Raw genomic sequence first — 54,765 nt, 5'->3', positions numbered from 1 at the left:
AATACGTTCCCGGGTCTTGTACACACCGCCCGTCACACCACGAGAGTTTGTAACACCCGAAGTCGGTGGGGTAACCCTTACGGGAGCCAGCCGCCGAAGGTGGGACAGATGATTGGGGTGAAGTCGTAACAAGGTAGCCGTATCGGAAGGTGCGGCTGGATCACCTCCTTTCTAAGGAATTATTCGGAATGTAGACCCTTGGGGTCTGCAAGTTGACGTTTTGCGTTCAGTTTTGAAGGTTTATCTTTTATAATAAGAGATGCCTTTTTTAAACTTGTTCATTGAAAACTGGATAAAACGACATTGATAGTAACAAATCAAGAATCAACCACGTAAATAACTTGTTATTTACGATTGCAATACCTTTTTACGTGCATTTGTTTTACATCGCTGTAAACAAATACACACTAATGAGGGTTTCGAGAAATCGGAAGCCGAATGGTTAAGTTAGAAAGGGCGCATGGCGGATGCCTTGGCACTAGGAGCCTAAGAAGGACGGCACTAACACCGATATGCTCCGGGGAGCTGTAAGTAAGCTTTGATCCGGAGATTTCCGAATGGGGAAACCCACTGCCCATAATGGGGCAGTACGTTTACGTGAATACATAGCGTAAACGAGGCAGACCCGGAGAACTGAAACATCTAAGTATCCGGAGGAAGAGAAAGAAACATCGATTCCCTGAGTAGCGGCGAGCGAAACGGGAAAAGCCCAAACCAGGAAGCTTGCTTCCTGGGGTTGTAGGACACTCTATACGGAGTTACAAAGGAATGGATTAGGCGAAGCGACCTGGAAAGGTCCGCCGTAGCGGGTAAAAGCCCCGTAGTCGAAAGTCCATTCTCTCCAGAGTGTATCCTGAGTACGGCGGAACACGTGAAATTCCGTCGGAATCCGGGAGGACCATCTCCCAAGGCTAAATACTCCCTAGTGACCGATAGTGAACCAGTACCGTGAGGGAAAGGTGAAAAGCACCCCGGAAGGGGAGTGAAATAGATCCTGAAACCATGTGCCTACAAGTTGTCAGAGCCCGTTAATGGGTGATGGCGTGCCTTTTGTAGAATGAACCGGCGAGTTACGATTCCATGCAAGGTTAAGCAGTGAATGCGGAGCCGCAGCGAAAGCGAGTCTGAATAGGGCGAATGAGTATGGGGTCGTAGACCCGAAACCAGGTGATCTACCCATGTCCAGGGTGAAGGTAAGGTAACACTTACTGGAGGCCCGAACCCACGTATGTTGAAAAATGCGGGGATGAGGTGTGGGTAGCGGTGAAATTCCAATCGAACCTGGAGATAGCTGGTTCTCTCCGAAATAGCTTTAGGGCTAGCCTCAAACTTAAGAATCTCGGAGGTAGAGCACTGTTTGGACTAGGGGCCCATCCCGGGTTACCGAATTCAGACAAACTCCGAATGCCGATGATTTATGTTTGGGAGTCAGACTGCGGGTGATAAGATCCGTAGTCGAGAGGGAAACAGCCCAGACCACCAGTTAAGGTCCCCAAGTATTCGTTAAGTGGAAAAGGATGTGGCGTTGCCCAGACAACCAGGATGTTGGCTCAGAAGCAGCCATCATTTAAAGAGTGCGTAATAGCTCACTGGTCGAGTGGCGCTGCGCCGAAAATGTACCGGGGCTAAACGAATCACCGAAACTGTGGATTGATACCTTTGGTATCAGTGGTAGGAGAGCGTTCCAAGGGCGTTGAAGCTAGACCGTAAGGACTGGTGGAGCGCTTGGAAGTGAGAATGCCGGTATGAGTAGCGAAAGAAGGGTGAGAATCCCTTCCACCGAATGCCCAAGGTTTCCTGAGGAAGGCTCGTCCGCTCAGGGTTAGTCGGGACCTAAGTCGAGGCCGAAAGGCGTAGACGATGGATAACAGGTTGATATTCCTGTACCACCTCCCCGCCGTTTGAGTAATGGGGGGACGCAGTAGGATAGGGTGAGCGCACTGTTGGTTATGTGCGTCTAAGCAGTAAGGTGTGGAATGAGGCAAATCCCGTTCCTATAACATTGAGCTGTGATGGCGAGGAGATTAATCTCCGGAGTCCCTGATTTCACGCTGCCAAGAAAAGCCTCTAGCGAGGCGGGAGGTGCCCGTACCGCAAACCGACACAGGTAGGCGAGGAGAGAATCCTAAGGTGATCGAGAGAACTCTCGTTAAGGAACTCGGCAAAATGACCCCGTAACTTCGGGAGAAGGGGTGCTCTGTTAGGGTGTTAAAGCCCGAGAGAGCCGCAGTGAATAGGCCCAGGCGACTGTTTAGCAAAAACACAGGTCTCTGCAAAACCGTAAGGTGAAGTATAGGGGCTGACGCCTGCCCGGTGCTGGAAGGTTAAGAGGAGAGGTCAGCGCAAGCGAAGCTTTGAATTGAAGCCCCAGTAAACGGCGGCCGTAACTATAACGGTCCTAAGGTAGCGAAATTCCTTGTCGGGTAAGTTCCGACCCGCACGAAAGGCGTAACGATCTGGGCACTGTCTCAACGAGAGACTCGGTGAAATTATAATACCTGTGAAGATGCAGGTTACCCGCGACAGGACGGAAAGACCCCGTGGAGCTTTACTGTAGCCTGATATTGAATTCCGGTGCAGCCTGTACAGGATAGGTAGGAGCCTAAGATTCCGGAGCGCCAGCTTCGGAGGAGGCGTTGGTGGGATACTACCCTGGCTGTATTGGACTTCTAACCCATGCCCCTTATCGGGGCAGGAGACAGTGTCAGGTGGACAGTTTGACTGGGGCGGTCGCCTCCTAAAGAGTAACGGAGGCGCCCAAAGGTTCCCTCAGAATGGTTGGACATCATTCGTAGAGTGCAAAGGCATAAGGGAGCTTGACTGCGAGACCTACAAGTCGAGCAGGGTCGAAAGACGGGCTTAGTGATCCGGTGGTTCCGCATGGAAGGGCCATCGCTCAACGGATAAAAGCTACCCCGGGGATAACAGGCTTATCTCCCCCAAGAGTCCACATCGACGGGGAGGTTTGGCACCTCGATGTCGGCTCATCGCATCCTGGGGCTGTAGTCGGTCCCAAGGGTTGGGCTGTTCGCCCATTAAAGCGGTACGCGAGCTGGGTTCAGAACGTCGTGAGACAGTTCGGTCCCTATCCGTCGCGGGCGCAGGAAATTTGAGAGGAGCTGTCCTTAGTACGAGAGGACCGGGATGGACACACCGCTGGTGTACCAGTTGTCTTGCCAAAGGCATCGCTGGGTAGCTATGTGTGGACGGGATAAATGCTGAAAGCATCTAAGCATGAAGCCCCCCTCGAGATGAGATTTCCCATTACGCAAGTAAGTAAGTTCCCTCAAAGAAGATGAGGTTGATAGGTCTGGGGTGGAAGCGCGGCGACGTGTGGAGCTGACAGATACTAATCGAACGAGGACTTAACCTTCTAGTAAAAAGGGCAGGTTGGCCCTGATTTGTGAAACACACTGTCTGTTTTATTCAGTTTTGAACGAATAAGTACCGTTCATAAAAAAGTGCTTGCAAATCTTAACTGATTTGATATAATGAGTATTGTCTTTGGAAAAAGATGATGCAGGTCTGGTGCCGATGGCGAAGAGGTCACACCCGTTCCCATACCGAACACGGAAGTTAAGCTCTTCAGCGCCGATGGTAGTTGGGGGTTTCCCCCTGCAAGAGTAGGACGTCGCCGGGCCTGTAATTCATTACATATAACATTCAAAACGTCTAATTTTACTTATTGTAATCCCGGTAAAAGTGGGAGAAGCGAGTAGTACAAGGAAACGATTGAGAGAACGAAGGAGCGTACATAACTACGTGACTGAGTAAGCGAATGAAGTTGACGCAGTAATGCGAAGCTTATCGCACTTTTACCCAGGAGGATTAGCTCAGCTGGGAGAGCACCTGCCTTACAAGCAGGGGGTCGGCGGTTCGAGCCCGTCATCCTCCACCATTTTTTTATAAATACACTTTAGCCGGTGTAGCTCAACTGGTAGAGCAACTGACTTGTAATCAGTAGGTTGAGGGTTCAAGTCCTTTCGCCGGCACCACTTTTCGAGCCATTAGCTCAGTTGGTAGAGCATCTGACTTTTAATCAGAGGGTCGCAGGTTCGAATCCTGCATGGCTCACCATTTTTCATTTTCATGACTGCGAGTCATGTTATATATTGCGGGTATGGCGGAACTGGCAGACGCGCTAGACTTAGGATCTAGTGCCTTCGGGCGTGGGGGTTCGACTCCCTTTACCCGCACTTATAATGCGGAAGTAGTTCAGTGGTAGAATACGACCTTGCCAAGGTCGGGGTCGCGGGTTCGAATCCCGTCTTCCGCTCCAATTCTTTGCCGGGGTGGCGGAACTGGCAGACGCACAGGACTTAAAATCCTGCGGTAGGTGACTACCGTACCGGTTCGATTCCGGTTCTCGGCACCAAATCTTATAAATTAAGTACACTTATATGCGCTCGTAGCTCAATTGGATAGAGCACCTGACTACGGATCAGGAGGTTGTGGATTCGACTTCTGCCGGGCGCGCCATTATATTTTATATCTAACGGGAAGTAGCTCAGCTTGGTAGAGCACTTGGTTTGGGACCAAGGGGTCGCAGGTTCGAATCCTGTCTTCCCGACCACTTTATGGGGCCTTAGCTCAGCTGGGAGAGCGCCTGCCTTGCACGCAGGAGGTCAGCGGTTCGATCCCGCTAGGCTCCACCAAAAACAACTTATATAAAGATCCTGGCGGCGTAGCTCAGCTGGCTAGAGCGTACGGTTCATACCCGTAAGGTCGGGGGTTCGATCCCCTCTGCCGCCATCTTAAAGGACCTTTAGCTCAGTTGGTTAGAGCAGACGGCTCATAACCGTCCGGTCGCAGGTTCGAGTCCTGCAAGGTCCACCAGTACTATATTTTCACATGGAGGTATACCCAAGTTCGGCTGAAGGGAACGGTCTTGAAAACCGTCAGGCGGGTTAAACCGCGCGGGGGTTCGAATCCCTCTACCTCCTCCATTTTTCTTGATTAATGAATCACATTGAAAAAAATAGTAATAATATTGTCGCGGGGTGGAGCAAGTCACATAACGAAGAATGTGATTTGTGTAATTTCCTGAAAGGAAATTACAGCGAAATCCTAGATGGAAAATGAATTGCGTGTACTTTTTATTATTATGAATAATATTGTCGCGGGGTGGAGCAGTGGTAGCTCGTCGGGCTCATAACCCGAAGGTCGCAGGTTCAAATCCTGCCCCCGCAACCAAATGGTCCCGTGGTGTAGCGGTTAACATGCCTGCCTGTCACGCAGGAGATCGCCGGTTCGATCCCGGTCGGGACCGCCATTTTTTCAAAAATACATAATGTGGCTCAGTAGCTCAGTCGGTAGAGCAAAGGACTGAAAATCCTTGTGTCGGCGGTTCGATTCCGTCCTGAGCCACCATCTTATGCGGATGTAGTTTAGTGGTAAAACCTCAGCCTTCCAAGCTGATGATGAGGGTTCGATTCCCTTCATCCGCTCCAAAATTAGGGCCTATAGCTCAGCTGGTTAGAGCGCACGCCTGATAAGCGTGAGGTCGGTGGTTCGAGTCCACTTAGGCCCACCATTCCGCAGTAGCTCAGTGGTAGAGCAATCGGCTGTTAACCGATCGGTCGTAGGTTCGAGTCCTACCTGCGGAGCCATTTATATGGGGAAGTACTCAAGTGGCTCAAGAGGTGCCCCTGCTAAGGGTATAGATCGCGTAAGCGGTGCGAGGGTTCGAATCCCTCCTTCTCCGCCATATATTTGGCCCCTTGGTCAAGCGGTTAAGACACCGCCCTTTCACGGCGGTAACACGGGTTCGAATCCCGTAGGGGTCATACAATAAAAAGCTAGGTTATGAGTTCTTCAAGAACTCATAACCTAGCTTTTTTCCTACTTTGAGAATTATAGAATTTTGTATTGTGAGCATATCAGCGTATGAATCCACAATATTCGTAGCCCAGCTTTATCTCAAGGTAGCTTAGTTCTAAGAAAATGTTGTTCAGTTTTAATCCAAATAATGAAAGCGACATCCCGGGGCTCGATAGGTAATCTGGGATGTCGCTTTTTGTTATTGACTATCCAATTCCTCCTCGTATTGCACGGATGCGTCGGACCTAATGAAACCGCGTGTTTTACCACTGATGTCTGTACCTACAAACTCTTCAATCGCTTCTTCTGAAGCCCCGTCTTCGATAGTGCTGTCGTATAGTGTGTCATAGCTGTCATGGTCGCCTATGAAGTCTGAAGGGGTTTCTGAGGTGCCAGACTTAGCGATTTCTTGGAAGCTGTCTTCGCCGTCGCGGGCTGCTCCAGATCTTCTATCGGCATACGAATTTGGGTTAGCCATGATAAGGATATCATCTTCGACTGGACGATCATTTGGTACTTCTTGTTCGTTCGCATGATCAATACAAAGCGTTGTGTAAGGAATAGCTTCAAGTCTTTCGAATAGAATTTCATGTTGGCATACTTCGCAAATGCCATAGGTGCCCTCGAGCATCGCCTGTATGGCGTTCTCTACTTTAGTTAGTTCATTATTCGCATGTACGTTTAGGGCGATGTCTTTCTCACGTTCAAACAGTTCTGTACCCATATCAGCAGGATGATTGTCATACATCGAAAGTTCACTGGAGGCTTCTTGTGCACTTTCCTTGCTATCAGTTTGTTCTGCCGTTGTTGTTAAATGTTCTTTCATATTGAATAACTCTTTTTTTAACAGTGATTGTTGTTTGTCAGTTAGCACGTTTGGTCACGTCCTTTTTGAGAATACAAACAGTATGTGCAAAAGTTTTGGATTTAATAAAAAAAAGCATGTAGCACCAAATCAAATCGGTGCTACATGCTTGTCTATTTTAAAATACGTGATTGAAGAGTATACCAAGACCAAGTAACAAACCAAATAGTGTATTTGTCACAGCTGTATTTTTCATAGCAGGCATTACTTCAATTGGTTGCAAATTTTTTCGGAATACAGAGATTGCTGTTGCTGGTTTTTTGACACTGAGCAAAACAAGAAGTGCCCAAGGTGTCAGGTAACCTGAAATAACCAGCGCGATGATCCAGCCATAAGATATGACAAAAAAGAACATTAAAATTGTGATAGCGTTGGGTCGACCGACTAGGATGGCAAGTGTTTTCCTACCACCTTCAGTATCTCCTTCAATATCGCGAATATTGTTGGCCATCATGATTCCTCCTACAAGTAGCATACTTGGTATGGACAATAGGATGGCTTCTGTCGTGACAGTTCCTGTTTGAAGGTAAAAGGCAATGAGGATGAGCAGCATGCCCATTACTACGCCAGATACTAACTCACCAAAAGGTGTGTAGGCGATTGGATATGGTCCACCGGTGTAGAAATAGCCTACCATCATCGACAGGATACCAACAATTGCGAGTAGCCATGACGTTTCCATACAAATATAGATACCGATTAGGACGGAAATTCCATATAGTAAAAAGGCCAGATTCAATACCGTTTTGGGTTGGATACCATTGCGGACGATTGTGCCTCCAATACCGATGGAATGCTCTGTATCAAGACCCCGTTTGAAATCATAGTATTCGTTGAACATATTTGTCGCCATTTGGATGAAGATACTGGCGGTCAGCATTGCGAAGAATAAAGGAAAATGAATGTTTGTACTAGGTAACGCAATCATCGTGCCAAGAAATACAGGTGCGAAAGCTGCTGTTAGGGTATGTGGACGTGTCAGTTGCCACCAAATACGCCATCCTGTATCTGCTTTTATTGTCTGTTGCAAAATTTTTCTCTCCCTATCATTTTGTACTATAATCATTGTACTCTAAATTCGACAAAGTGGACATGCTACCTGCTTAATATTGTGCTTAAATGTCGGAAATTCGGTATGATAGTATTAAGGTATAAGTATATAATTAGTTGAATGAATGTACGGAGGGAAAATGATGAACCGGAAGTTGACCGCTACGCGTAAAAGCCAAGTGAAAATGGACAGTCATGCAGTACGATTTTTTACGGAAACCATTGATGCGGGGCGAATTTCACCACTTGCATTTTTTGAAGCGGGGGAATCCTGTTATCAAGATAAACGTTTTTATTGGCAAAATGCAGATAAAACCATGACGCTCGTCGGTATTGGACATGCGACAGTATTGACGAGTGATAGCGTTGAGGAACGCTTTCAACATATTTCAACAGCGTGGAATCGTTTGCGGGCTGCGCTTATTAAAGAAGAAAAGGATATGGAGCCTGTATTGTTTGGAGGTTTCTCCTATGATCCTAAAAGTATTAAGGAGGCGGAGTGGGATGCATTTCCATCTGCTTATTTTGTTGTCCCTTCTTTCCAGCTGACAATTAAAAACGGGAAGACGACGATTTCCATCAACCTAGTGACGGAAAGCGATGAAGCGGCGGAAGAGTTCAATCGGTTGCGAGATGAACGGGATCGCTTAATTCATATTGCGCAAGTGGAAGATTTTAATCTATTGGCAAAGCCAGTTGTTGTTTCCATTGAGGAAATTGCCAAAGACAATTATATGCAGGCTGTTGCCGATGTGACAGATAAAATCAATGAAGGTATTGCTGAAAAAGTTGTTATTGCACGTTCTGTACAGCTCAATTTTGCAGAGGAAGTACCGGCTGTCACTGCATTGCATCATATTTCAAATGAACAGCAGGAGAGTTATCATTTCGGTCTGCAAAAAGATGGTCAACTGTTTTTCGGTGCTACGCCGGAGCGTTTGATTGAAATATCGAATGGACGAGCGTACTCCGCCTGTGTTGCAGGATCTATTAAACGCGGGAAGTCCGCAGTGGAGGATCGGCAATTTGGTGAAGAACTGCTCGAGGATCATAAAAATCGGGAAGAGCATCAATATGTTGTCAATATGATTTCACAAGTATTTCAGGCTTTTTGTACAAATATTGCGATGCCTAAAGCACCAAAACTTATGAAAATTCGTGATATTCAGCATTTATTCACCCCGATTGAGGGAACAGTGGAGCAAGGAACTGACATTTTTAACTTGGTTCAGGCTCTTCATCCGACACCTGCACTTGGTGGAGTACCAACAAATGTATCGATGGAGATGATTCGATCTGTGGAAAATATGGATCGAGGATATTATGCTGCGCCGATCGGCTGGACGGATACGGCGGGCAATGGTGAATTTGCGGTGGCAATTCGTTCTGCCTTACTGGACGGTAATCATGCGTATTTGTATGCCGGTGGTGGAATTGTCGCTGATTCTGAGGCGGATAAAGAATATGATGAAACATGGGTTAAATTTAGACCGGTTATGCGGGCGCTTGGAGGAAAATTGAATGGATAACCGTAGCGTATTAACAGATTATGTTCGGCGTATGACTGGGGCGCTGATGAATGCAGGTGTAAAAGAGGCTGTTGTTAGTCCAGGATCACGTTCAACGCCGCTTGCCTATGCACTTGCTTCAACGGACAATCTCGACGTTTATATGCAAGTTGATGAACGTTCAGCAGCCTATTTTGCACTTGGCTTGGCGAAGGCATCGGGGCAACCGGTCGTTTTACTTTGTACATCAGGTACAGCGGCATCGAATTATCACCCAGCCATTACAGAGGCTTATTATGCGCGCGTTCCACTCATCGTTATAACAGCGGACCGTCCACATGAATTAAGGGAAGTGGGGGCACCACAAGCGATCAATCAGATTCGTATGTATGGTGAGCATGTAAAGTACAGTGTGGATATGCCTGTGCCAGAAGATAATTCGAACATTCATGATTTTATTGATCGTCATATTAGCCGCGCGTTGTCAGTTGCGACAACAGCGCCTTTTGGACCGGTTCACTTGAATGTACCGTTCCGAGAACCACTGTTGATTGATTTTGATCGAGCAACACCGATCTCGACATTTAGTCAACATCTCATAGGGGGCTCTGCTTTAGATACAGCTACAGCACAACTGATAATGGACATGCTTGTCAAATCGGATAGGGGGCTTATCGTCGCAGGTGAGCTGCCAGTTGGGATGGACAAGCAAGCGTTTTGGCGATTTGCAGGTGCGTTACAATGGCCAGTGTTGTGCGATCCGTTATCGAATCTGCGTTCAGAGGTACCCGACCAGTGTGTAGCGTTGTGTATCGATCACTATGACGCTCTGTTGAAAAGTGATGTTTTCTGTGACAAGGTGATGCCAGAGATAGTAATTCGTTTTGGCACGCAGCCTGTATCGAAACCACTCTCACTTTATTTGAAAAAAGTAGGGCCTTCGACCGTTATTGCGGTGGATGAATCACCCGAATTCAGGGATTCGCTCGGTATCGTTACACATCATGTTCAGACAACACCGGAAGCGGTTTTTCGAATTATTGTGAACAAGCCGAAGACAGCTTATTCGGAGTTATGGGCTGCAGCGAATCGGCTAGCATCTGATGTAACGAACAGTTATGAAGGAGTCGTCGGTGATGAAGGGATCTTTGCAAAAACACTAATTGAACATTTACCAACAGGTAGTGACTTGGTCAGTGGTAGTAGTATGCCGATTCGCGATATGGATACATTTTTTAGAGCGACGACGAAAGATATCACTATTTTCGCTAACCGAGGAACGAATGGTATTGACGGAGTTGTGTCAACAGCATTTGGGATTCAAACGGCACGGAAGCGACCAACATGGTTGTATATTGGTGATTTGTCGTTTTTACATGATGTCAATGGTTTAATTGTCAGTCGTTTTCATGACATGGATTTAACGATTGTCATTATGAATAACGATGGCGGTGGGATTTTCTCTTATCTTTCACAAGCCGGGGTTACGAATCATTTTGAAGAGTTATTTGGCACGCCGACAGGTTTGACATTCGATCATATTGCGGCGATGTATGATGCACAATATGCCGCTGTCAAGTCCGTCGAAGAGTTTGAAGCAGAGCTCTTGCGTGTTAAAGACAAGTCTGTACGTATTATCGAAGTATTTGCGAATCGCCAAGTGAATGTACAGGCGCATCGAGAGTTGTGGGCACAGATTACAGATAGGCTTGCTAGCGATGTGTGAAAAGTTTGTTGATGTGCGTGGAATAGACATCCATGTGGCAATGAATGGCGATGACAGCTTACCGACGATTGTTCTGTTACATGGTTTTACGGGAAGTACGGCTTCTTGGCAAGAGGTCATCGAGCTGTTTAAAGGTCGATACCGAACTGTCGTGATTGACTTAACGGGTCATGGGAGAACGGCGGCACCAAAAGAGACTGCTCGCTATGCGATGGAACAGCAAGTAGAAGATCTTGAAGTGCTTTTTGACATGCTGTCGCTAGACCAATTTACATTGGTTGGCTATTCCATGGGAGGTCGCGTTGCACTTGCCTTTACGGTGAAGTATCCAAAGAGAGTAACGTCTCTAATCCTTGAAAGTTCTTCTCCAGGGCTGAAAACAGTTGAAGAACGAACGGAGCGTAAGGTGGCAGATAGTCGTTTGGCAGATAGAATCTTAAAGGATGGCTTGAAATCGTTTGTGGATTTTTGGGAGAGTGTTCCGTTGTTTGATTCACAGCGAATGCTGTCGGAAGACAAGAGGCGGGCGGTTAGGGATGAACGACTTAGCCAGCGTGAGACGGGACTTGCGAACAGTTTACGAGGCATTGGGACTGGTAGTCAACCGTCGTATTGGCAGAGGCTTCACGCGCTGACTGTTGCTGTTTTGCTCATAACGGGAGAACTCGACACAAAATTCGTAAATATTGCCCGGGAAATGATTTATAAATTCCCGAATGCTCGTCATGAAACGATTGTCAATGTCGGACATGCAATACATGTGGAAAATCCCACTGTATTTGCTACAATGGTAGAGGAACATATTTTGAAGGGCGTTAATGAGGGGAATCTAAGTTTGTGACGTTCTGTTGCAACAGGGAAGAATGCATTCCTCACTACCTATCCGTTTCTTACGGGTATAATGTCGCTTAGATGTAATGAAAATCGAGGAGGGTCTATATGACACGTCAATGGGAAACACTTCGTACATACGAAGATATCAAATACGAAAAGTATAGTGGTATCGCAAAAATAACAATCAACCGTCCGGAAGTGCGTAACGCATTCCGCCCGAAAACGGTAATGGAGCTTATCGATGCATTTTCACGCGCACGTGATGACGCGAGCATTGGTGTTATTGTTTTAACAGGTGAAGGTGAGAAAGCATTCTGTTCAGGTGGCGATCAATCTGTACGTGGTCATGGTGGCTATGTTGGAGATGACGAAATTCCCCGTTTGAACGTGCTAGATTTACAACGTTTAATCAGAGTTATTCCGAAGCCAGTTGTGGCAATGGTCGCAGGTTATGCTATCGGTGGCGGACACGTGTTACATGTTGTCTGTGACTTGACGATTGCAGCAGACAATGCGCGATTCGGGCAAACAGGACCTAAAGTTGGTTCTTTCGATGCTGGTTATGGTTCAGGCTACTTGGCACGAATTATTGGTCATAAGAAAGCACGTGAAATTTGGTTCCTATGTCGTCAATACGACGCACAGGAAGCGCTTGATATGGGTCTTGTCAACACAGTTGTTCCTTATGCACAACTCGAAGACGAAACTGTTCAATGGTGTGAAGAAATGCTTACAATGAGCCCGACTGCACTTCGTTTTGTCAAAGCGGCAATGAACGCTGATACGGACGGTCTTGCAGGCTTACAACAAATGGCTGGTGACGCAACACTACTGTATTATACAACGGATGAAGCGAAAGAAGGCCGCGATGCGTTTAAAGAGAAACGTCAACCGGACTTCGGTCAATTCCCACGTTTTCCTTAATCAATCGCGCCTTAGCGTGATTGCGTCCAGATTTTGAATTGAGCTTGCTCAATTAACTCCTTTCAAAATCTGTGACATCCGCCGGAGGCTTTATCTTCATTCAGCGGTAGTTTGGACACCCACTGAACAGGGAAACAAAACAGTACTTATCTCTAAAACTGTGGAGGTGGGAGTCTTCAGCTGGATGAAGATAAACAACAAAGAAAGCTGCCTAATTATTGGGTAGCTTTTTTTCTGACTGAATGGAGGGTGAAAAAATGATTCCAAATTGGCTGATACAGCGAGCGTATTTGACGCCGGATAAAACGGCATTATCTTTTGAGAATGAAACATGGACATTTGCCGAGTTGAAAAATAAGTCAATGGTGCTTGCAGGAAAATTGACAGCGAATGATTTACAAGAGGGACAGCGCATTGCATTGCTCGGTCCGTCTAATGCAGACATGGTATTCATCATCCATGCCTGTATGTTAGCGGGACTTGAAATCGTCATGTTGAATAGCCGACTGACCACCAAGGAATTGGAGTGGCAGTTGGAGGATTCGGGTGCTAGTGCGGTCATTGTTGCGGATGAAATGCATGATGTTGTCGCTAATACAGCTGTCCGTCCATTGCTTTATTCGACAATTGACCAAAGTGTAGAGCAGCAATTTGACGTTCAGGAACTGTGGACGACAGATCGGACGATTACGATTATGTATACATCGGGCACGACAGGCTTTCCGAAAGGGGTTCGTCAAACAGCGGGCAACCATGTTTCGAGTGCAATGTCGTCTGTTTTGAATCTAGGGTTGAAGGATGATGATGTTTGGCTCTGTGCCATGCCATTATTTCATATTAGCGGCTTCTCCATTCTTGTTCGGTCGGCTCTGTATGGAATGGAAGTCAGGTTGTACGAAAAATTTGATGCCATTCGAACGGCGGCGGAAATTCGTGATGGCTCGGTGACAAGGATGTCAGTTGTATCTCTAACGTTGGACAAAATCTTGCGAGAGCTTGAAAAAGACAATGCGCAGGCTCATCCTTCTTTCCAAACGATGCTGGCAGGTGGTGGTTCAGTGCCTGTAGATTACATGGAGCGGGCGATTGCTTGTCGCATTCCTGTACTTCAAACATATGGCATGACGGAAACCAGTTCGCAGACCGCGACATTGGCAGCAGGAGATGCGATACGTAAGATGGGTTCTGCGGGCAAGCCGTTATTTTTTAATCAAATCAAGATAAAGAATGCGGTGAATCCTTATGACAAAGGAGAAGTATTAATACATGGTCCGCATGTGACGCCAGGATATATTGGCCGATTTGCAGATATCAATCCGTTGGAGGATGGCTGGTTGCCGACAGGAGATATCGGCTATTTTGATGAAGAAGGTTATTTGTATGTTATCGATCGGCGTTCGGATTTAATCATTTCAGGCGGGGAGAATATTTATCCTGCAGAAATTGAAAATGTACTTGTGGCGCATGCAAATGTTAGCGAAGCGGGTGTATGTGGGCGAGAACATGCCGAATGGGGAAGTGTTCCAGTAGCATTTGTCGTTGTAGCAGGTGATGTGTCGGCAGAGGAGTTGCTATTGTTTTGCGAAGAGCAATTAGCACGCTATAAAGTGCCTAAGGAATTCTATTTTGTTGATAAGCTGCCGCGTAATGCATCGAATAAGTTGTTACGGCGGGAATTGAGGGAATGGTTGGATTGTCCAAAGTAAGCTGTGGATTGTCAGCGCAAACCGAGAAACCTATCGACGGTTCTATAATTACGCCAGATAAAAAGGCTGTTCTGCTCCCCGGATTCATCTAGGTAAGCAAAACAGCCTTTCTCAAATCATTCTCCACTCAACGCTTTCCTCAATGTTTCAATGTTCCGTAGCATCAAGGAAAAATAGTCTTCGTTATGCTTCACATCATCGTCGGTCAGCACACCAAGATTATGCAGTGTAAGTGCTTCGGCTCCGATTTCCTTGCGTATCACCTCTGTTGGTTTGGATGAAATATTTTGTTCAAATAAGATATAACGCACATTTTGTTCTTTGGCTTGCTCAACAAGCGTTGCCAATTGTTTTTGCGAAGGCTCACTCTGTGAATTCAAGCCTGCAATGGCGACTTGCTCAAGGCCATAGGGTTTGGCAATATAACCGAATGCAGCATGTGAGACAAAGAATGTTTTGGATGGAGCACTGGATGCCATCTCTTTAAATTTATCATCGAGTTTGACCAATTCAGTATGCAGCTGCTCGAAGTTTTTCTCGAATTCAGCTGCCATTTCAGGTGCTTCTTCAATTAAAGAATTTTTGATGGAAGTAGCGAGTTCGACACTCAGCTTTGGCGAAATCCAGACATGGGGATCAAGTGGGCCATGGTTATGACCCTCCTCATCATGTCCCTCATCTTCATGATCGTGACCTTCTTCATCATGACTCCCATCCTCATGGTCATGCCCTTCTTCAAGCATTGCTTCAGAAATATCTTCTGCGGTCGCAATCATTTTGACATGTTCGTTTTTCATCGTCTTTTCAGCATTTTCCACAAAACCTTCAAGGCCAAGACCGATATAGAAGAACAAATCCGAATCCGCGAGTGCAATCATATCTTTTTGAGTTGGGTCGAATGTGTGCTCATCTGCACCTGGTGGGTAGATAGATTTGACATCGACTTGCTCACCACCGATTCGTTCTGTGAAATATTGCAGTGGATAAACAGTTGTATAGACAGATAGTTTTTCATTATCGTTTGCTGATTGTTCTTTATCTGTGTCTTTATTGCTGCATGCTGCAAGTAGCAATATCGTTAGAAATGAAATGATGACAATGATTTTTTTCTTCATAAGTAAAAATCCTCCGTTTAGTTAATAGTAATCGTTACGATTTAGGTAACTGGCTTTATTATCATACAAGAGAGTTGCTCATTTAGCAACTAGAAAGAGAATTTTATTTTTATTCAGCAGAAGACTCCCACCTCTGTAGGTGTCGAGATGAACACGGTTTTTTTTTCCTGTTCAGCGGGTGTTCAAACGAGGGCTGAACAAAGATAAGGCCTCCGGCGGATGTCACAGATTTTGAAAGGAGTTAATCGAGCAAGCTCGATTCAAAATCTGGACGCAATTACGCCGAGGCGTAATTGATTTTGGCAAAAGAAAAACGGCCGGCAATTTTACCGAACCGCGTTCTACTTCTTGTCTGAATCTTTCTCCGGAACTGGATCAAATCCACCTTCATGAAAAGGATGACATTTTGAAATACGACGAACCGCTAGCCATGAACCCCTCAGAGCTCCATGCTTATCGATAGCTTCAATCCCGTAATGTGAACAGGTTGGATAGAAGCGACATGATGGTGGCGTTAACGGTGAAATCGCTTTTTGATAAAATTTGATGATACCCATTAAGATTGTTTTCAAGTTCATAGCTCCCTATTCGTGCTGTTATGTTTATTCTACTGCCTTAAGTGGTAAATTAACAGGGAGATGAATTATAAGGAGAGGTTTTATCATGTCGAAAGAACTTATCAATGAGTTGAACATTCAAGTATCCTCATGGTCAGTGATGTATGCTAAATTGCATAATTATCACTGGTACGTCAAAGGCAATCAGTTTTTCACGTTGCATACAAAATTTGAAGAATTATATAACGAGGCGACGCTGCATATGGACGAAATTGCTGAACGAATTTTGACATTAGGTGGAGATCCTGTTGCTACACTGAAAGAACATCTGGAACAGTCTGTCGTGAAAGAAGCAAACGGGAAAGAGCAGTCCGAAGAAATGGTACAAACCATTGCCAATGACTATGGTGAAATGATGAAATCGTTGAAAAAAGGTATGGAGTTGGCCGGACAAACAGGCGACGATATGACGGAAGATATATTGAATGCAACATACCAAAGTATCGAGAAACATCAATGGATGCTCAATGCATTCCTTGGTGAGGGTAATAAATAATCGACTTTCCTTAAAAATATGTCTAATTTGCCGATATTAAGTTTGTGAAGGGAGTGATGGCAAATGGAAATGAATTCGATTATGGCGAGCCAACTTAGAAGTTTGCAATCGCTTGTACAAATGAGTGTTTTGAACAAGGCGCTCACAATGGAGACGAGTGCGGTGACGGAAATGCTAGAGGTTCTACCTGACCAGCCTGCCGCAGCTCATCCAACTAAAGGCACTTCGATTGACGTTACGGCGTAAATCGGCCACAGACATGCATCTCCCGTAAATGGGGTTGCATGTTTTTTAATTTTACTTAGTAGGAAAGTGATCCTACTAAGTGAAATTAAAGCCTCCGGCGGATGCCACAGATTTTCAGGGGAATTTATCGAGCTTGCTCGATAAAAATCTGGGCGCACATACGTATGAACGTATGTGATTGAGCCATCCTAAAAATAAAAAAGGATGGATTTGCATGGAGAAATATAAAATGTACGTATCAGTCGTTCATCAGCAGGTGTACCATTATCCCGATGATTCGCCATGGGAATATGAAGTGAATGTCACGGAAGAATATATTCCAGTATTCCATAGATTATTCCATCAAGTAGACCGATTGGAATTTCGCAACTTTTTAAGAGCGCATTTGCCATATATTCCGTATCACTATGATCAGGATAATCACGATATTGACACTCGGACGATGAAAATTTATGCGCTGATTCATGAGTTTACAGATGACAAGTCAAAGCAGTTTATTGAGAAGCTACCGTATTTTCGTTAAACTAAACGAAAGGACGTGATGGCGATGTTAACATTTAATGATATAAACGGTGGGCGTGTTGAGTTGACATTCGGGGATAATTATCTCGGCATGGAGGCTCGGCATGTGCTTGTCGTATTAAAATATAATGGGAAGTGGCTACTGACGCGGCATCGTGTTCGGGGTATTGAATTTCCAGGTGGCAAGGCAGAAGAAGGGGAATCTATCGGGCAAGCTGCTATTCGTGAAACGATAGAGGAGACGGGTGTTACGATTACAGATCTTGTAAAAGTCGCTGAATATGTCGTGTATAGTGATAGCACATTTTGTAAGGCGGTCTTTACGGGAAAAGTTACTGAGGTTGATGAACAGCCGACACTTCATGAAACGGAAGGCGCTTTATGGCTAACGAGTGAAGAATTGAATCAATGTACTAACTTGAGTTTTCATATGAAAGGGACGGGTATGGAAGCAATCAGAGAGTGGGTAGAAGAGCATGAAGCATGACGGCACAATTGTTCATCGAAGACCGTATCCCTCGCCAAATCCTCATATCGTACTTGAGGAGATTACGTATTGGTCGGGAGGCTTTCGAGTTAAAGGGCTGATGGCAGAGCCAATTGCTGAAGGGGATTATGAAGGGATTCTCTATTTGAGAGGCGGCATGCAGCATGTGGGGATGGTTCGTCCCGCGCGTATTGCACAGTTCGCGTCGCAAGGATTTGTAGTCTTTGCACCTTATTATCGTGGGAATCGTGGTGGTGAGGGGCGTGACGAATTTGCGGGAGCCGACCGTCAGGATGCAGTGAATGCGGTTGATGTATTGAAACAGCATCCAAAGACGAACGCAGAAAGAATTCACTTATTTGCCTTTTCCCGTGGCGGTATCATGGCATTGTGGACAGCCATTTTACGGGATGATATAACATCCGTCGTTACATGGGCGGGCGTGTCCGACATCGTTTTTACATATAAGGAACGCAAGGATATGCGACGCATGATGAAGCGGGTTATTGGTGGAACGCCAACGAGTATGCCAGATGCTTACCGTGAGCGTACGGCATTGTTCCATACTACTGACATTGATGCACCTGTCTTAATTATTCATGGTATGGAGGATAATAACGTATCCTTTCACCAGGCGTTGTTACTAGAAAACGCGCTTCGGCAACAGCACAAAATCTACGACACCTGGTATTTTCCGGAGTACACGCACTTCATCCCACCTGTGATGAATGCCCAGCTGGTTCGTGATTTATGTATGTGGATGAGGGGGCAAGAATAATGAAAAAATATGTGTACATTGCACCGCAAACGATTAGTACAAAAGAAAAGTCAGGATTTCCACAAGATGTTTCATTTTGGCAGCCACTATGGGCAAAGTTTTCAAGGAAAGCAACAACGATGGACATTCATTGTTGGGCGGTAGAAAGCGAAGTTCGGGTGCAACTAGGTGCACGTATGAAGGAACTCGGGCAAGTTCCTGGAACAGAGACAATCGCATTTCAAACAGAGCTTACAGAGGAAATAATTGACTGGATGTCTGTAGAATCATTTGATATACATGGTGGGCTAAAATGGTTTACGATTTTCCTATATGATGTATTAGGGGAACTAGTTTGTACAGTAGAACACTATGGGGGAGAAATCGTTTTTTACCCTCAAAGGGATGCAGAAATTGACGAAGTAAGAGCATTTTTTAAAGGTAATCTTATTTTTCATATATTATAAAGATAGAAAAACGGGATAACACAGTTGAATGTGTTATCCCATTGATTGATTATTATGAAATAGGTCCGCCCTTAAGAGAAATATCTTTAGAAACGGTACCGAATTTCTTAAAGTTTTCACGGAATAAATCCGCCAATTCATTTGCTTTTACATCATAAGCAGCACCATCAGTCCATGCGTTTCGTGGGTTCAAGACTTCTGCTGGAACCCCTTCGATAGCGTTAGGCATTTCAAGGCCGAATACATCGTTTGTCGTTGTTTCAACATCGTTTAATTGTCCTGCAAGTGCAGCACATACCATTGCGCGTGTGTGTTTCAGATCCATACGTTTACCGACTCCGTATACGCCACCAGTCCATCCAGTGTTGACAAGGAATACTTGTGCGCCATGCTCATCGATTTTCTTACCAAGCATTTCTGCGTAAACCGTTGCAGGAAGCGGTAAGAATGGTGAGCCGAAGCATGTCGAGAAGGTAGCTTCAGGTGACGTAATGCCACGCTCCGTTCCCGCAAGCTTCGATGTGAAACCGCTTAGGAAGTGGTACATGGCCTGTTCTTTTGTCAATTTCGAAATCGGAGGCAACACGCCAAATGCGTCTGCAGTTAAGAAAACAATTGTTTTCGGATGACCTGCGACAGAAGGATCGACGATGTTATCGATTGCTTGAATTGGGTATGCCGCCCGTGTGTTTTCAGTTAATGAACCATCATTATAATCAGGAATACGTGTGTCTGGATCGACAACAACGTTTTCTAAAACGGAACCGAAACGGATGGCTCCAAAGATTTCAGGTTCTTTTTCTTGTGATAAATTAATGCATTTTGCATAACATCCGCCTTCCATATTGAATACACCATTGTCAGACCAGCCATGCTCATCATCACCGATTAGTTTGCGGTCTGCAGATGCGGAAAGCGTTGTTTTACCTGTGCCAGACAGCCCAAAGAACAAGGCGACATCTCCATCTTCACCAACGTTAGCTGAACAGTGCATAGGGAGTATGTCACTTTCTGGAAGCAGGTGGTTCATAATAGAAAAAATTGATTTTTTCATTTCACCAGCATATTCAGTTCCACCAATTAAGACGATTCGTTTTTCCATTGAAACAATGATGAATGTCTCTGAATTCGTACCATCAACTGCAGGGTTTGCTTTAAAGGTAGGAGCGGATAGAATCGTGAATTGCGCCTCATGATTGTTCAATTCCTCTGCTGATGGACGAATGAATAAGTTATGAACGAACAGATTATGCCATGCGAACTCATTGACGACTTGAATAGCTAGGCGTGAGGCCGGGTCAGCCCCTGCAAATCCTTTGAAAACGAATAGCTCATCATTGACTTTTAAGTGGTTAATGACTTTATTATATAATGAATCAAAAATTTCAGAAGAAATCGGGCGGTTTACGTTGCCCCAATCAATTTTGTCTTTTGTAGATGCTTCTTCAACGATGTATTTATCTTTAGGGGAGCGACCCGTATACTTGCCAGTTTGTGCCGTGATCGCGCCATCGGCAGTCAATTGCGCTTCTCCACGTGCTGTTGCCTTTTCAACAAGCTGTGGAACAGAAAGTTGAATTTTTACGTTTTTACCTGAAAGAAGATCTTTAAGCTTGTCGCTCATTTTCGCTGATATCATAGTCATCTACCATCCTTTTGATATAGACCCATTCAGTGGGTGACATCTTATTTTTAATTAGTATAACACATTAAGAATAATAGTCTATACTAATTCAAACTGCAACTAATTATATGCAAAACATCAAAATTAATTGACATAAATCGATAATTTCCGTAACATGGATAGATGAACGGATACTCTTATCCCGAGCTGGTGGAGGGGTCAGGCCCTATGAAACCCGGCAACCTGCAATGACCATGTTGTCTGCGCGAAGGTGCCAAACCTGTAGCAAGGTATTTATCTGGATACAGATAGATATTTTGGATGATAAGAGTGAAAGGTGCTTTCGAAATTATGCCCTTCACTTATGTAGTTAATACTGAGTGATGGGCTTTTTATATGAAATTGCCCTTTATCCTCGTGTATAGAGCTCGCAGTGGCTTGTAGTTCCTTTCCCTATAGGAATTGGGACTCTACATGGGACATATGAGTACCGTATCAATCTCGTAGGATATAGGAGGAACCAACATGACAAATCGTCGACTATTTACATCAGAATCAGTAACAGAAGGACATCCTGACAAAATGTGTGACCAAATTTCGGATGCTATTTTAGATGCAATTTTAGCAGAAGATCCAAATGCGCGTGTCGCATGTGAAACAACGATTACGACTGGGCTTGTCCTAGTGGCAGGGGAAATTACGACAACGACTTATGTGGATATCCCAAAAGTAGTGCGTGAAACAGTGAAGGAAATTGGTTACACACGTGCGAAATATGGTTTTGATTGGGAAACATCAGCAGTCCTTACGGCGATCGACGAACAATCAGCTGACATCGCTGCGGGCGTTGACCAAGCACTGGAAGCGCGCGAAGGGTCTATGACAGACGAGGAACTTGAAGCAATCGGTGCAGGTGACCAAGGTTTGATGTTCGGTTACGCTTGTAATGAAACACCAGAATTAATGCCACTCCCAATTAGTCTATCGCATAAACTATCACGTCGTCTTGCACAAGTGCGTAAAGATGAGACGCTAGATTACTTACGCCCTGATGGGAAAACGCAAGTGACAGTTGAGTATGATGAACAGAATAACCCAGTTCGAATCGATACAATTGTCATTTCAACGCAACACCATCCAGAAGTGACGCTTGAGCAAATTCAACATGACATAAAAGAAGTTGTCATTGACGCGGTAGTCCCAGCGGAATTGATTGACGACAATACGAAATACTTCATTAACCCAACAGGCCGTTTTGTCATTGGTGGACCACAAGGAGATGCGGGTCTAACAGGCCGTAAAATCATCGTGGACACATACGGTGGATACGCACGTCATGGTGGCGGCGCGTTCTCTGGAAAAGATGCAACAAAAGTGGACCGTTCTGCTTCGTATGCCGCTCGTTATGTGGCGAAAAACATCGTCGCAGCAGGCCTTGCAGATCGTTGTGAAGTCCAACTTGCTTACGCAATCGGCGTAGCGCAACCTGTATCGATTTCGATTGATACATTCGGAACAGGCACAGTAGCAGAAAGCAAATTGGTAGAGCTTGTACGCGGATTATTCGATCTTCGTCCAGCCGGCATCATCAAAATGCTCGACCTACGTCGTCCAATTTATAAACAAACAGCTGCATATGGTCACTTCGGCCGTACAGACATTGAATTACCATGGGAGCAAACAGATAGAGCTGCTGCTTTGAAGGAACAAGCGGCGCAGTAATTGTAAAGAAAAAAGCACAGTTAGCGGGGACGAACCCGTTTGCTGTGCCTTTTTTTATAGATAGGAAAAAATCATTTCAATAAATTAGCTACGGTCCTAAGGAATTATTGAACTATATCCTTCCCTTAGGGATGTCAATCACCATAACCTAGGCTACTTTATGGAAGGCGCCTATGCCTGATTTATAAAGTTATTCATATGTTCATCCTATAAAGGGGACAGAAGTCATCACTTCTTCAGGTAGATAAATCGTAAGTTGCAAACCATCATTTGCCGCAAACTGGATGGTACCATCCAAACCTTTAACCCTCTCTTTAATCCCAATAAGTCCACTGAACTGTAAGGAGCGATGCTCTAGTTGGCTAACGTCCAGACCTATTCCATTATCAGAGTAAAATAAGTGTATATGATTATTTTCATGCGTTAATAACAGCGTGACTGCTGTAGCTTGTGAATGTTTCATCGCATTTGTCAGTAGCTCCTGGGTAATGCGGTAGAGTGCAATGACAGACTCCTCTTGTAACAACTGATTATCGAAGTCTTTATAAGTGAATTGAACATGGAAATTCGCCTGCAAATGAATTCTTTTAATCAGTTGCTCAATTGCTTGAATGAGCCCGAACTCCATTAAAAAGGGAGGTGATAATTGATTGCATGTTTCCCGTGTCGTATGAATGCAATCGAGCACTTTTTCACGTACTGCATAAATTTCTGTGTGTACATTATTAGATAAATCTTCCTTGAGAACACTTTCTAATCCTCTGTTAATAACTATTAACTCTTGCAAAACTACGTCATGTAAATCACCAGCTAAGCGAACTCTTTCTTTTTCCGTATAAGAAAATAAAAAGTTGGATAACCACTTTGAAGAATAAGCATCATTCTCTTTTAAATGATGTAGCTCTTGGATGACATTGTCAATCGTATACTGGTTCGTCAATAGGACATGACTATAACTTGCAAGTGTTTCTAACCAAGTTTGTTCAACTGGATTTAAACTCGTTCGGTTATTCTTATCGCTACAAAACAGATAGAATGAAGTATCTTGATTTTCATGGATCAATAAACAAAATCCACGCTTCAGAAAAATAATGGAACCTATCGAGGAATGTTTACTTACTAATAGCTCTGTGAAAGGTTCAACGAGCATAAAGGAATTTGGATCATCCATATGAATGGCTTTGGATGTTTTATTTAACTCGAAATGGTGTATGGTCTTAATTTCAGGAATAACTTTGTGGATTTCATCTGTAATGGTTTCTATTAATTGTAAGTAAGATGAATCATTTCTAGCCCTTTTAAAGTAATGTTGTAGTTGTTGTTGAAAGTTTGAATTTGACTGACTGAATCTCGATGTACTTTTGAAAAACATCGGGTTTTTAAGCGTGAAAATGAGTAAACAAATGCCTGATACATAGACTGAATTTAGTATCTTCTGATCTAAAGAAGTGGCAGTTGTGATGATAAAGAAAAGAAACCCTGCCAATATTGAAAATAAAAAATCTTTTTTTAACCAGTGTAAGAGGAAATCAATATCAATTATGTGTTCCTTACGAATCAAATAAAGGATTGTAAATGGTAAAATAAGAAAGAACATCAGTGTGATCTCAGGATTAATAACTGAAAAACCAAATACTAAGTCAAGAAGGACATACAAAAAAAGAAATGGAGAAAAAGAAAGGAAAATTCCAACTAGCAGTACTTTAATAGTTGGGCTTGATGCTGACTGTCTATTATTATAATAGGTCATAGTTAACATGCTAATAATAACAATGACTGTCACAAGAAAGAACAAGAGCAATACATTGTCGATAAATGAGTAATAGACATTTGAGAGCTCATGTGTCGCAGCAGCTCCAGTCAAACATAAGGAAATAACATAAAACCAGCGGATACGCCATTTGAAAATTTGTTTTATTCGTAGACTTGTAAATAAACCAGTAAGGAGATGCAATAAAATCACGGGAGATAAAACAAGAGAAAAGGATATGATAATCCTTGCTAATAAATCTCCCCTGGAGGAAGCACCTGCGCCTACATAACCCAATCCAAATACCAAAAGAAAATAGGATAATAATACAGTGAGATTGTTTTTATCTCTATGCCTAGTGATGATAAAACTTAAAACAAGGCAGATAATAAATACAATGCTTGGGAAAAATAAGTAACTCATATTTTCTTTAAATGAATAGTGTTGTGTCAATACTTCCGTCTGAATTTCTGTACCATGTTTAAATTCAACCTTTTTTACTTGCTCAATCTTCGTATATTTTTTAAAGGTGAAATGGTCTTCTGGTCTTTCGCCATTGATTTTTAAGATGACATCATTTTTCCTAATTCCTGCTTCAAATCCAGCTCCATTTTTATCAACATTTGTAACGATAAATTCCCCTTGATCATTCATGTTCACTTTTGTGTGGAAGTAAGGAAAGTTAGCTGAGATGTAAATGAAATAAATAGCTAACAGTAGAGAAAAAAACATTGGAAATATCTTAGTATAGAAATACTTGGTTGATAATTGCAAAGGAATTTATTTCCAAAATACAGGTTCACTTGTGACTTCTGCAGTAAGAACATCAACCAATGCTTTTCTATCCACATCATTTTCTAATCCAACAAAACAAATTTTTTCATTTAAAAATAATGGAATCAGAGTGGGATTTTGGGTAAGGTATTGAATGATTTTAGACATAGTATGGTAATCTCCTTTTTAATTGGTTTTGAATAAATGTGTAAGTTTTTCTTTGTACATATTATCAATGGGAAGAGAGTGTAGTTGGTCTAATGCAGCTAACTGATGTTTACGCAAAATGACTTGTGCATACATCATCGAACCTGAGTCAAATAGTATTTCTTTGACTAATTCTTTTTTCGTTTGAAGCTCATCGAATGATACTGTTTCTTTATAATAATATAGAATATCTGATTCTATATTATTATCGAATAAGTAAAGGATAGGAAGTGATTTTTTTCGTAAAAACCAATCACTTTTTTCAACGGATAAAATATCATTCAAATCATTTTTTATTTGTTCTGCAATGCCTAATTGTATACAGTAGTTTTCAACGATATCATGATACTGTTCTGTTGCTAAACTCGTTCCAATCAAACTAGCCATCGCAACAAGGGAGCCTGCTTTTTGAGCAGTGATATGCAGATATTGTTCTTCTGTTTCAATACTATTTAAAATATCACCATGCTGACCGTTAATGGACATAAGATTTAAACGGTCAAAATATTTCCAACCATCATTCGGAAATTGAATTTCATGCATTATTTTTGAACTTAATTGCAATAAACCTAGTGCTAGATTCAATGTTAAAGCGGTATCCCATGTACTCCATGGGGTACCAAAACTATCATCATCTTGTAAATCATCAAAAAGATCGAATGACAATATGAGTAATTCCACTGCAGCAGCAGCCTGTCCAATAGCAGAGGAAGTGCCACCAAACATTTCGTGGTGTAGCAGGGTAAGCTCCCCAAATAAAAAACCTTCTTGTTTCTTATGCCTAATGGATTGGATGGCCATGTCATTTAAGTTACTTTGATGAAAATGGTTATGGACTTCTTGAATCATTCGTTCTTTGATGTTGTAATCAGATAAGATAACCCTCTCCTTCACTTCGTGGTAATTATACTTGCAGGAAATTATAACCACTAAATATGGTATAATTTTCATTATATAATACATTTTAAATAATGGAAGCAAATAAAAGTATTTATACTAGGAGATGTGAGATGGAAAGGATTTTAATCGTAGACGATCATATAGCAGTGGCGGCAGGAACAAAGCTAATGTTGGAGAAAGAAAAAAATTTTCAAGTGGAAACCGCAAATAGTGGAGATGATGCTCTAGACCTTATAAAGAAAGCGAGTTTTGATATATACATATTTGACTTGAAGATGCCAGAAATGAATGGTCATGATTTGGCTAAGAGAGTGATTGAACTAGATCCTCTAGCCAAAATAATCATTTATACAGGGTATGAGCTCGAAGAATATTTCAATTCTTTAATTGAAACGGGTATAGTAGGTTTTCTCAGTAAAACAGATTCAGAAGAACAGATGATGAAGACAATACGAGGTTTGTTAGAGAATGATGCGGTCATTCCAATTCACCTTCTTCAACAACTAAGAAAAGGGAATAATCTTTTTCAGACGATGCAAATGAAGACAAATCTTTTAACTGAAAAAGAATGGAACATTCTTGAACAAGTAGCGCACGGAAAAACAAATATAGAAATAGCTGATGCGATGTTTCAGAGCCCTAGAACGATAGAATATCATTTATCAAGTGTGTTTAAAAAGTTAGAGGTAGATTCAAGAACAGCAGCCGTTGTAAAGGCAAGGGAATTGAACAGTATTAGCATAGACTGAGTATCATTCATTGTTGTATTTGCGAAAAATATTGCGGAACCGCGCAACGAAAATTGCGGAGTTCCGCAATTTTTTTTGCTGATTATTGCGGGAAACTTGCGGTGTGCAATTTGAAGGCTTGTGTTAAGGTTATTTGTAAGCAGCTGCTATGATGTATTAGGAATTTATATTTGTCCTCATACTGGTTTGATGGCCATCAAGATTAGCAAACGCTCAAAAAGTGTCTTAAACTTCATTTTCGTTTTTTACGTATGACAAGAACGGGAAGGAATATCAAGTACGCCTTAGAATCACTGGGCTTAAATCACTATATTTAGGTGCGAAAGTTGAGTTATGCAGGAGTTGTCATAATAAAAAACGGGAGGAAAAAAACATGAAAAAATTATTAGGAACTTTAGTAATTATCTTGTCCTTTTCCTTAACGACAAGTACGCTGGCAAGCACGCTGGAAGTTACAGATAATCTAAAAGATACTAAACGTCAAGATGAGTATAAGTATACTCCACCTACAAAAGAGCAAAAAGAAATTGAATTAATTGTTATTGAAGCAGACATGGAAGCAAGAGATGAAGCATACATTGAATTAGCATCTATGTATCGTACATTAAACGGCGGTTATCTCGAAGACACAGTAGAATTCAAAGATACTATTCAAGCGAAAATAGATGAAAAGATCGAAAAGTACGGCATTAAACGGGTAAGTGAAAATGAATCAGATTTGGGAATTAGCCCAATGGCATCACCTCCTGTAAGCGAGATAGCTATTAATAAACCTGTCATTTATCAATCTTCACAGGGATATTTTATTCAAGGGAGTGCCACTTGGAAAAAAGATAGTTGGGGTGAACCTTACTGGTTGAAACATAGACCGACATTTGCAGCAGCAGCTGTGGGTGGAGATGATGGACTTGGGATATATTTCTCGAATTCTACCAATATTGATATAAGTACTTCTTCTTTTTACACTGCTGATAACTACAACAAAGGATATAACTCTAATTTATATCCTGAAAAAAGTCAGCCTCAAGGGGTTTATTATAAAGCTCAAGACTATATATATGGTACTATAGCATATGAATATACTTGGGATAAAGCATATATAACAGTTTGGCCACAGTTTTTAGGCAGGGTCAACACACAGGCACGTACACATTGGACACATACATGGTCAACTGCAAAAATAACAGGTGTTGGCATTACTAATTCCGGATTTAATGTTGGTATCTCCGGTATCTCAAATTCATATGATGGAGCATCAATTCAAGGCGTAAATATAATCTATTAATAATATAAGTCCGGTATTTAGAAAAGATATGACAACTCAAAATTAGAATCCTAATTCAATACCGATTAGGATTCTTTAATTATTATTTTTAAAAAAAGGATAAGGCGGTGTTTATATGAGAGTGAGAAATTTAAGGAATGTTATATTGATTATTTTTATTTTATTTTTACTTTATTTTATATACACACAATCAAACAAGAGTCAGGTTTTATTCACGGAAGAGGACATTAACCCCAATAATATTGCTCATATAGAAATTCTTGATATTCTCACTAATGAAAACGTAGTGATTGATGATACGGTTGGTATTGAAAAGATTTCCTCTTTCTTGATAAAATTAAAATCTAACAAAACTAGTGCAGATGAAGTTATAGATAAGCCTCTCTATTATATTTATATCATCAATAATGGAAAACACGCGAATAATCCTATAGGTGTCTCTAAAGATTCCATCATGTATAAAGGTAATAAGAAGAAAATGTCTACTGAAGAATCATCATTTATAATTCAGTTTTTAGATGATGAAATTCGTAATTAACCGTTCGAAAGAATGTGTACATAAATAGACATCCACGTAAGGGCAAGAACGGAATCCCTCTTACGATCCACATTGAAAGGCTTTCACTTTCACATCAAAGGTATACTGCCACATCGCACAGTCATCTCTAGATAAATCTATTGACTTCTGAGGATCAGAAATTCTGCCCTGATGGGTGATCCAACACCAGCTCGTTGATGACAGATTTATTGCCGAAAACCGCGATTTTATGGGCACACTTTCTTCCTTACAGGGTAAGCGTCAAACCGGTTCTTTCCAGCCTTAGTTGAATTTACGAGATTCAAGCAATAATAGTTTATTTCGTAGAAGTTCAAAACTGTTTCTGCCATACATGATACGTTTGATGGTTTTTAATTTATTTGCGCTGCCTTCAGCTAATCCGTTGTTATAGGGGAGCATCGCAGCCTATGTGATCCATGTATGTAACAACTTTTTATCTCCCGATTGGAGAATCTCTTTGAAACGCCAAACCAAGTGAATTAATGTACCGACTAGTGGATATTTCTCAACAACATTTTCTACTTGTTGGAGGGAAATTGCTTTCACTTTATTTAGTGGCTTGTAGAGTAATTTTACAAGCCATTTTCTTTCCACTATTTCGGTTGACCCTTTAAATATGGCGACCACAGTCACTCATTCAATCGTGAAAACTCGAACAAATATGTTTGTTTAGATTAACGTGTTTGTTTGAGTGACTGTTACATTTTTAGTCAAAAGTTAGAGGTGGATTCAAGAACAGCAGCCGTCGTAAAGGCAAGAGAATGGAATAATAGTAGCAAAGACTAAATAACATTCATCGTTGTATTTGGGGAAAACATTGCGGAAACCCGCAACGAAAATTGCGGATATCCGCAATGCTTTTTGCAAATTATTGCGGGAATTTTGCGGTTTCTAATCCGTATTTCTATGTTAATCTTATAGGTGAGTGCTCATCAAAAGTAGAAATACAAGGCTTAACACGTAGGTAGGTCACAAAATTTAAACCAAACACGCCACTGTGTCGAATGGTTTATGAATTTGGAAGAGAAGGTTAATTGAAATACACTTACTATTTAAGGGGGAATAATAATTCAAGAAAGTTCTTAAGACGGTACTATTGATTGTATGGCTATCTGCCACTATGGCAGCAGTATTAACTCAAAGCACTCAATCGTCGATAATTGGAAACATCAGTAACATTAATCTAGTAAGCTATACGATGGATGAGATGATACTACAATAAAGATAAAACAATGAGGTATCATGACGTCTTAAAAAAATATTAATTTTTTACTGCTTCTGGCTACATTTTGCGTAATTTTCGGTTTGCTTGCAAACGTGCCAAAAATAATGCATTAATTCCTATCGCATTATTTTTGGCACTGCTGATTTTGTATTTAGGAATATATCAATCAAAATATATGAGTCGCCTGTATCTGTCTAATACCTTGAGATGAGATGCTAGTCACTCGTACAATCGTCAAAATTTAAACAAACATATTTGTTTGAATTAATGCGATTGTTTGAGTGACATCTTTTTTTAAAGAATTAATTGGACCTCTAAATTGACGAAGTAGGATTATAGTATTCATTTGTCCTACAAACGAAACTATTCTTAATTATCTTTCGTAGAGTAAATACAACCTTTACGAAAGATAATAAGGAGGCGATCTTAAGTGGATAAAATCATACGTGCTGTTTTGACTTTAATGGTAGCTATGGTTTTTGCTTCAATACTATTTACTACAACAGATAGTAAAATTATTATAAGTATTGGTATTTTCCTAGGCATTTTCATTTCCACATTTGTCTTTTACTATAAAAAAACAAAGCTGACTACATTAAATAGTATAGGTTGGATTTTTGTTATTGTATTAGGATTAGGCCATGTCTATTATCCAGAACAATTTTCAAGTGTTACAAGTGGTTTAGGTGGTTTGATTTGTATAGTTATTGGTATGTCACTAATCATGTATAAACCTAAGACTATATCTGAATTATGAGTTGGCCACAGAAAGAGAGCTTAAAATAAGAAGGTGATTTAATGACGAGTATTGGCTTACTTGGGTTAATTTTAATATTAAGTGTTGTAGTATTCATCGTGCTAATTGCTTTAGTCGTTTTATTAATTATCAAAAAGTAAGAGCCATCCAATCACGGACGGCTCTTTTGTCATTTCTGCAACCCTTTATAATACTGCCCTTTTTCAGCATACTCACGGACAATACGTTCCATATCCTTGCGATCCTCGTCGTTTAGTTCACGCACGACTTTAACGGGGGAACCGAATGCCAGTGAATTCGCCGGAATTTTCTTACCTGGTGGAACTAAACTACCCGCTCCGATGAATGCTCCTTCTCCGATTTCCGCTCCGTCTAAAACAATAGAACCCATGCCAATCAATGCACCTTTTTTGACAGTGCAGCTATGTAGCGTTACTTGGTGACCAATGGTGACTTCATCTTCTAGAATGAGTGGGAATTGTGGACTTTGATGAAGGCAGCATAGATCTTGAATATTGACCTTGCGTCCGATAATTGTGGGTGAGACGTCACCGCGAATGACTGTATTGAACCAAATGGTCGATTCTGGACCAATTGTGACATCTCCTGTGATCGTTGTATAATCTGCGATGAAAACGGATGGATCGATAACTGGTTTTTTATCATGAAATGGGTAAATCATAGTGTTCTCCTCTTTTCTCTCTATCGTGTATAATTATCTTAACAAAGATTATGTTTATGTTCATTCATCAGGTTTTCAAATGCCTGATGAATGAACATAAAGTCTTCGACGTACAGGAAGTACTAGTGCCGACAATGCCACAGGACGTGGCGTTTTTGTCGGCCGGCGGATGTCACAAATTTTGAAAGGAGTTAATTGTGCCTTGCATAATTCAAAATTTGGACGTAATTACGCCAAGGCGTAATTTATTGAATAGATAAGGAGATGATGTCCATGTGGAAATGGGAGGCGGAGGGGCAGCCGAAAGCTGTCGTAGCCATTGTCCATAATGCGTATGAACATCATAGTCGGTACGCATGGCTTATACAAAAATTTAGAAGTGCTGGTTTTCATGTTGTGACAGGCGATTTGCCTGGGCATGGGGCTGAAGGGAAAAGGATTCATGATGAATCCTTTGATGCTTATGTCACTTATGTGAAGAAGTTAGTTGAAGTTGGGTTGGATGATAGTTTGCCGTTATTCGTCATGGGGCATGGACTTGGTGCGACGATTGTGATGCGCATGATTCAAGCAAAGAAAATTGAGTGTGCTGGATTTATATTCAGTTCTCCTTGGTTAGCGCTTAAGCATCAGCCACCGAAGTTTTCGACGGTGTTGTCAAAATTGACTTCGTCTATGAAAATCAATCATGACATTAGCATTGAATTGCTGACGCGTAACTATGACTTATATGTAGAGGCTCATCAGGATCGACACTATAACTCCGTTGCGAGAGCTAGCTGGTATAAGGATTTGCAAACCTTTATGAAAGCTGTGGCACAGTATGAGGGGACGATTCATAATGTGCCAATACTTGTCCATATCGCAGGGAGCGATAAAATAGCTGATTCTTCACAGACGAAGAAGTGGTTGATTCACCAAAATCTTTCCGAGTTTCAATATAAAGAATGGAAGCATCTCTATCATGATGTATTTCAGGAGCCTGAACGCGAGGAAGTTTATCTCTATACAGAGGCATTTATGAATAATGTGTTGAGATCACTTGGCTATATCGTCTAGGAAAAGCCGAGGCAAGGCTTTTTTATGGATTAAATTAAGGAGTGTTTCATTTGACGACAATTGGATTTGTGCGACATGGTGTTACAGCTTGGAATAAAGAAGGACGAGCACAGGGGAGTTCAGATATTCCTCTTGATGAAGAAGGGATTGAAATGGCGGAGCATGTGGCGAAAAGGATTGTTGGGGAGCAATGGGATGTTATTTATACGAGTCCTTTAATCCGTGCGAAAAAGACGGCGGAAATTATTGCGGAGGGTAAGCCCGCTATTAAACTACTAGAGGACAATCGACTGCGTGAATTCGGTGGTGGTCAAATTGAAGGAACGACGGAAGTGGAACGGCTTGAAAAATGGGGTCCAACATGGAGAGAGATGGAGCTTGGTGTTGAACCAAATGAGGACATTATTTCGCGGGGAATGGCATTTGTTGAAGATATGAAAGTGACTCATGCGGGGCAGCGTGTACTCGTTGTCAGTCATGGAGGATTCATCAAACGATTGGTCGGTGCACTTGTGCCAGGTGAGAAGCTAGGAGAAAAGATGGATAATACATCGCTCACGGTTGTTGAGCTACGCGATGATGAAAATATGTGCAGTTTATATAATTGTACAAAGCATTTAGTCCTGACGAATAGAATTTGATTCACATAAAGAAACTGTTATGCAGACGAACAACAACGGGCTATTCGTGAAGTGACATAAGCTGCAGATACATTGTCAGAGCTGAGTGATCATTTGCATACAGCAATTAGTCAGTTCAAATTATAACTTCATGAATAGAGAAGTGCCTTCGTGAAATCGGAGGCACTTTTTTTGAGGGAACCTTTTTAGAAGAGCAGGAGTCATAGGGATGAGAATAGAATACAGTATGTATAGAAAATAATAGACGTAGTATGAACGGGGGAACTGATTTGAAGGAAAAAAGCAAACGTGAACTGATTTCATGGATACAATCGCTAGCCGTTGCGTTTGTTATCGCCATTGTAATTCGTCAATTTCTATTTACACCGGTTATCGTATCGGGACAATCAATGGAGCCAACCTTTGAAAATGCAAATAAAATCGTCATTTCAAAAATTCATAAAATCAATCGTTTTGACATGATTGTTTTCCACGCACCGAACTCTGAGGAAGATTTCATCAAAAGAGTCATTGGACTGCCAGGGGATGTCGTTGTCATGAAGGATGACAAGCTGTCCATTAATGGCGTGGAATATGAGGAGGATTATATTCAAGCGAATAAAGAAAAGGTGTTCGAAGGACAGAAGCTTACACAGGATTTTACAGTTGAAGTGCCAGAAGGTCATTTATATGTCTTGGGGGATAATAGAAGACATAGCACAGATAGTCGGGAGCTTGGTGTCATTGATGAGAAGTCTGTCGTTGGTGCTGTGACATTTAAGTTTTATCCGCTACGCGATATCGGGATTCCGAAATGATGGAAAAACGTTCTTTACTTATTGGTATTGATGGCCTTGGTGGATCTGGGAAAACGACATACGCACTGGATTTGCAATGCCAGCTGAAAGACGCAATTGTCATTCATCTGGATGATTTTATTCATACACGCGCGATTCGCTATAATGATCAGTTTGAAGAATGGTATTGTTATTACTATGTGCAATGGCGCTATGATTATTTGATTGAAAAACTGTTAGAGCCTGTGTGTAGTGGGTTAGCTGTGTATGACACTATCGAGTTATATGATAAGCCAGCGGATAGTTATCGAAAGCAGACATTTGATATACCGATTGGCACAACGGTAATTGTTGAAGGGATTTTTCTACAACGTCCTGAGTTAAGGGCGTACTTCGATAAGGTTATTTATCTTGAAACAGATCGGGAGATGAGGATGGCGCGCGCTTTGGATAGGGATGGTTATATTGGAGGCAGCGAGGATATTATTCGTCATTATGAGCAGCGATATTTTCCGGCAGAGGATATGTATGTGGAGCAATGCAATCCGTTAGTGTTGGCGGATGCAGTGGAGAATGGACGGAAGGGGAGAGTACTGTGACATTTCCAACATTACTAACAACGCGATTGCGTTTAACTGAAGCACAAGTGGAGCACGCGCCAGCGATTTTTGAAATTTTATCGAATCCCGAAGTGGTGAGGTATTATGGGATGGATCCATTCCAAGAGCTGGCACAGGCTGAAAATATTGTACAGCATTTTAAGAACAATTTTGATATAAAAAAAGGCATGCGTTGGGCGATTATCAATAATCAATCGAATCGATTTGTTGGCACGATTGGATTGAATAATTTGGCTATCGGTATGAAAAAAGCTGAAGTCGGATTTGAAATACATCCTGATTTCTGGAGAAGTGGCATAACATCTGAAGCATTGCAAGCGGTTTTGGACTATGCGTTTGAAGAGCTAGACCTTCAACGAATCGGAGCTGTTACATTTCCAGCAAATGAGGCATCTATAGGGCTTTTGAAGAAGCAAGGATTTATGGAAGAAGGCAAGTTGCGAAGTTATCTGTTCCAGAATGGACAATCTCATGATGCGCTGGTGTTTTCGTTGTTGCGTGAGGAATGGCATATAAAATAATCAGGAACCCCTACAAGCGTTAATGTAGAGGTTTTTTTATGCTTGGAATCGGTGATAACGAGCACCAAGACGGTGATAAATAGCTATCAACTCTACAAATGAGCGTTCGTATGGTAAATTAAGAGCAGTGTGATGTAGAAGGAGTTACAAAATGATGACCGATTTTTTCGAACGAAAAAAGCAACAATTGAATATAGAGTTGAATGATGTACAAAAGCAAGCGGTGCTGCAAACGGAAGGACCGCTGCTATTGTTGGCTTGTCCCGGGTCGGGGAAAACGACGACGATGATTATGCGAATTGGTTATTTAATTGAAGAAAAGAATGTGGATCCGAAACGTATTAAGGCCATAACTTTTAGCCGGGCATCTGCGCGTGATATGACGGAGCGATTTAGCCGGTTTTTTCCTGATAAAGAGCCAATTGATTTTTCTACGATTCATAGTTTGGCATTTACGATTGCGCGTAGTTATTTGACAGCAATTGGTACCACTTTCGAATTGATTGAAGGTGGTGGAAAAGGGCGACAGTCGGTGAATAAGGCTTTTCTGTTGAAAGGAATTTATAAAGAAGTGTTGAAAGAGGATTGTACGGATGATGAGTTGTCCTCTTTGTCAACGTTTATTAGCTCCATTAAAAACAGTATGATTCCGCTTGAACAATGGGAGGATTTAAAAGGGCCAGTCGAAAAGGCGGGGCGTATGGCGTACAAATATGAGCAATATAAATCACAGACACAGGGACATTTATTACTCGATTTTGACGATATGCTGACGATTGCAGAACAAGGGCTACGACAAGATGAGCAGTTAGCTGAGCGCTTTCGCAATCTCTATGATTATTTATTGACAGATGAAAGCCAGGATACGTCGCTTGTTCAGCACAGGATTGTGGAACATTTGGTGGCGCATCATGGCAATCTTTGTGTTGTCGCGGACGATGATCAGTCCATATACACATGGCGAGGTGCGGAGCCGGATTATTTGTTAGATTTTAAGAAAGTCTATCCGGATGCAAAGGTGCTAATGATGGAACGGAATTATCGTTCATCCAAAGAAATTGTTGAGTTGACCTCAAAGTTTATCAAGCGGAACGAGAAGCGTTATCCGAAGGACATGCATACGAAAAATGAGGCAAAGGAGCCCATTTATATACGGAAGCTGGATGATCCGAAGCGCCAGCTTGAATATGTGACGTATGAATTGCTGGGGGAAAGTAACTTGAACGAGATTGCAATTCTATTTCGTAATAACTCCTCATCGACGTTGTATGTCAATGAATTGCATCGGCGGGGCATTCCTTTTTATATGAAAGACGCAGATGACAAGTTTTTCACCCACTGGATTGTAGAGGATATTTTGAATTTTATGCGACTGAGTTTTAATATGGAACGCAAAGATATTTTTACTAAAATCGTGATGAAAATGAATTTATTTATCTCACGAAGTATGCTGACGATATTTGAAAATACCGGGACAACGGGGAATGTTTTTGATGCTCTTATTCAAACGGTTGATTTGAAAGAAAGCCAAGTGAAGAAGCTGAAGGATTACAAAAAGGGCTATGCTGTCATTCCTGATATGCGCCCGGAGCGGGTGATTCAGCTGATTCGCAATGATTTCGGCTACGAGGCGGCATTGAAAAGTAGGGCGGAAAAGTTTGGCTATCGTTTTGATCATTTGTTAGGTATTCTCGATACACTCGAGGGGATTGCATCTCAGTTACGGACAATGGTAGAATTTGCGAATCAATTGAAAGAGCTCGAACAGGCTGTGCAACAAGCAAAGTTTCAGCCAGTTGAAAATGCGGTGACATTATCGACGTTTCACAGTGCGAAAGGGCTCGAATTTCGACGTGTTTTCATGATAGATTTAGTAAAGGGTATCATTCCATCAGAGGAAGATGAGGGAAATACAGCGACGTTGGAAGAAGCCCGTCGACTCTTTTACGTAGGCATGACACGTGCGAAGGAACGTCTTGAGTTGCTGTCATATGGTCAGGACGAAGGGAAAGCGAAAGAGGATTCTAGATTTTTGAATGAAGTGCGGGGACTGCTGTTGAAGCCGAGCAAAGTGGGGAATGAGCCTACGTCAGTGAAAGCGTCGAAGGCATCGATTCCAGTGAATCCAAATGGTATTAACGACAGGGATGAACTCATTATTGGAGTTGCAGTTAAGCATCGTGTGTTTGGACTTGGTGAGATTGTTGCGCGTGATGGCAATGAGCTAATCATTCAATTTGCAGATATGGAAAAACGACTCGACTTAGAGACAGTCCTTTCTCTTCGAATACTTGAAAAGGTGACGCTATGAAGCATATTCTATGGATTGGTTTAGCGGGATCTTTAGGTGCAGTCACGCGGATAGTAGTAGGGCAATTTATCCACAGCGAATCGGGATTTCCGATAGCGACACTTGTGGTTAATCTTGTAGGAACGTTTGCGTTGTGTTTTATTGTTGCAGGGACTCTGCGTAAAATTAGTGCCAATCGACAACTGTATGATGCAGTGACGACGGGCTTTTTAGGTTCATTCACAACATTTTCTGCATTAAGTATGGAAACCGTGTTGATGGTAGAAAATGGACAACTTGCGATGGCTATGTTGTACGTTGTCCTTAGTATAATCGGGGGACTTGCAGCTGGGATATTCGGGTTTTATCTCGGTGATAGGAAGGTGCGGGTATGACTTTTCTCGAAATGGTTATGGTGGGCACAGGCGGATTTCTTGGCGCTGTTATTCGGTATGGTCTGGCGAAAAAGAAGAATCATTCTGCCGGCATTCCTAGTGGTACATTGGCTGTCAATCTAATCGGTGCATTGTTGATTGGTCTCGTATTTGGGCTGGAATTATCAAGAGGTTTAACATTATTGTTAGCATCAGGTCTTGCAGGTGCACTCACGACATTTTCTACGTTAAATAAAGAGCTGATTGAGTTGTGGAGTAATGGTGAAAAGAATCATGCTGTCCGTTACTTACTGTTGACCTATGGCGGCGGGCTGGTACTCGCAACAATCGGCTATGTAATCGTATAGTATTTAATTAAAAAAGGATGAATAAAATGGCTAAAAAAGCTAAGAAAAATAATATAATAAAATCAATAGCGATAGTTATTGTCGTTGCAATTGCTGCTATTTATTTCCCTGAATTATTTGCAGAAGAGGAAGAAATGCCAAGTCGATCTGGTTTGATTCCAGTAGAGCTGGTGAAAACGATTGACGGCGATACGATTAAAATCAAGTATGAGGGCAAGGAGCAAAATGTTCGTTATTTGCTGATTGATACGCCTGAAACGAATCATGCTCAGCTTGGCAAGCAGCCTTTCGGTCAGCAAGCGAAGGAGCGAAATATGGAGCTGATGAATAGCGGAAAGCTCGAAATTGAATTTGATATTGGTGAACGGGTCGATAAGTATGGAAGATTACTAGCATATATTTATATTGACGGTGTGAGCATTCAAGAGAAGTTATTGGAAGAAGGATTGGCCCGAGTAGGCTACGTCTATCCACCGAATACGCGTCATCTCGATGCGTTTGAAAAAGCGCAGGAAAAGGCGAAAAAAGCGGGTATTGGTATTTGGACACTGGAGGATTATGTGACGGAGCGTGGCTTTGATAGTCAGACGTATCCGGAGGGAAAATAGAAATTCGCGTCACTTTTTATTGAAAAAGTGCATGTTTTCAGACTGAATAAAAAACTTGACTTCCTTTATAGACATGGTAAGATTCAAATCAATTAACTTTTACGTGCCGGCAGGATGTCGCGCATTTAGACTGTTTACCGCTATTCAAAAGTTGAAAAAATTATAAATCTATGAGAGATGGTACAGTAGTCAGATTGTGAGCAGCAACAAGAGACTGAATGGCAGGTGTGAATTCAGGCAGCAATCATGATGAAGTACGCCATCGGTTTTTCTCAATTTGGCATGAAGTGGATGGTCGATCTAGCATCGATTCATCAATTAGGGTGGTAACGCGGAGAACTCCTTCGTCCCTTTCCAAGGGATGGTAGGGGTTTTTTGTATTTGTTTGGGCCTACAGGAAGTAGGTCATGCAGTCGTTGCCACAGGACGTGGCGCTTTTAGACTGCGTTCCATTGTTCGCAATCATTGAGGAGGAATTTCACCATGTTTAAAATAAAGGCAGTTATTTCGCCAACATTGGTAGAGGCAATTGTATTAGTAACGACAATAATAATTATGATCAGTGTTAGTCTTGTTAAATTTGATGCAGTTCCACATTTACCAATTTTGTTTTCGATTTTGTTATTAATTTGTTATGGTCTTATTAAAAAAGTTTCATACAGCAGGATTGAGAGAGGTTTAGTTGAAGGTGCAGGGGCAGGGATGAGTGCTGTTTTCTTGTTTTTCTTCATAGGTATGCTGGTGAGTAGTTGGATTATGGCTGGGACGATTCCGACGCTGATTTACTCAGGTTTTAATTTGATTACACCGTCCTTTTTCTTTGCTGTTGTGTTTGTGGTGACAGCGATTGTTGGAATTTCAATCGGTAGTTCATTGACAACGGTGGCGACGGTTGGTGTTGCGTTTATCGGAATGGCAAGTGTACTCGATTTATCGTTAGCGATAACAGCTGGAGCCATTGTGTCAGGAGCCTTTTTTGGCGATAAAATGTCGCCGTTGTCTGATACGACCAATTTGGCATCTTCGATTGTTGGTGTCGATTTGTTTGAGCATATTCGCAACATGGGGTGGACGACGATACCAGCGTTTGTTCTGTCATTAATATTCTTCGGCATTTTGTCACCAAGCGTTAAAGTGGCGGAAGTCGATAAAATCAACTCGTTCCAGGATGGGTTATTGGCGACAGGGATGATCCACTGGTACACGATTTTACCGCTTGTTTTGCTGTTTGTGTTAACGATTCTGAAAGTACCTGCATTGATGACATTGGCGCTGAGCTCGGCTAGTGCGGTCGCAATTTCTTATTTTCATCATAGTTATGGTGCTTCCGAAGTGTTTAGTATTTTATTCAACGGATTCGTGTCAACGACCGGCATTGAAGAAATTGATGCATTGCTGACGCGTGGTGGTATGGAAAGTATGATGTTTACGATTGGTTTAGTGCTACTTGCGCTAAGTATGGGCGGATTATTATTTAAACTTGGTATTGTGCAATGCTTGTTGGCGATGGTTGAGGGGCTATTGAAGAAAGTGTCCTCGGTTATTGCGGCATCTGCGTTAACGGCGATTAGTATAAATGTGCTAATTGGCGAGCAGTACTTGTCGATTTTATTGACAGGGCAGGCTTTTCAGTCGCAGTATGAAAAAGTAGGACTGACGGGGAAAAACTTGAGTCGGGTGATGGAAGATGCGGGTACGGTTGTGAATCCATTAGTGCCGTGGAGCGTGTGTGGAATTTTTATCACGGGTATGTTGGGCGTTTCGACGATGGAGTATTTACCGTTTGCATTCTTCTGTCTGCTGTCACCAATTTTGACGGTGTTGTTCGGATTTTTAGGGAAGACGTTGACGTATACGGATGGAGAATCGGTGGAGCGCTGAGTTAGTAGGTGAAATGAAGGCGAGGCTTCCCCGTCAGTCTTGATATGACGGGGAAGCTTTTTTGTCCTTACAGTTTATCGGAATTGCCCTGACAGTTTTGCAGGTTGCCATTAGAGTTATCGGAATTGCCCTGACAGTTCTGCAGATTGTCATTAGAGTTATCGGAATTGCCATGACAGTTCTGCAGATTGTCATTAGAGTTATGCGAATTGCCCTAGCAGTTCTGTAGATTGTTATTAGAGTTACCGAATTGCCCTGACAGTTTGTCTGCGTCCTTACAGTTTCCTAAATGGCCCTGACAGTTTTGTCGATTGCCATTAGAGTTACCCAAATTGCCATGACAGTTCTTCAAATTACCATGACAGTCCTGCAACCCGTCATTCACTCCAATGAAAACGTCTCCCGATAATTCGTCGCTTCCTTCAATGCCTTTTCCTCTGCTGGAATCCGTACAGATAGCATCCAGACATTCAGTAACGTAAACAAAACAGCTGTAAAATACGCGCCAAACAATAGGGGGAGTATGAGCAACTCAATGGTGACAATCATATAATTCGGATGTCGCACCCACCGATAGGGGCCTCGGCGTACGACATCAGCACCTGGCAAAACAATAATTTTCGTATTCCAAAACTTGCCGAGTGACAGCAGACACCAGATTCGTGCCGTCTGCGCCAATAAAAAAATGCCGAGTAACACAATCCAAATAGGAGAAAGAACTCGCTCAAAAATCATAACCTCTAACAAAAAGGAGACAAAAAACGCTATATGCATCGTAACCATCATTGGATAATGAGCTGTACCAACTTCAAATGCTCCCTGTGCAAGCATCCACTTTTCATTGCGTCTTGCGATAAGGAGCTCAATCAGTCGCTGCAGGATAACGATCGAAATGATAGTCGAAAACATCATTCACGAACCACCTCATTCCCATTTCAGTAACAACAGTTCACCGCAAAATCCGGGTCCGAGTGCAGCCATTAGTCCGTAGTCACCAGCAATAGGATCTTGTTCCATGAATTTCTCCAGCACATATAGGATGGTTGGAGAAGACATATTGCCATTTTCGCGTAATACCTGTCGGGATACCACAGTCTTGGTTGAATCAAATGCCAATGCTTGCTCATACGCTTCGAGTACTTTTTTACCGCCAGGGTGTGCGACGAAATGCGTAATGTCATCCTTTGTTAAGCCTTGATTTTCAAGAAATTCATGTACAAATGGTCCAAGCCAATTCGTAATAATTGCAGGAATACTTTTTGAAAAAACAACGTATAGGCCACTATTTTTCACATCCCAGCCCATGACGTTCTCGGAATTTGGCATGTGTTTCGAAGCAGTAGCGATCACGGTTGGCATTGCTTTTCGACCCCTCACCAATGAACGATCACCAGTCAACAATGCACACGCAACGCCATCGGAAAATAACGATACACCGACTAAATTACTTTTCGAATAGTCGTCTTTTTGAAACGTTAAGCTACATAATTCAACGGACAACACGAGTACATTCGCATCTGGAAAAGCGAGACAATATTCATAGGCTCTGCTTATTCCGGCAGCTCCTCCTGCGCAGCCTAAGCCCCAAATCGGAACGCGTTTCATATCATCGCGAAAATCAATACAATTCATAATGCGCGCATCGATACTCGGCGTCGATATTCCGCTGCTGGAAATGAAGAAAATGGCATCAATCATCGATGGCTCAATCGGCGAATCCAGCATACCATCCCCTTGAAGACAGGACTGCACAGCTTGCACGCCAAAGTCGACAGCATGTTGAATATATAACTGATTGCGTTCTTCAAAATCATGTGGGCTCCCATACCAATCAAGCGGCATGCAGACATTACGCGTTTCTATATCGCCATTTTGAAAAACTTTTAATAATCTTTCAATATCCTGAAATTTTTCACTGAAAAGGGAGCGGGTCAATTCAGTAGCTTGCTCCTGAAAAACTCGATGGGGTGGTTTGACAGTACTAACTGATAGGATTTTTGGCATGAGTATCCTCCGTATTCATTGTCGTAAAAACAACTACACACCAAGGTACGCATAACTTGTACAGAAGATGACAAAAGCATCCCAAAGAAACTCAGGATGCCCTCGTATTTGAAATATTAAAGAGCCAGATTTAAGACAGTTACTTTTTCGCGTGTCATGGATTCGATGCTTTTCCGAATCCCCTGTGCACCCATACCAGAGCCTTTTGTGCCGATAAATGGGAAGTGGTCTGGGCCACGTTCTGTACGTCCGTTAATTTGAACAGCCCCCGCTTCGATTTGATTGGCAATCGCAAAAGCTTTGTCGATATCTTTGGTGAAAATGCTAGCTTGTAGGCCAAACTCTGATGCATTGGCAATCGCAATGACTTGTTCGTCAGAAGAAACCCGAATGATTGGGAGTGCGGGACCGAATGGTTCTTCCCATGCTAGGCGCATTTCTTCGGTAACATGATCCAACAGCGTTGGATGAATTAAGTTCTGTTTCCGCTGATTACCTGTTACGACAACTGCACCTTTGTTAACCGCATCATCAATTAAACCTTGCACGAAATTAGCCGACTTATCATCAATCAACGGAACGATTGTACTGCCGTTTTCTGGAGAACCTACGACTAATTGCTCAATCTCTCCTTTTAAAAGAGCGACGAGTTCGTCTGCAACACTTTCGTGGACAAGTACGCGCTTAATGGCTGTGCAGCGTTGGCCTGAGTAAGAAAATGCACCGCTAATAATTTGTTTAGCTGCTTCTTGTAAATCAGCGTCTTGTCGTACGATACCCGGGTCTTTCCCACCGAGTTCAAGGACAAGCGGAACCATAGCCGACTTTTTAGCTAGGTGAAGACCCGTGTCAGTGCCGCCCGTAAAGGAAATCATATTGATTCCTTTATGTTCGACTAAGTAGTCGCCAATGACTGAACCTTTCCCTGTCACCAAGTTAACAAGTCCTTTTGGGAAGCCAGCTTGATGGAGGGCTTCAATCATTTTTGTCCCACTGAGCGCGCCTTGTGTAGCTGGTTTGAAAATAACTGCATTTCCTGCGATTAATGCTGGCGCCAGCTTTGAGGCGGCTAAGTTCACTGGATAGTTGAACGGAGAAATGGCGAGTACAACGCCGAGTGGAACACGTTCGACAATCGCAACCTTGGATTTAGATCCTCCTGGAAAACTATCGCCTCTCATACTTTCTCCATGCATATGAAGTGCTTCTTCTACCGTATAGCGAATAAAATCTGCTGTTCGTGTCACTTCGCTTTTGGCATCCTTTAGGCTTTTTCCAACTTCATGCATAATGACAGTTGCAATTTTTTCTTGATTGGCCAATAAAGCATCTGCCCATTTGTATAAATGGCTAGCACGCTGTTGAAGGCTAGTCTGTGCCCATTCCTTTTGTGCAGCTTGTGCAAAGTCAATCGCCTCGTCAACCTCCTTTTGTGTAATGGCTTGCACATTACCAATGGGCTCATATAGATAAGGTGATGTAATCTCAATCGTTTGGCCTGACTTGCTTTTTTTCCATTCCCCGTTTATATAAAGCTCACCGGCTAGTAGCATCGACGTATTTGTTGTCATAGAAAATTCCCCCTTTTGTAATAGTTGGAGCCTAACAGAATGAATAATATTCATGGGACTATTTTTGTCCCTTTAGATCGAGGCGAGTCCCATTATGGTCAAAAAAATAGCTGCACTCTGTTGATTTCATATTCTAGCACGCTTTATTTAGCTTTACAACAAATATTTAGATAGTTTGTTCAATTCTATATATTCCGTTTAATTTGAGAGCGCTTCCATTGGGAATCTAATGCGAATCTTCGAGACTAAATTTCTTTTGTTCAATGTCGAGTATTTCAATGGTGATTAGTTGAATTCAGAAAAGGAATTGATATGCAGGAGACAAAGCTATTGAATGCCAAGATAAAAACACCAAAGGATTTAAATCCTTTGGTGTTATCGCCCGTCACTTTTCTATTTTGTGAGTTGTGTACATAACTGTTTTAAACTTTCTTCAAACTTCAAATCACTTTCTTTAGAACGTTTTTTGGGACCACGTAATCGTCCACCGGCCATTCTCACTTTTTGTGCAGTATGACGCGCATATAGTAACTGATCGATATTATCATTGGTATACAATCGTCCATTTTGATCAATCGGATGTCCTTTTTTGGCAAGAACCATCGCCGCTAAACCGTAATCCTGCGTCACGACGATATCATCTTTCTGCACACGATTGACAAGCACAAAATCGACTGCATCCGCCCCTTTTGAAACGATAATCGTTTCTGCACCTTCACGATGCATTTCGTGTGCTGTATCGCAAATGAGGACACAACGAAACCCGAAATGTCCAGCGATTCGGATTGTTTCATTGACCACTGGACAAGCGTCTGCATCAATAAGAATTGTCGCCATAGAGCAACCCCCCTTTATATTCTTTATGACTGGAATTCTATGCCTAGAACTTATTTTTCTTTGTCAGTAGCTATCGTTAATTCTAACGCCGAGGTTGCAACGATTTTAGCAACATGTAGTAGGCGCTCCTTACTTAATGTATCTATTGTATCACCAGGTAAATGGTAAGTATCCTCCAGTGGATAATAAATAAACAATGCTGCGTCAATTCCGGCTTCATGGAATGGGGTATGATCACTTCTATCACCAAAATCAGTCCAAATTGTTTCCCTGTTTAACTCCTCATACGCTTTACTGGCAAGGATAGTTGCAGTATTGTCCATCCCATCGACTGTCTGAATGGATAGCTCGCCGGCATGGGCGCTACCGACCATATCTAAGTTGAACATCGCAACGGAGCGTTTGATTTCATCCTCCGTCATAGCACTGACGTATTTTTTAGAACCGTATAAGCCTTCTTCTTCGGCACCGAAAAATAGGAGTCGAAGCTCTTTCGTTGTTGTGACGTCCTTAAATATACGTGCCAATTCGAGTACAACGGCTGTTCCACTGGCATTATCACTTGCACCTGGAGCTTGATCGACTGAATCGTAATGTGCTCCAATGATGACAATATCAGTGGGAGTATCCTCCTTAGTTATCGGTTGTTTCGTGACTGTAATATTTTGTGATTTAGCTTGTTCCACACGAGAACCCTCTATTGTGACAGTCGCCTCTTTGTCCATTGTTTTAGACAATTTCAAATAATCTTCGTGGGAGAGGGCGAGTGCAGGGATATAGTCTTCAGAATGCTTTGCAAGTGTCCAGTTCTCAATCGAATAATCTTCAGGGAAATGAATTAAAATTCCCACAGCACCTGCTTTGGATGCATGTAACACAAGATCATAGAAATACGTGCTCTCGACAGTGACAACGACAATTTTACCTTCCACATCCAGATTTTTATAATCTTGTTCCAACCCATGCCCTGCGTCTATTAACTGTCCAGTAACAGTTCCTGAAATGGAGTATTGGAATGGGGCAGGTGAGAAGCTATCGTCGTAATCGTCTAGCTGTAAATTGATTCTCTCAGGCATGATATAGCGCTCGAAAGTAAAAGGTTGCATCTCAACGTCATATCCATAACCTTCCAATTGTTCCGTTAAAAAAGTCGCCGCTTGCTTTTCAGTTTCAGTTCCCGCGACACGCGGTTCTTTTGAAAGTTCTTCAGCAGTTGTATATACTTTTTCAACATCTAGCTGACTGACGAAATGATTTAGGTGTTCCATCGGTTCAGGGCCGTCCACAACTTGCATTTTAGGAGAACAAGCCGTTATAAGTACAGCAACGACGAATAGGCATAGCAATAGCCATTTTTTGTGATGCACAAAATCCCTCCATTCAATATATGGAAATTATATCATAGGAGCATATGGTTTTATGACAAATAGAGACGGGTATAGTGAGTACAATGATTTCACTTAATTCAGCAGGGGATTGAATCCCTGCTGAATTAAGTGAAAGCCTCCGGCGGATGTCACAGATTTTGAAGGGAGTGAATTGAGCAAGCTCAATTCAAAATCTTGACGCAATCACGCCGAGGCGCGATTGATTGGAGAGGAGTGAGTGAAATGTTTGAAAAACCAGAGGAAGTGCGCATGACACGAGAGGAAATGGAGGAATACGGACGTAAAATCAATGCGAGAAGTGCTGCATATGAGCACATCGAAGTGGAAAAGGATGAAATGGTATTGGCTACAGAACAAATATCGCCACCGATGACTGAGGAAGAAGTGAAAAAACGTGTGGGCGAACAGAACTATGCCAATGTACAAAAGGGAGGAACGATGTCCTCGATTAATAGCTAAGTGAAGGAAAATCCCTTGAGGTTGTCGAAATAACTAGTGTACCTAATTGAAAATGTGGGGGATGTAGTAATGTTCAAAACGATTGAAGAATTTTTGGTAAATTGGAAACATGAAAGTGACTCGACACAAAAAGTTCTGGATGCACTCACGGATGCGTCGCTTGCACAGGAAGTATCACCAAAGGATCGGACACTTGGGCGAATTGCTTGGCACGTTGTGACGACGCTCGATGAAATGTTGTCACGAACAGGATTACAGTTTGAGGCAGCAAGCCACGAGGCGCCTGTTCCGACAACTGTTACTGAAATTGCGGATGCTTACCGTTCATCAAGTACCGCGATGATCGCAGCTATGAAAAAGAACTGGACGGATGAGACATTGAATGACATGAAAGATATGTATGGAGAGCAATGGTCAATCGCGACCATTCTCAGTGTGTTAGTATCCCATCAAATCCATCATCGTGGCCAAATGACTGTACTTATGCGACAAGCAGGCTTACGCGTGCCAGGTGTATATGGTCCATCACGTGATGATTGGGCAGAATTTGGCGAGGAAGCGCCAGCTCTTTAAATTATGAAAAAGTAGAACATTAAGTGGGAAACCACTTAATGTTCTACTTTTTTATTTGGAGATATAGGGGCTAGTATCGCTTGCGCGCAATCAGCCAATCAGCTAACCGTAATCCGCCCATTATCCGATTTTAACCGAATTGTATTTTCACCGGCACCAATGACTGTGCGTGAATTGCGTTCACCAAATATATCAATTTTCCCATGACCCGTTTTCGCATGGATGGAAACGTTCGTTGGCGCGAGCTTTGATTGGATAACAATGCTCCCATTATCCGTCCGAAAATCAACATTCCGGTCAAGCGTATCCGTTTGCAGTGTAATTCTCCCATTATCAGTGGTGCCCACAATGTCCCCCGTTACGTGTTCCAGCTCCATCCGACCGTTATCGGACTCAATGCCAATGCTTTCCGCATCGACATGACGCATTTCAATGCGTCCGTTATCTGTTTTCATGCGCATATGATCGGCTTGCACCTTATCTAGTTCAATGCGTCCATTATCCGTTTCAGCAATTAAAGTCGTAGCGGCAATTTCACGCAATTGAATTCTACCGTTATCCGTGTTGGCATCAATCTTTTTAGCAAGTAGCTTCTCGACATCAATCCGTCCATTATCCGTTTTCATCGCAAATGATTGATAGAGCTTCTTTGGAATAAACACGTTCAGTGTCACCGCCTTTACATTGAAATTGATGCTTAAATTGAATATGAATAACCAGTGGCTGATACTCTTCAAGCGCACGACCAACGTATCGTTAAGAACTTCCGCAGTCAGTTGTAATTTATCATTCGCACCAATTAGTTCGATAGTCGTTTCCGAATTATGGGAAGGTCTCACGACAAGTGCGCCGTGTTGGACATCGATATTGACATTCGTAAATCGATCATCTTGAATCGTAATGACCTCATTGGTCGATGTGATGTCTACTTTATTTTCATCGAATGAATAAGATCCAAGTAATTCCTCAGCAATATTCGCCGGAGACCCAAGAGATGCTGCAATATCACTTTCAGATTTGCCATCCTCACGACCGTTCGTAAAATATTCACGAATATCTTGAAGTATATCGTTGCGTTCCTCAGTAGGTAGTCGTTTCAAAGCCGTTTCCAGTTCACTTATAAATTGATTTTCAGTCATTGTGTACACCCTCCTCGATTAATGTATTCACGCCATCAGTAAAATTTTTCCACTCCGCTAACTGTTCGTGAAGATACACACGACCAACTTCGGTTAATTTGTAATATTTACGAGGAGGACCTTCTGTCGATTCCTGCAAATACGTTGTAAAATAACCTTCCTTTGTCAAGCGCCGAAGTAGGGGATACACCGAACCTTCGGAAATAGCAATCTGATCCGAAATCTTCTGCACAAGCTCATAGCCGTAGCGATCTTGCTTATCCAAAAGAACAAGCACACATAAATTCAGTACACCTTTTTTAAATTGCACATTCATTTCTCATTCTCTCCTTTCACTAGTGGTCAATGAGTAGTACTACCTCATGAAAAGTACTTGTTAACAACAATATATCATATGGTATTATCCATTGCAAGGTACTGTTGAAATTAATCACGTCTCGTTGTAAAATCCGGCGGATGCTTTATCTGAACTAACAAAAAAAGGTTGGAAATAAGTATGTGTGCTATTATTAGGGAAATGCTAGTGTGAAAAGACAATAATTTAGTAGGAGGTTTAGTATGAATAATAATGATATATTAATTAGACTCAGATATGCTTTGGATATTAAAAATGCAGCGATGGTAGAAATTTTTCAATTGGGTGGCGTTGAAGTAACAGTAGAAGAAGTACGTAAATTGCTGACCAAACTAGAGGACAATGAGGACAGTATGGAATGCAGTAATCAACTCTTGGATTCATTTTTAAATGGTCTTATTATTTTTAAAAGAGGGAAACAAGAACCGAAGCCAGGACAGCCTGAGAAATCAGCTACTGCTTTGGAGCAAAATGAGCATATGAATAATATTCTTTTAAAGAAATTGAAAATCGCATTGTCGTTAACGGGCGAAGAAATCATTGCTATTTTACAAGAAGCAGGTGTCACAATTTCCAAAGGGGAATTGGGCGCAGTGTTACGAAAAGCAGGACATAGAAATTACAAAGAATGTGGGGATCGCTACGTTCGGAATTTTATAAAGGGATTGGCTTTGAAATATCGGGAGTAAGATCAATATGTATAAAATCGGCCTCAATTAGTATTCGACTTTACTAATTGAGGCCGGTTTTATGTTTAGCAACGTTCATACAAAATGTTTTAAAGCCTCCCGCTTACTTAGCGGCTTTAACGAATTCCCCTCCACAAAATCCTTCACTAGATCCGGGTAGGTCTTGGCATACTCCCGTAATGCCCAGCCAATCGCTTTCTGGATGAAAAACTCCTTTGAATCTGTATGTTGTTTGATAATCGTAAATAAGAGCTCCGTATCTGTCTGCTGTTTGAATTTTAATTGATGAAGAATTGCTGAGCGGTTTGTCCACATATTATCGGACAAGGACCATTTTAGCATGACTTTATCACCGTATGCATGATCCATTTTGACGATTTGTCCAATAAAATGAGGTGCAATGGAGTCTACGCTATCCCACCATGACTTTGTTTCAATCAATAGTTGTAAGACGGGGAAATCATCCGGCGTTAAATGCTTTTTCATCTTCTCTATTAACGCAATCGCCGCATATTGGTATTCTCGTTCTGGTAGGTTATATAACTTCCATACCTCATCAAAAAGTTGCTCGGGTTCCGGCAATGCATACTCTGCGAAATGTTCTTTTAATAATTGCTTACGCAGCGGGCTTTTGATGCCGAGGAACGGGAAGTGACCTTTCATATAAGCTACCATTGGCCCAGCCAATTCCTCATTGCGATTTGCTTCGAATTTTTCGATAATCTCCTGAAGATTCCATGGTTTTTTCAGCTTCATTACCTCCCTAATGGTTTGTTTAAGAAGAGTGTAACATATAGGGCATTCTGCTACTGAAAAATAAATATGAAACTATTCAAACCTTCTAACGTAAACTTAATAAGATCTAGTGGAGAGAGATTGAATGGTTAAAAAAGGGAGTGATTTGAATGGATAACAGTTATTTTGTCGGATGGGGAACACTCGCATTGATTAACGCAGGACTAGCACAAGGGAAAAACAGAAGTGGCTTTAATTGGTTTCTTCTTTCATTAGTATTAGGGCCTTTTGCGACACTCTGCCTCCTGCTTTCAAGTAAGAGATAATCCCCTCTACTGGTGCTCTTTATGGTAAACTATTTCTGAAGTCGAAATAAAAGCATCTAGGGGGAAATCATATGTCTACTGAAGTAAAAATTATCTTTGTAAACGATCCAATCGTTACAAAAATTGGAGCAGTGAAGCAATTTGTTGCTAACCAAACAGCAGGTCATAGTTCTGTTTTAATCGGAGAAACGCATTATATAGTCGTGAAAGAATGTAAAGGTGCTACTCTCGAGAAAGTTCGTGCTACGGCAGGGAATATTGCCCGCGATGTCAGTGCACAAAAAGTCGACACTGCAATGATCGAAGAGGGAATTCTAACGACTGCGTTTGCCAATTTAGATAAAGGTGCTGTCATCACTGCATTTGTTGAAGGATGGCAGCTTGGTGCATACCAGTTTGTTACCTATAAATCGAACGTTACAGCATTCCAAACAACGCTTCAGGTAACAGGAGAAGAAGCGCAAGCGTTTGTTGAAGTAGGGCAAATCCGTGCGGAAGCAACTGCTTTTTCACGTGACTTGATGAATGAGTTGTCCAATGTGTTAAATCCAGAAACATTCCCGGAAGTATTGAAGAAGAACTTTGCAGACACTGGTGTTGAAGTGAATGTACTTGATAAAGATAAGCTCAAACAAATGGATATGAACGGCGTCCTAACAGTTGGACGCGGTAGCGTGTACAAGCCAGCTTTCGTGGAGCTTGTCTACAAGGGTGACGCATCGAAGCCACTTGTTGCGCTTGTTGGAAAAGGTGTGACATTCGATACGGGCGGTATTAGTTTGAAAAGTGGCAAGGACTTGAGTGATATGCGCATGGATATGGGGGGGGCTGCTGCGGTTGCTGGGGCCATGACATTATTGGCAAAATCAGAAGCGCCTGTAAATGTTGTTGCACTCATTCCGATGGTGGAAAATAACATCGATCGCACTTCCGTCCTACCCGGCGAAGTTATTACCTACAAAAATGGTTTAACAGTCCAAGTAGGTAACACGGATGCAGAAGGCCGTCTCATTTTAGCAGATGCACTTATTCGTGCAGGCGAGTGGAAAGCAGAGTACATCGTCAATATTGCTACACTAACTGGCGCCATTTGTAATGCACTCGGACTAGAAATCGGGGGCGTCTTTGGAGATGAACAACTATCTGCAGATATGAAGAAAATCGGTGATACCAATGGAGATTTCATCTGGCCAATGCCACTCGTTGAAGCTTACGACAAATCATTAGATAGCGATTACGCTGACATGAATAATATCAGTTCATTATCAGAAGCAGGTTCCATTACGGCAGCGTTATTCCTTCGCCGCTTTGTTCCAAAAGACAGCAAATGGTTACATGTCGATATGGCTGGGCCGATGGAGAAAAGCAGTGCAGCGGGCTACTACGCTAAATCTGCAACAGGCTATGGTGCACGGTTGTTAGCTGACTTTACTACACATGTTTCGAAATAAGCGACCACCATACGATTACCGCAATGAATGGCTAGGGATACAGCGAAGTCACATCTCTACTCATAAAAATACTACGGTTATTGTATAGAAGTCGGTTCAATTCCAAGCGATCAAAAGTGTCTATGTATACGAAACATAAACGAGTGAAGTTTCATGTTATTCTAACGTAGCCAGAATTCTCTTATTTAACAATGAAAAACTCGCCTTCCACACAAGGAAAACCTGTGTAGAAGGCGAGTTTGTTTATTCACAAACAAGAACTTGTCTTGAAAACGTGCCTTTTCTCGCGACACAGCGATCGACGATATGAAAGCCTACTTCTTCAATCATATGGTCTATGGTGTCAATTGTAACAATGACGACTTTTTTCGTGAACCGACGTGCTTCTTTAATAATTTCAAGCTGTTCATCAGCTGTAATATGGGTGAATAAATTATAGGGCATATCAATAATCGTCACATCGTAGTTATCAACAACATCGGCAATTGGTCCGATAGCTACATCGCCCGTCAGTCCAAAGTGAGCAATGTTTTTTCGCGATCCTAACACGACACGTCGGTTAATATCTCGGCCCACGATATTAATGCCCATAGATAATGCTTCTACTAATACCGTGCCAATACCACAACAGGGATCGATGGCTCGAACACCTTCTGGATGTGGCACCGCAATATTGGCAACGGCCCTCGCAACGCGTGTACTCAAAGCTGTTGAATACATATGTGGTTTTTGCTGATGATGAAACCAGATATTCTCACTAAACATCAGTTTGCCGAAATACCATTTGCCATCCAATGCGACGAAACCGAATACTGTTTCAGGCGAGTCTAAATCAGGTTCACCGTTTATTTCCAAGCCAATCTGACGTTCAAGTTTCCGTCGTTCTTCGTGTCCAATCTTATCTGTAGAACCTAATTCTGTCGTATTCAAGCAAACCACTTTAAATGTGGATTGGCCTAAATCTATTCGTTCAACTTGTGTCGTAATCTGTTCAAAAAGATCACCCTCGTAGAGAACTTCCAGCCGCTCGTTTATAAATGGACTACGACTCGGATCGATTTCTATCGTACTTTTCAAGACATTTGAAGGAGTATCGATGCCAAAAAACGACCGCATTTCCATACGACATAAATCATGCTCATCCCTATGTCGTATATAGGTATAAATAAATTCCTTGTTCCTCAATCAATTCCCATCCTTCACTGCGCTGTTTCGATGACTTCAAGCATGTTGAAAACGAAACGATAAATCGTCATATAAATGTCCTCAAATGACTGCGCTTCGCTAAAACCTTTTATATAATCCAACGCGAAATTGACATCCCATAACCCATCTTCACCGGAAAACATGACGCTGTATTTTACACCGTCTCCCTGCAAGTGGTTATCCAAATAGGCTTTAATATCATCCCCGAATTTCTTTTGCAGCTTTAAGCCAAATAACGCAGTATACGTTTCAAAAACTTCATCGAATTCCAGCGCAACAGCATCGATACGAATAGCCTCAAAAATATTTGATTCTGCATAGACGAATTGATTGTGGTGCTTTTTTAAATAAGAAACCGCTTCACTCAAAAAGCCACGAGCTTCCGTACCCATTAATTCTTCCGTTTCTTTATCACAGCGTTCAAGCACGTTGGCGTAAAATGTTTTCTCTGTAGCAGTTACACCTTTCGGAAGCAATTGTTGCTTCTCCACATAGTCTTTTTCAAAGTCGAAAAACTCAATTTTGTTAGCACGCGTATTGTCAGCGATATATTGTTCCATCTGTTTATTTAACATTCAAGTCACTCCTTCAGTTAGATTTCTCGTCTATCAGTATAACTTACATTTTGCCATAAGGCTTTTAATTAACTATAGAAAAAATATGCGGGTCGCCTATTTTGCCCAAATATACACATAAGACTATCCTTGGTTTCTCGTTAAGGGTATGATTAACTTGAATCAGCAGGGAGTTTGAACTCCCTACTGATCCAAGTTAAGCCTCCGGCGCGTGTTAAGGATTTTGAGGGGAGTTAATTGTGAATTGAACAGAAAAGGGTTCGATTTGCCGTATTTCTGCGTTTTTTTTGCAGAAATTAAGGCACTTAGATAAGCACAATTCAAAATCCTAACGCAATTACGTCGAGCCGTAATTGATTAGAATGGTAATCGCTCAACTTATGATTACGTGAGCAAATAGTAAATAGTGATGATAGGTGGATGTATGCATGAAAAGAAGTGAAAGAAAAAAATCGAAGCGTAGAGGACTGAGAAACTTTTTCTTGGTTACCGCGATCATTTTAGCAATAGGAATTTTTTATTGGGTTTACCAATTCAATAGCGGACAGTCTCTTGCGGGCGAGGGACTTGATAAGGAAGCCAATACAGAGTTCGAGCCATTTGAGGCAGAGGATCCACAATTTGGTGAGATTAATGTTCTGCTTTTAGGAAGTGATGCACGGGGAACCGATGAAGATGCACGTTCAGATTCCTTAATGATTGCTCATTATAACCAAACAACAAATGAAGTGAAACTCGTTTCAGTGATGAGAGATACCTATGTGGATATCCCAGAGTATGGCTATCATAAAATGAATACGGCATTTGCTTTAGGTGGTCCAGAGCTTGTACGGAAGACCATTAAGCATAATTTTGACGTTGATGTCCATTATTACGCAATGGTCGACTTTACCGGATTTCCTAAAATAATCGATGTCGTGGCCCCAGATGGGATTGAGGTCGATA

General features: G+C 42.1%; 53 protein-coding genes, 20 tRNA genes, 3 rRNA genes and 1 riboswitch (2 of these 77 running past the window's edge). Of the genes, 56 read left to right on the top strand and 20 right to left on the bottom strand.

Annotated features, from left to right (window positions below):
- The 23 genes from MKZ10_RS15450 to MKZ10_RS15340 all read left to right on the top strand — a co-directional run.
- Positions 1 to 171 (top strand): 16S ribosomal RNA (locus MKZ10_RS15450); it begins 1,381 nt to the left of the window's first position.
- Positions 172 to 440: 269 nt separating this feature from the next.
- A 23S ribosomal RNA gene (locus MKZ10_RS15445) occupies positions 441 to 3,373 on the top strand.
- A 151-nt stretch (positions 3,374 to 3,524) separates the two neighbouring features.
- A 5S ribosomal RNA gene (gene rrf, locus MKZ10_RS15440) occupies positions 3,525 to 3,640 on the top strand.
- Together the 16S, 23S and 5S rRNA genes with 20 tRNA genes alongside form the textbook arrangement of a ribosomal RNA operon.
- A 182-nt stretch (positions 3,641 to 3,822) precedes the next feature.
- Positions 3,823 to 3,898: transfer RNA gene (locus MKZ10_RS15435), tRNA-Val, on the top strand.
- A 21-nt stretch (positions 3,899 to 3,919) separates the two neighbouring features.
- A tRNA-Thr gene (locus MKZ10_RS15430) sits at positions 3,920 to 3,995 on the top strand.
- Positions 3,996 to 4,001: 6 nt separating this feature from the next.
- Positions 4,002 to 4,077: transfer RNA gene (locus MKZ10_RS15425), tRNA-Lys, on the top strand.
- A gap of 37 nt (positions 4,078 to 4,114) precedes the next feature.
- Positions 4,115 to 4,196: transfer RNA gene (locus MKZ10_RS15420), tRNA-Leu, on the top strand.
- A gap of 8 nt (positions 4,197 to 4,204) precedes the next feature.
- Positions 4,205 to 4,279, top strand: a tRNA-Gly gene (locus MKZ10_RS15415).
- 7 nt (positions 4,280 to 4,286) lie between these two features.
- Positions 4,287 to 4,375: transfer RNA gene (locus MKZ10_RS15410), tRNA-Leu, on the top strand.
- Between the two features lie 27 nt (positions 4,376 to 4,402).
- Positions 4,403 to 4,479: transfer RNA gene (locus MKZ10_RS15405), tRNA-Arg, on the top strand.
- Between the two features lie 17 nt (positions 4,480 to 4,496).
- Positions 4,497 to 4,573: transfer RNA gene (locus tag MKZ10_RS15400), tRNA-Pro, on the top strand.
- 6 nt (positions 4,574 to 4,579) lie between these two features.
- A tRNA-Ala gene (locus tag MKZ10_RS15395) sits at positions 4,580 to 4,655 on the top strand.
- 23 nt (positions 4,656 to 4,678) lie between these two features.
- Positions 4,679 to 4,752, top strand: a tRNA-Met gene (locus MKZ10_RS15390).
- A 7-nt stretch (positions 4,753 to 4,759) separates the two neighbouring features.
- A tRNA-Ile gene (locus tag MKZ10_RS15385) sits at positions 4,760 to 4,836 on the top strand.
- 17 nt (positions 4,837 to 4,853) lie between these two features.
- Positions 4,854 to 4,946: transfer RNA gene (locus MKZ10_RS15380), tRNA-Ser, on the top strand.
- A 172-nt stretch (positions 4,947 to 5,118) separates the two neighbouring features.
- A tRNA-Met gene (locus MKZ10_RS15375) sits at positions 5,119 to 5,193 on the top strand.
- Between the two features lie 3 nt (positions 5,194 to 5,196).
- Positions 5,197 to 5,272, top strand: a tRNA-Asp gene (locus tag MKZ10_RS15370).
- Positions 5,273 to 5,294: 22 nt separating this feature from the next.
- Positions 5,295 to 5,370, top strand: a tRNA-Phe gene (locus MKZ10_RS15365).
- 6 nt (positions 5,371 to 5,376) lie between these two features.
- Positions 5,377 to 5,450 (top strand) — tRNA-Gly (locus MKZ10_RS15360).
- A 6-nt stretch (positions 5,451 to 5,456) separates the two neighbouring features.
- Positions 5,457 to 5,533, top strand: a tRNA-Ile gene (locus tag MKZ10_RS15355).
- A gap of 1 nt (position 5,534) precedes the next feature.
- A tRNA-Asn gene (locus tag MKZ10_RS15350) sits at positions 5,535 to 5,609 on the top strand.
- 7 nt (positions 5,610 to 5,616) lie between these two features.
- Positions 5,617 to 5,707 (top strand) — tRNA-Ser (locus tag MKZ10_RS15345).
- 7 nt (positions 5,708 to 5,714) lie between these two features.
- Positions 5,715 to 5,786, top strand: a tRNA-Glu gene (locus MKZ10_RS15340).
- A 233-nt stretch (positions 5,787 to 6,019) separates the two neighbouring features.
- Here the strand turns inward: MKZ10_RS15340 and MKZ10_RS15335 are convergent.
- The gene (locus MKZ10_RS15335; RefSeq protein ID WP_342505807.1) at positions 6,020 to 6,694 is read right to left on the bottom strand and encodes a TraR/DksA C4-type zinc finger protein; all 675 of its coding nucleotides are present in this window, start codon (positions 6,692 to 6,694) and stop codon (positions 6,020 to 6,022) included.
- Positions 6,695 to 6,803: 109 nt separating this feature from the next.
- Positions 6,804 to 7,715, bottom strand: a complete 912-nt coding sequence (locus MKZ10_RS15330; protein ID WP_342505806.1) for a 1,4-dihydroxy-2-naphthoate polyprenyltransferase — start codon at positions 7,713 to 7,715, stop codon at positions 6,804 to 6,806.
- Positions 7,716 to 7,878: 163 nt separating this feature from the next.
- Here MKZ10_RS15330 and MKZ10_RS15325 point away from each other — a divergent pair, with 163 nt between their 5' ends.
- The 5 genes from MKZ10_RS15325 to MKZ10_RS15305 all read left to right on the top strand — a co-directional run bounded on the left by MKZ10_RS15325 (position 7,879) and on the right by MKZ10_RS15305 (position 14,433).
- Complete coding sequence (locus MKZ10_RS15325) at positions 7,879 to 9,264, top strand: isochorismate synthase (RefSeq protein WP_342510240.1); 1,386 nt, start codon at positions 7,879 to 7,881, stop codon at positions 9,262 to 9,264.
- The gene (gene menD / locus MKZ10_RS15320; protein WP_342505805.1) at positions 9,257 to 10,969 is read left to right on the top strand and encodes a 2-succinyl-5-enolpyruvyl-6-hydroxy-3-cyclohexene-1-carboxylic-acid synthase; all 1,713 of its coding nucleotides are present in this window, start codon (positions 9,257 to 9,259) and stop codon (positions 10,967 to 10,969) included. The genes MKZ10_RS15325 and menD overlap by 8 nt, the downstream gene beginning before the upstream one ends.
- Entirely contained in the window at positions 10,962 to 11,810 is an 849-nt protein-coding gene (gene menH, locus MKZ10_RS15315; protein WP_342505804.1) for a 2-succinyl-6-hydroxy-2,4-cyclohexadiene-1-carboxylate synthase, read from the top strand. Before menD ends, menH begins: the two co-directional genes overlap by 8 nt.
- 98 nt (positions 11,811 to 11,908) lie before the next feature.
- Positions 11,909 to 12,727 (top strand): 1,4-dihydroxy-2-naphthoyl-CoA synthase, encoded by an 819-nt coding sequence (gene menB / locus MKZ10_RS15310; RefSeq protein ID WP_203246991.1) that lies wholly within the window; start codon positions 11,909 to 11,911, stop codon positions 12,725 to 12,727.
- Between the two features lie 257 nt (positions 12,728 to 12,984).
- Entirely contained in the window at positions 12,985 to 14,433 is a 1,449-nt protein-coding gene (locus MKZ10_RS15305) for an o-succinylbenzoate--CoA ligase (protein WP_342505803.1), read from the top strand.
- A 116-nt stretch (positions 14,434 to 14,549) separates the two neighbouring features.
- Here MKZ10_RS15305 and MKZ10_RS15300 read toward each other — a convergent pair whose 3' ends face one another.
- Positions 14,550 to 15,548: a zinc ABC transporter substrate-binding protein gene (locus MKZ10_RS15300; protein WP_342505802.1), complete on the bottom strand. Its 999-nt coding sequence runs from the start codon at positions 15,546 to 15,548 to the stop codon at positions 14,550 to 14,552.
- 341 nt (positions 15,549 to 15,889) lie between these two features.
- Complete coding sequence (yidD, locus tag MKZ10_RS15295; protein ID WP_342505801.1) at positions 15,890 to 16,120, bottom strand: membrane protein insertion efficiency factor YidD; 231 nt, start codon at positions 16,118 to 16,120, stop codon at positions 15,890 to 15,892.
- Between the two features lie 91 nt (positions 16,121 to 16,211).
- On the opposite strand from yidD, the gene MKZ10_RS15290 reads away from it, so the two are divergent.
- The 6 genes from MKZ10_RS15290 to MKZ10_RS15265 all read left to right on the top strand — a co-directional run bounded on the left by MKZ10_RS15290 (position 16,212) and on the right by MKZ10_RS15265 (position 19,140).
- The gene (locus MKZ10_RS15290; RefSeq protein ID WP_342505800.1) at positions 16,212 to 16,661 is read left to right on the top strand and encodes a Dps family protein; all 450 of its coding nucleotides are present in this window, start codon (positions 16,212 to 16,214) and stop codon (positions 16,659 to 16,661) included.
- 63 nt (positions 16,662 to 16,724) lie between these two features.
- A complete protein-coding gene (locus tag MKZ10_RS15285) occupies positions 16,725 to 16,907 on the top strand; it encodes a putative motility protein (RefSeq protein ID WP_342505799.1) in 183 nt (60 codons plus the stop codon).
- A 214-nt stretch (positions 16,908 to 17,121) separates the two neighbouring features.
- Positions 17,122 to 17,430 carry a transposase gene (locus tag MKZ10_RS15280; RefSeq protein ID WP_342505798.1) on the top strand — a complete coding sequence of 103 codons (309 nt, stop codon included), beginning with the start codon at positions 17,122 to 17,124 and terminating at the stop codon, positions 17,428 to 17,430.
- Between the two features lie 24 nt (positions 17,431 to 17,454).
- Positions 17,455 to 17,916 carry an NUDIX domain-containing protein gene (locus MKZ10_RS15275; protein ID WP_342505797.1) on the top strand — a complete coding sequence of 154 codons (462 nt, stop codon included), beginning with the start codon at positions 17,455 to 17,457 and terminating at the stop codon, positions 17,914 to 17,916.
- Positions 17,906 to 18,694 (top strand): prolyl oligopeptidase family serine peptidase, encoded by a 789-nt coding sequence (locus MKZ10_RS15270; RefSeq protein ID WP_342505796.1) that lies wholly within the window; start codon positions 17,906 to 17,908, stop codon positions 18,692 to 18,694. Before MKZ10_RS15275 ends, MKZ10_RS15270 begins: the two co-directional genes overlap by 11 nt.
- Positions 18,694 to 19,140 (top strand): hypothetical protein, encoded by a 447-nt coding sequence (locus tag MKZ10_RS15265; RefSeq protein WP_342505795.1) that lies wholly within the window; start codon positions 18,694 to 18,696, stop codon positions 19,138 to 19,140. The genes MKZ10_RS15270 and MKZ10_RS15265 overlap by 1 nt, the downstream gene beginning before the upstream one ends.
- A 52-nt stretch (positions 19,141 to 19,192) precedes the next feature.
- Here MKZ10_RS15265 and pckA read toward each other — a convergent pair whose 3' ends face one another.
- Positions 19,193 to 20,779, bottom strand: a complete 1,587-nt coding sequence (gene pckA, locus MKZ10_RS15260; RefSeq protein ID WP_342510238.1) for a phosphoenolpyruvate carboxykinase (ATP) — start codon at positions 20,777 to 20,779, stop codon at positions 19,193 to 19,195.
- Positions 20,780 to 20,958: 179 nt separating this feature from the next.
- Positions 20,959 to 21,095, top strand: a riboswitch (SAM riboswitch).
- 194 nt (positions 21,096 to 21,289) lie between these two features.
- On the opposite strand from pckA, the gene metK reads away from it, so the two are divergent.
- Entirely contained in the window at positions 21,290 to 22,486 is a 1,197-nt protein-coding gene (gene metK / locus MKZ10_RS15255; protein ID WP_342505794.1) for a methionine adenosyltransferase, read from the top strand.
- Between the two features lie 202 nt (positions 22,487 to 22,688).
- Here metK and MKZ10_RS15250 read toward each other — a convergent pair whose 3' ends face one another.
- The 3 genes from MKZ10_RS15250 to MKZ10_RS15240 all read right to left on the bottom strand — a co-directional run bounded on the left by MKZ10_RS15250 (position 22,689) and on the right by MKZ10_RS15240 (position 26,168).
- A complete protein-coding gene (locus MKZ10_RS15250) occupies positions 22,689 to 24,890 on the bottom strand; it encodes an ATP-binding protein (protein ID WP_342505793.1) in 2,202 nt (733 codons plus the stop codon).
- Between the two features lie 126 nt (positions 24,891 to 25,016).
- A complete protein-coding gene (gene comX, locus MKZ10_RS15245; protein ID WP_342505792.1) occupies positions 25,017 to 25,178 on the bottom strand; it encodes a competence pheromone ComX in 162 nt (53 codons plus the stop codon).
- An 18-nt stretch (positions 25,179 to 25,196) separates the two neighbouring features.
- Complete coding sequence (locus MKZ10_RS15240; RefSeq protein ID WP_342505791.1) at positions 25,197 to 26,168, bottom strand: class 1 isoprenoid biosynthesis enzyme; 972 nt, start codon at positions 26,166 to 26,168, stop codon at positions 25,197 to 25,199.
- A gap of 59 nt (positions 26,169 to 26,227) precedes the next feature.
- On the opposite strand from MKZ10_RS15240, the gene MKZ10_RS15235 reads away from it, so the two are divergent.
- The 3 genes from MKZ10_RS15235 (at position 26,228) to MKZ10_RS15225 (ending at position 28,689) form a co-directional block, all read left to right on the top strand.
- Entirely contained in the window at positions 26,228 to 26,866 is a 639-nt protein-coding gene (locus MKZ10_RS15235) for a response regulator transcription factor (protein WP_342505790.1), read from the top strand.
- Positions 26,867 to 27,239: 373 nt separating this feature from the next.
- Positions 27,240 to 28,151: a hypothetical protein gene (locus MKZ10_RS15230; protein ID WP_342505789.1), complete on the top strand. Its 912-nt coding sequence runs from the start codon at positions 27,240 to 27,242 to the stop codon at positions 28,149 to 28,151.
- A 115-nt stretch (positions 28,152 to 28,266) separates the two neighbouring features.
- Positions 28,267 to 28,689, top strand: a complete 423-nt coding sequence (locus MKZ10_RS15225; protein WP_342505788.1) for a hypothetical protein — start codon at positions 28,267 to 28,269, stop codon at positions 28,687 to 28,689.
- A 426-nt stretch (positions 28,690 to 29,115) separates the two neighbouring features.
- Here MKZ10_RS15225 and MKZ10_RS15220 read toward each other — a convergent pair whose 3' ends face one another.
- Positions 29,116 to 29,304, bottom strand: coding sequence for a hypothetical protein (locus MKZ10_RS15220; RefSeq protein ID WP_342505787.1), 189 nt, complete (start codon positions 29,302 to 29,304; stop codon positions 29,116 to 29,118).
- Positions 29,305 to 30,365: 1,061 nt separating this feature from the next.
- On the opposite strand from MKZ10_RS15220, the gene MKZ10_RS15215 reads away from it, so the two are divergent.
- On the top strand, positions 30,366 to 30,692 hold the full coding sequence (locus MKZ10_RS15215; protein ID WP_342505786.1) for a hypothetical protein: 327 nt from the start codon (positions 30,366 to 30,368) through the stop codon (positions 30,690 to 30,692).
- 169 nt (positions 30,693 to 30,861) lie between these two features.
- Here MKZ10_RS15215 and MKZ10_RS15210 read toward each other — a convergent pair whose 3' ends face one another.
- Positions 30,862 to 31,374: a gamma carbonic anhydrase family protein gene (locus tag MKZ10_RS15210; protein WP_342505785.1), complete on the bottom strand. Its 513-nt coding sequence runs from the start codon at positions 31,372 to 31,374 to the stop codon at positions 30,862 to 30,864.
- 273 nt (positions 31,375 to 31,647) lie between these two features.
- On the opposite strand from MKZ10_RS15210, the gene MKZ10_RS15205 reads away from it, so the two are divergent.
- The 11 genes from MKZ10_RS15205 to MKZ10_RS15155 all read left to right on the top strand — a co-directional run bounded on the left by MKZ10_RS15205 (position 31,648) and on the right by MKZ10_RS15155 (position 40,741).
- On the top strand, positions 31,648 to 32,433 hold the full coding sequence (locus MKZ10_RS15205) for an alpha/beta hydrolase (RefSeq protein ID WP_342505784.1): 786 nt from the start codon (positions 31,648 to 31,650) through the stop codon (positions 32,431 to 32,433).
- Between the two features lie 41 nt (positions 32,434 to 32,474).
- Positions 32,475 to 33,074 (top strand): histidine phosphatase family protein, encoded by a 600-nt coding sequence (locus MKZ10_RS15200; RefSeq protein ID WP_342505783.1) that lies wholly within the window; start codon positions 32,475 to 32,477, stop codon positions 33,072 to 33,074.
- 269 nt (positions 33,075 to 33,343) lie between these two features.
- Complete coding sequence (gene lepB / locus MKZ10_RS15195; RefSeq protein ID WP_342505782.1) at positions 33,344 to 33,871, top strand: signal peptidase I; 528 nt, start codon at positions 33,344 to 33,346, stop codon at positions 33,869 to 33,871.
- Complete coding sequence (locus MKZ10_RS15190; RefSeq protein WP_342505781.1) at positions 33,868 to 34,449, top strand: uridine kinase; 582 nt, start codon at positions 33,868 to 33,870, stop codon at positions 34,447 to 34,449. Before lepB ends, MKZ10_RS15190 begins: the two co-directional genes overlap by 4 nt.
- Positions 34,446 to 34,991, top strand: a complete 546-nt coding sequence (locus tag MKZ10_RS15185) for a GNAT family N-acetyltransferase (RefSeq protein ID WP_342505780.1) — start codon at positions 34,446 to 34,448, stop codon at positions 34,989 to 34,991. Before MKZ10_RS15190 ends, MKZ10_RS15185 begins: the two co-directional genes overlap by 4 nt.
- A gap of 151 nt (positions 34,992 to 35,142) precedes the next feature.
- Entirely contained in the window at positions 35,143 to 37,302 is a 2,160-nt protein-coding gene (locus MKZ10_RS15180; RefSeq protein WP_342505779.1) for an ATP-dependent helicase, read from the top strand.
- Positions 37,299 to 37,676 carry a CrcB family protein gene (locus MKZ10_RS15175; protein ID WP_342505778.1) on the top strand — a complete coding sequence of 126 codons (378 nt, stop codon included), beginning with the start codon at positions 37,299 to 37,301 and terminating at the stop codon, positions 37,674 to 37,676. The genes MKZ10_RS15180 and MKZ10_RS15175 overlap by 4 nt, the downstream gene beginning before the upstream one ends.
- Positions 37,673 to 38,023, top strand: coding sequence for a CrcB family protein (locus MKZ10_RS15170; protein WP_342505777.1), 351 nt, complete (start codon positions 37,673 to 37,675; stop codon positions 38,021 to 38,023). Before MKZ10_RS15175 ends, MKZ10_RS15170 begins: the two co-directional genes overlap by 4 nt.
- 26 nt (positions 38,024 to 38,049) lie before the next feature.
- Positions 38,050 to 38,631, top strand: coding sequence for a thermonuclease family protein (locus MKZ10_RS15165; RefSeq protein WP_342505776.1), 582 nt, complete (start codon positions 38,050 to 38,052; stop codon positions 38,629 to 38,631).
- A gap of 483 nt (positions 38,632 to 39,114) precedes the next feature.
- Positions 39,115 to 40,512, top strand: a complete 1,398-nt coding sequence (gene nhaC / locus MKZ10_RS15160; RefSeq protein ID WP_342505775.1) for a Na+/H+ antiporter NhaC — start codon at positions 39,115 to 39,117, stop codon at positions 40,510 to 40,512.
- Positions 40,513 to 40,573: 61 nt separating this feature from the next.
- Positions 40,574 to 40,741 carry a hypothetical protein gene (locus MKZ10_RS15155; RefSeq protein WP_342505774.1) on the top strand — a complete coding sequence of 56 codons (168 nt, stop codon included), beginning with the start codon at positions 40,574 to 40,576 and terminating at the stop codon, positions 40,739 to 40,741.
- 152 nt (positions 40,742 to 40,893) lie between these two features.
- Here the strand turns inward: MKZ10_RS15155 and MKZ10_RS15150 are convergent, their stop codons facing one another.
- The 5 genes from MKZ10_RS15150 to MKZ10_RS15130 all read right to left on the bottom strand — a co-directional run bounded on the left by MKZ10_RS15150 (position 40,894) and on the right by MKZ10_RS15130 (position 46,291).
- Positions 40,894 to 41,424 (bottom strand): isoprenylcysteine carboxylmethyltransferase family protein, encoded by a 531-nt coding sequence (locus MKZ10_RS15150; protein WP_342505773.1) that lies wholly within the window; start codon positions 41,422 to 41,424, stop codon positions 40,894 to 40,896.
- Between the two features lie 12 nt (positions 41,425 to 41,436).
- Complete coding sequence (locus MKZ10_RS15145; RefSeq protein WP_342505772.1) at positions 41,437 to 42,516, bottom strand: 3-oxoacyl-[acyl-carrier-protein] synthase III C-terminal domain-containing protein; 1,080 nt, start codon at positions 42,514 to 42,516, stop codon at positions 41,437 to 41,439.
- 116 nt (positions 42,517 to 42,632) lie between these two features.
- Positions 42,633 to 44,087, bottom strand: a complete 1,455-nt coding sequence (locus MKZ10_RS15140; protein ID WP_342505771.1) for an NADP-dependent glyceraldehyde-3-phosphate dehydrogenase — start codon at positions 44,085 to 44,087, stop codon at positions 42,633 to 42,635.
- A 393-nt stretch (positions 44,088 to 44,480) separates the two neighbouring features.
- Positions 44,481 to 44,924, bottom strand: a complete 444-nt coding sequence (locus MKZ10_RS15135) for a YaiI/YqxD family protein (RefSeq protein WP_342505770.1) — start codon at positions 44,922 to 44,924, stop codon at positions 44,481 to 44,483.
- Positions 44,925 to 44,974: 50 nt separating this feature from the next.
- On the bottom strand, positions 44,975 to 46,291 hold the full coding sequence (locus tag MKZ10_RS15130) for a M28 family peptidase (RefSeq protein ID WP_342505769.1): 1,317 nt from the start codon (positions 46,289 to 46,291) through the stop codon (positions 44,975 to 44,977).
- A gap of 243 nt (positions 46,292 to 46,534) precedes the next feature.
- Between MKZ10_RS15130 and MKZ10_RS15125 the strand changes: the two genes are divergently transcribed.
- Together MKZ10_RS15125 and MKZ10_RS15120 are read left to right on the top strand one after the other, a co-directional pair.
- Positions 46,535 to 46,771 (top strand): hypothetical protein, encoded by a 237-nt coding sequence (locus MKZ10_RS15125; RefSeq protein ID WP_342505768.1) that lies wholly within the window; start codon positions 46,535 to 46,537, stop codon positions 46,769 to 46,771.
- A 69-nt stretch (positions 46,772 to 46,840) separates the two neighbouring features.
- A complete protein-coding gene (locus MKZ10_RS15120; protein WP_342505767.1) occupies positions 46,841 to 47,344 on the top strand; it encodes a DinB family protein in 504 nt (167 codons plus the stop codon).
- Positions 47,345 to 47,442: 98 nt separating this feature from the next.
- On the opposite strand, the gene MKZ10_RS15115 is transcribed toward MKZ10_RS15120, so the two are convergent.
- The gene (locus MKZ10_RS15115) at positions 47,443 to 48,483 is read right to left on the bottom strand and encodes a DUF4097 family beta strand repeat-containing protein (protein WP_342505766.1); all 1,041 of its coding nucleotides are present in this window, start codon (positions 48,481 to 48,483) and stop codon (positions 47,443 to 47,445) included.
- Complete coding sequence (locus MKZ10_RS15110) at positions 48,476 to 48,799, bottom strand: PadR family transcriptional regulator (RefSeq protein ID WP_342505765.1); 324 nt, start codon at positions 48,797 to 48,799, stop codon at positions 48,476 to 48,478. Before MKZ10_RS15110 ends, MKZ10_RS15115 begins: the two co-directional genes overlap by 8 nt.
- A gap of 242 nt (positions 48,800 to 49,041) precedes the next feature.
- On the opposite strand from MKZ10_RS15110, the gene MKZ10_RS15105 reads away from it, so the two are divergent.
- Positions 49,042 to 49,527 carry a DUF1456 family protein gene (locus MKZ10_RS15105; RefSeq protein WP_342505764.1) on the top strand — a complete coding sequence of 162 codons (486 nt, stop codon included), beginning with the start codon at positions 49,042 to 49,044 and terminating at the stop codon, positions 49,525 to 49,527.
- Positions 49,528 to 49,602: 75 nt separating this feature from the next.
- Here the strand turns inward: MKZ10_RS15105 and MKZ10_RS15100 are convergent, their stop codons facing one another.
- Positions 49,603 to 50,283 carry a DNA alkylation repair protein gene (locus MKZ10_RS15100; RefSeq protein WP_342505763.1) on the bottom strand — a complete coding sequence of 227 codons (681 nt, stop codon included), beginning with the start codon at positions 50,281 to 50,283 and terminating at the stop codon, positions 49,603 to 49,605.
- A gap of 149 nt (positions 50,284 to 50,432) precedes the next feature.
- Between MKZ10_RS15100 and MKZ10_RS15095 the strand changes: the two genes are divergently transcribed.
- Complete coding sequence (locus tag MKZ10_RS15095; RefSeq protein ID WP_342505762.1) at positions 50,433 to 50,588, top strand: hypothetical protein; 156 nt, start codon at positions 50,433 to 50,435, stop codon at positions 50,586 to 50,588.
- A gap of 71 nt (positions 50,589 to 50,659) precedes the next feature.
- The gene (locus MKZ10_RS15090) at positions 50,660 to 52,039 is read left to right on the top strand and encodes a leucyl aminopeptidase family protein (protein WP_342505761.1); all 1,380 of its coding nucleotides are present in this window, start codon (positions 50,660 to 50,662) and stop codon (positions 52,037 to 52,039) included.
- A 243-nt stretch (positions 52,040 to 52,282) separates the two neighbouring features.
- On the opposite strand, the gene MKZ10_RS15085 is transcribed toward MKZ10_RS15090, so the two are convergent.
- Both MKZ10_RS15085 and MKZ10_RS15080 read right to left on the bottom strand, forming a co-directional pair.
- Positions 52,283 to 53,224 carry an RNA methyltransferase gene (locus MKZ10_RS15085; protein WP_342505760.1) on the bottom strand — a complete coding sequence of 314 codons (942 nt, stop codon included), beginning with the start codon at positions 53,222 to 53,224 and terminating at the stop codon, positions 52,283 to 52,285.
- Positions 53,225 to 53,238: 14 nt separating this feature from the next.
- Positions 53,239 to 53,820, bottom strand: a complete 582-nt coding sequence (locus MKZ10_RS15080; RefSeq protein WP_342505759.1) for a branched-chain amino acid aminotransferase — start codon at positions 53,818 to 53,820, stop codon at positions 53,239 to 53,241.
- 428 nt (positions 53,821 to 54,248) lie between these two features.
- On the opposite strand from MKZ10_RS15080, the gene MKZ10_RS15075 reads away from it, so the two are divergent.
- Positions 54,249 to 54,765 carry the 5' portion of an LCP family protein gene (locus MKZ10_RS15075; protein ID WP_342505758.1) on the top strand. It continues 464 nt past the right edge of the window, so 517 of the gene's 981 nt are visible here — the first part of the coding sequence; it begins with the start codon at positions 54,249 to 54,251; its stop codon lies beyond the right edge, outside the window.

This window comes from Sporosarcina sp. FSL K6-2383, assembly GCF_038618305.1.
Lineage (GTDB): Bacteria > Bacillota > Bacilli > Bacillales_A > Planococcaceae > Sporosarcina.
This window is presented reverse-complemented; position numbering and strand designations above follow the sequence as displayed.

Coding starts and splice junctions, on each gene's coding strand:
- MKZ10_RS15325 (WP_342510240.1), top strand. CDS start 7,879: ATGAACCGGAAGTTGACCGCTACGCGTAAAAGCCAAGTGAAAATGGAC.
- menD (WP_342505805.1), top strand. CDS start 9,257: ATGGATAACCGTAGCGTATTAACAGATTATGTTCGGCGTATGACTGGG.
- menH (WP_342505804.1), top strand. CDS start 10,962: ATGTGTGAAAAGTTTGTTGATGTGCGTGGAATAGACATCCATGTGGCA.
- menB (WP_203246991.1), top strand. CDS start 11,909: ATGACACGTCAATGGGAAACACTTCGTACATACGAAGATATCAAATAC.
- MKZ10_RS15305 (WP_342505803.1), top strand. CDS start 12,985: ATGATTCCAAATTGGCTGATACAGCGAGCGTATTTGACGCCGGATAAA.
- MKZ10_RS15300 (WP_342505802.1), bottom strand. CDS start 15,548: ATGAAGAAAAAAATCATTGTCATCATTTCATTTCTAACGATATTGCTA.
- MKZ10_RS15290 (WP_342505800.1), top strand. CDS start 16,212: ATGTCGAAAGAACTTATCAATGAGTTGAACATTCAAGTATCCTCATGG.
- MKZ10_RS15285 (WP_342505799.1), top strand. CDS start 16,725: ATGGAAATGAATTCGATTATGGCGAGCCAACTTAGAAGTTTGCAATCG.
- MKZ10_RS15280 (WP_342505798.1), top strand. CDS start 17,122: ATGGAGAAATATAAAATGTACGTATCAGTCGTTCATCAGCAGGTGTAC.
- MKZ10_RS15275 (WP_342505797.1), top strand. CDS start 17,455: ATGTTAACATTTAATGATATAAACGGTGGGCGTGTTGAGTTGACATTC.
- MKZ10_RS15270 (WP_342505796.1), top strand. CDS start 17,906: ATGAAGCATGACGGCACAATTGTTCATCGAAGACCGTATCCCTCGCCA.
- MKZ10_RS15265 (WP_342505795.1), top strand. CDS start 18,694: ATGAAAAAATATGTGTACATTGCACCGCAAACGATTAGTACAAAAGAA.
- pckA (WP_342510238.1), bottom strand. CDS start 20,779: ATGATATCAGCGAAAATGAGCGACAAGCTTAAAGATCTTCTTTCAGGT.
- metK (WP_342505794.1), top strand. CDS start 21,290: ATGACAAATCGTCGACTATTTACATCAGAATCAGTAACAGAAGGACAT.
- MKZ10_RS15250 (WP_342505793.1), bottom strand. CDS start 24,890: ATGAATGATCAAGGGGAATTTATCGTTACAAATGTTGATAAAAATGGA.
- comX (WP_342505792.1), bottom strand. CDS start 25,178: ATGTCTAAAATCATTCAATACCTTACCCAAAATCCCACTCTGATTCCA.
- MKZ10_RS15240 (WP_342505791.1), bottom strand. CDS start 26,168: ATGAAAATTATACCATATTTAGTGGTTATAATTTCCTGCAAGTATAAT.
- MKZ10_RS15235 (WP_342505790.1), top strand. CDS start 26,228: ATGGAAAGGATTTTAATCGTAGACGATCATATAGCAGTGGCGGCAGGA.
- MKZ10_RS15230 (WP_342505789.1), top strand. CDS start 27,240: ATGAAAAAATTATTAGGAACTTTAGTAATTATCTTGTCCTTTTCCTTA.
- MKZ10_RS15225 (WP_342505788.1), top strand. CDS start 28,267: ATGAGAGTGAGAAATTTAAGGAATGTTATATTGATTATTTTTATTTTA.
- MKZ10_RS15210 (WP_342505785.1), bottom strand. CDS start 31,374: ATGATTTACCCATTTCATGATAAAAAACCAGTTATCGATCCATCCGTT.
- MKZ10_RS15205 (WP_342505784.1), top strand. CDS start 31,648: ATGTGGAAATGGGAGGCGGAGGGGCAGCCGAAAGCTGTCGTAGCCATT.
- MKZ10_RS15190 (WP_342505781.1), top strand. CDS start 33,868: ATGATGGAAAAACGTTCTTTACTTATTGGTATTGATGGCCTTGGTGGA.
- MKZ10_RS15180 (WP_342505779.1), top strand. CDS start 35,143: ATGATGACCGATTTTTTCGAACGAAAAAAGCAACAATTGAATATAGAG.
- MKZ10_RS15175 (WP_342505778.1), top strand. CDS start 37,299: ATGAAGCATATTCTATGGATTGGTTTAGCGGGATCTTTAGGTGCAGTC.
- MKZ10_RS15170 (WP_342505777.1), top strand. CDS start 37,673: ATGACTTTTCTCGAAATGGTTATGGTGGGCACAGGCGGATTTCTTGGC.
- MKZ10_RS15165 (WP_342505776.1), top strand. CDS start 38,050: ATGGCTAAAAAAGCTAAGAAAAATAATATAATAAAATCAATAGCGATA.
- nhaC (WP_342505775.1), top strand. CDS start 39,115: ATGTTTAAAATAAAGGCAGTTATTTCGCCAACATTGGTAGAGGCAATT.
- MKZ10_RS15150 (WP_342505773.1), bottom strand. CDS start 41,424: ATGATGTTTTCGACTATCATTTCGATCGTTATCCTGCAGCGACTGATT.
- MKZ10_RS15145 (WP_342505772.1), bottom strand. CDS start 42,516: ATGCCAAAAATCCTATCAGTTAGTACTGTCAAACCACCCCATCGAGTT.
- MKZ10_RS15140 (WP_342505771.1), bottom strand. CDS start 44,087: ATGACAACAAATACGTCGATGCTACTAGCCGGTGAGCTTTATATAAAC.
- MKZ10_RS15135 (WP_342505770.1), bottom strand. CDS start 44,924: ATGGCGACAATTCTTATTGATGCAGACGCTTGTCCAGTGGTCAATGAA.
- MKZ10_RS15125 (WP_342505768.1), top strand. CDS start 46,535: ATGTTTGAAAAACCAGAGGAAGTGCGCATGACACGAGAGGAAATGGAG.
- MKZ10_RS15120 (WP_342505767.1), top strand. CDS start 46,841: ATGTTCAAAACGATTGAAGAATTTTTGGTAAATTGGAAACATGAAAGT.
- MKZ10_RS15115 (WP_342505766.1), bottom strand. CDS start 48,483: ATGACTGAAAATCAATTTATAAGTGAACTGGAAACGGCTTTGAAACGA.
- MKZ10_RS15110 (WP_342505765.1), bottom strand. CDS start 48,799: ATGAATGTGCAATTTAAAAAAGGTGTACTGAATTTATGTGTGCTTGTT.
- MKZ10_RS15105 (WP_342505764.1), top strand. CDS start 49,042: ATGAATAATAATGATATATTAATTAGACTCAGATATGCTTTGGATATT.
- MKZ10_RS15100 (WP_342505763.1), bottom strand. CDS start 50,283: ATGAAGCTGAAAAAACCATGGAATCTTCAGGAGATTATCGAAAAATTC.
- MKZ10_RS15095 (WP_342505762.1), top strand. CDS start 50,433: ATGGATAACAGTTATTTTGTCGGATGGGGAACACTCGCATTGATTAAC.
- MKZ10_RS15090 (WP_342505761.1), top strand. CDS start 50,660: ATGTCTACTGAAGTAAAAATTATCTTTGTAAACGATCCAATCGTTACA.
- MKZ10_RS15080 (WP_342505759.1), bottom strand. CDS start 53,820: ATGTTAAATAAACAGATGGAACAATATATCGCTGACAATACGCGTGCT.